This is a genomic window from Providencia sp. (assembly GCF_052096715.1).
Classification (GTDB): Bacteria; Pseudomonadota; Gammaproteobacteria; order Enterobacterales; family Enterobacteriaceae; genus Providencia.
Map to the genome: position 1 here is coordinate 115,344 of NZ_JBQDNB010000006.1, position 57,671 is coordinate 173,014.

At 39.5% G+C, this 57,671-nt stretch carries 50 protein-coding genes and 1 other annotated feature (2 of these 51 cut by a window edge); of the genes, 29 read left to right on the forward strand and 21 right to left on the reverse strand.

Features of this window, described 5'->3' with window-relative positions; all coding sequences use genetic code 11:
* Positions 1-465, forward strand: partial view of a LysR substrate-binding domain-containing protein gene (locus tag ACTH6U_RS07195; protein ID WP_434720049.1) — the 3' portion only. It extends 417 nt beyond the left edge of the window; the window shows 465 of its 882 coding nt (coding positions 418-882); its start codon lies off the left edge, out of view; it ends in the stop codon at positions 463-465.
* Positions 466-474: 9 nt separating this feature from the next.
* Here ACTH6U_RS07195 and ACTH6U_RS07200 read toward each other — a convergent pair whose 3' ends face one another.
* From ACTH6U_RS07200 to lrp, 6 genes are all read right to left on the reverse strand, one after another.
* Positions 475-1,194: a sulfite exporter TauE/SafE family protein gene (locus ACTH6U_RS07200; protein ID WP_294100235.1), complete on the reverse strand. Its 720-nt coding sequence runs from the start codon at positions 1,192-1,194 to the stop codon at positions 475-477.
* A 202-nt stretch (positions 1,195-1,396) separates the two neighbouring features.
* Complete coding sequence (gene serS / locus ACTH6U_RS07205; RefSeq protein ID WP_294100236.1) at positions 1,397-2,689, reverse strand: serine--tRNA ligase; 1,293 nt, start codon at positions 2,687-2,689, stop codon at positions 1,397-1,399.
* Positions 2,690-2,801: 112 nt separating this feature from the next.
* Entirely contained in the window at positions 2,802-4,145 is a 1,344-nt protein-coding gene (locus tag ACTH6U_RS07210; protein WP_294100237.1) for a replication-associated recombination protein A, read from the reverse strand.
* A gap of 15 nt (positions 4,146-4,160) precedes the next feature.
* Positions 4,161-4,781, reverse strand: a complete 621-nt coding sequence (lolA, locus tag ACTH6U_RS07215) for an outer membrane lipoprotein chaperone LolA (protein WP_294100239.1) — start codon at positions 4,779-4,781, stop codon at positions 4,161-4,163.
* Between the two features lie 106 nt (positions 4,782-4,887).
* Positions 4,888-8,661, reverse strand: a complete 3,774-nt coding sequence (locus ACTH6U_RS07220; RefSeq protein WP_441831909.1) for a DNA translocase FtsK 4TM domain-containing protein — start codon at positions 8,659-8,661, stop codon at positions 4,888-4,890.
* A gap of 336 nt (positions 8,662-8,997) precedes the next feature.
* Positions 8,998-9,492: a leucine-responsive transcriptional regulator Lrp gene (gene lrp / locus ACTH6U_RS07225; RefSeq protein WP_004918089.1), complete on the reverse strand. Its 495-nt coding sequence runs from the start codon at positions 9,490-9,492 to the stop codon at positions 8,998-9,000.
* 549 nt (positions 9,493-10,041) lie between these two features.
* Between lrp and trxB the strand changes: the two genes are divergently transcribed.
* The 6 genes from trxB to infA all read left to right on the forward strand — a co-directional run bounded on the left by trxB (position 10,042) and on the right by infA (position 17,930).
* On the forward strand, positions 10,042-11,004 hold the full coding sequence (gene trxB / locus ACTH6U_RS07230; protein ID WP_441831910.1) for a thioredoxin-disulfide reductase: 963 nt from the start codon (positions 10,042-10,044) through the stop codon (positions 11,002-11,004).
* A 247-nt stretch (positions 11,005-11,251) separates the two neighbouring features.
* Positions 11,252-12,928, forward strand: coding sequence for a DUF7057 domain-containing protein (locus ACTH6U_RS07235; protein WP_441831911.1), 1,677 nt, complete (start codon positions 11,252-11,254; stop codon positions 12,926-12,928).
* Positions 12,929-13,331: 403 nt separating this feature from the next.
* Positions 13,332-15,098 carry a heme ABC transporter permease/ATP-binding protein CydD gene (gene cydD / locus ACTH6U_RS07240; RefSeq protein ID WP_441831912.1) on the forward strand — a complete coding sequence of 589 codons (1,767 nt, stop codon included), beginning with the start codon at positions 13,332-13,334 and terminating at the stop codon, positions 15,096-15,098.
* 2 nt (positions 15,099-15,100) lie between these two features.
* Complete coding sequence (gene cydC, locus ACTH6U_RS07245; RefSeq protein WP_441831913.1) at positions 15,101-16,843, forward strand: heme ABC transporter ATP-binding protein/permease CydC; 1,743 nt, start codon at positions 15,101-15,103, stop codon at positions 16,841-16,843.
* A gap of 8 nt (positions 16,844-16,851) precedes the next feature.
* The gene (aat, locus tag ACTH6U_RS07250; protein ID WP_336428504.1) at positions 16,852-17,547 is read left to right on the forward strand and encodes a leucyl/phenylalanyl-tRNA--protein transferase; all 696 of its coding nucleotides are present in this window, start codon (positions 16,852-16,854) and stop codon (positions 17,545-17,547) included.
* Between the two features lie 164 nt (positions 17,548-17,711).
* A complete protein-coding gene (gene infA / locus ACTH6U_RS07255; protein ID WP_004244560.1) occupies positions 17,712-17,930 on the forward strand; it encodes a translation initiation factor IF-1 in 219 nt (72 codons plus the stop codon).
* Positions 17,931-18,005: 75 nt separating this feature from the next.
* On the opposite strand, the gene clpA is transcribed toward infA, so the two are convergent.
* On the reverse strand, positions 18,006-20,291 hold the full coding sequence (gene clpA, locus ACTH6U_RS07260; protein WP_441831914.1) for an ATP-dependent Clp protease ATP-binding subunit ClpA: 2,286 nt from the start codon (positions 20,289-20,291) through the stop codon (positions 18,006-18,008).
* Positions 20,292-20,321: 30 nt separating this feature from the next.
* Positions 20,322-20,642, reverse strand: coding sequence for an ATP-dependent Clp protease adapter ClpS (clpS, locus tag ACTH6U_RS07265; RefSeq protein WP_336428508.1), 321 nt, complete (start codon positions 20,640-20,642; stop codon positions 20,322-20,324).
* Positions 20,643-21,038: 396 nt separating this feature from the next.
* Here clpS and cspD point away from each other — a divergent pair, with 396 nt between their 5' ends.
* Entirely contained in the window at positions 21,039-21,290 is a 252-nt protein-coding gene (gene cspD / locus ACTH6U_RS07270) for a cold shock domain-containing protein CspD (RefSeq protein WP_294101142.1), read from the forward strand.
* A gap of 95 nt (positions 21,291-21,385) precedes the next feature.
* Here cspD and ACTH6U_RS07275 read toward each other — a convergent pair whose 3' ends face one another.
* The 4 genes from ACTH6U_RS07275 to ACTH6U_RS07290 all read right to left on the reverse strand — a co-directional run bounded on the left by ACTH6U_RS07275 (position 21,386) and on the right by ACTH6U_RS07290 (position 25,507).
* On the reverse strand, positions 21,386-22,333 hold the full coding sequence (locus tag ACTH6U_RS07275; RefSeq protein ID WP_294101144.1) for a DUF1177 domain-containing protein: 948 nt from the start codon (positions 22,331-22,333) through the stop codon (positions 21,386-21,388).
* Positions 22,334-22,576: 243 nt separating this feature from the next.
* Complete coding sequence (locus tag ACTH6U_RS07280; RefSeq protein ID WP_294101147.1) at positions 22,577-23,323, reverse strand: IclR family transcriptional regulator; 747 nt, start codon at positions 23,321-23,323, stop codon at positions 22,577-22,579.
* Entirely contained in the window at positions 23,320-24,153 is an 834-nt protein-coding gene (locus ACTH6U_RS07285; RefSeq protein WP_336428514.1) for a nitrilase-related carbon-nitrogen hydrolase, read from the reverse strand. The genes ACTH6U_RS07280 and ACTH6U_RS07285 overlap by 4 nt, the downstream gene beginning before the upstream one ends.
* A 4-nt stretch (positions 24,154-24,157) precedes the next feature.
* The gene (locus ACTH6U_RS07290; protein WP_294101153.1) at positions 24,158-25,507 is read right to left on the reverse strand and encodes a purine-cytosine permease family protein; all 1,350 of its coding nucleotides are present in this window, start codon (positions 25,505-25,507) and stop codon (positions 24,158-24,160) included.
* 453 nt (positions 25,508-25,960) lie between these two features.
* On the opposite strand from ACTH6U_RS07290, the gene ACTH6U_RS07295 reads away from it, so the two are divergent.
* The gene (locus tag ACTH6U_RS07295; RefSeq protein WP_441831915.1) at positions 25,961-27,472 is read left to right on the forward strand and encodes a hypothetical protein; all 1,512 of its coding nucleotides are present in this window, start codon (positions 25,961-25,963) and stop codon (positions 27,470-27,472) included.
* 58 nt (positions 27,473-27,530) lie between these two features.
* Here ACTH6U_RS07295 and macB read toward each other — a convergent pair whose 3' ends face one another.
* The 3 genes from macB to ACTH6U_RS07310 all read right to left on the reverse strand — a co-directional run bounded on the left by macB (position 27,531) and on the right by ACTH6U_RS07310 (position 32,571).
* Positions 27,531-29,474: a macrolide ABC transporter ATP-binding protein/permease MacB gene (gene macB / locus ACTH6U_RS07300; RefSeq protein WP_294101159.1), complete on the reverse strand. Its 1,944-nt coding sequence runs from the start codon at positions 29,472-29,474 to the stop codon at positions 27,531-27,533.
* A 2-nt stretch (positions 29,475-29,476) separates the two neighbouring features.
* Positions 29,477-30,583: a macrolide transporter subunit MacA gene (gene macA / locus ACTH6U_RS07305; protein WP_294101162.1), complete on the reverse strand. Its 1,107-nt coding sequence runs from the start codon at positions 30,581-30,583 to the stop codon at positions 29,477-29,479.
* Between the two features lie 317 nt (positions 30,584-30,900).
* Positions 30,901-32,571: a DUF2813 domain-containing protein gene (locus tag ACTH6U_RS07310; protein ID WP_441831916.1), complete on the reverse strand. Its 1,671-nt coding sequence runs from the start codon at positions 32,569-32,571 to the stop codon at positions 30,901-30,903.
* Between the two features lie 322 nt (positions 32,572-32,893).
* On the opposite strand from ACTH6U_RS07310, the gene ACTH6U_RS07315 reads away from it, so the two are divergent.
* The 8 genes from ACTH6U_RS07315 to ACTH6U_RS07350 all read left to right on the forward strand — a co-directional run bounded on the left by ACTH6U_RS07315 (position 32,894) and on the right by ACTH6U_RS07350 (position 40,095).
* Positions 32,894-33,793: a lysine exporter LysO family protein gene (locus ACTH6U_RS07315; RefSeq protein ID WP_294101173.1), complete on the forward strand. Its 900-nt coding sequence runs from the start codon at positions 32,894-32,896 to the stop codon at positions 33,791-33,793.
* A 51-nt stretch (positions 33,794-33,844) separates the two neighbouring features.
* Positions 33,845-35,326: a DUF2867 domain-containing protein gene (locus ACTH6U_RS07320; protein WP_441831917.1), complete on the forward strand. Its 1,482-nt coding sequence runs from the start codon at positions 33,845-33,847 to the stop codon at positions 35,324-35,326.
* Between the two features lie 98 nt (positions 35,327-35,424).
* Complete coding sequence (gene artP / locus ACTH6U_RS07325) at positions 35,425-36,153, forward strand: arginine ABC transporter ATP-binding protein ArtP (protein WP_294101175.1); 729 nt, start codon at positions 35,425-35,427, stop codon at positions 36,151-36,153.
* 18 nt (positions 36,154-36,171) lie between these two features.
* A complete protein-coding gene (gene artJ, locus ACTH6U_RS07330; protein ID WP_294101177.1) occupies positions 36,172-36,915 on the forward strand; it encodes an arginine ABC transporter substrate-binding protein in 744 nt (247 codons plus the stop codon).
* 13 nt (positions 36,916-36,928) lie between these two features.
* Complete coding sequence (gene artQ, locus ACTH6U_RS07335) at positions 36,929-37,669, forward strand: arginine ABC transporter permease ArtQ (RefSeq protein ID WP_336428523.1); 741 nt, start codon at positions 36,929-36,931, stop codon at positions 37,667-37,669.
* The gene (gene artM, locus ACTH6U_RS07340) at positions 37,666-38,334 is read left to right on the forward strand and encodes an arginine ABC transporter permease ArtM (RefSeq protein ID WP_294101182.1); all 669 of its coding nucleotides are present in this window, start codon (positions 37,666-37,668) and stop codon (positions 38,332-38,334) included. Before artQ ends, artM begins: the two co-directional genes overlap by 4 nt.
* Positions 38,335-38,521: 187 nt before the next feature.
* Positions 38,522-39,196 carry a hypothetical protein gene (locus ACTH6U_RS07345; protein ID WP_441831918.1) on the forward strand — a complete coding sequence of 225 codons (675 nt, stop codon included), beginning with the start codon at positions 38,522-38,524 and terminating at the stop codon, positions 39,194-39,196.
* Positions 39,197-39,264: 68 nt separating this feature from the next.
* On the forward strand, positions 39,265-40,095 hold the full coding sequence (locus ACTH6U_RS07350; RefSeq protein WP_441831919.1) for a hypothetical protein: 831 nt from the start codon (positions 39,265-39,267) through the stop codon (positions 40,093-40,095).
* A 36-nt stretch (positions 40,096-40,131) separates the two neighbouring features.
* On the opposite strand, the gene rlmC is transcribed toward ACTH6U_RS07350, so the two are convergent.
* The 3 genes from rlmC to ACTH6U_RS07365 form a co-directional block, all read right to left on the reverse strand.
* Complete coding sequence (rlmC, locus tag ACTH6U_RS07355; RefSeq protein ID WP_441831920.1) at positions 40,132-41,262, reverse strand: 23S rRNA (uracil(747)-C(5))-methyltransferase RlmC; 1,131 nt, start codon at positions 41,260-41,262, stop codon at positions 40,132-40,134.
* Positions 41,263-41,399: 137 nt separating this feature from the next.
* The gene (locus ACTH6U_RS07360; RefSeq protein WP_294101189.1) at positions 41,400-41,915 is read right to left on the reverse strand and encodes a YbjN domain-containing protein; all 516 of its coding nucleotides are present in this window, start codon (positions 41,913-41,915) and stop codon (positions 41,400-41,402) included.
* A gap of 131 nt (positions 41,916-42,046) precedes the next feature.
* Complete coding sequence (locus ACTH6U_RS07365) at positions 42,047-42,376, reverse strand: YbjC family protein (RefSeq protein WP_294101199.1); 330 nt, start codon at positions 42,374-42,376, stop codon at positions 42,047-42,049.
* A 177-nt stretch (positions 42,377-42,553) separates the two neighbouring features.
* Here ACTH6U_RS07365 and ACTH6U_RS07370 point away from each other — a divergent pair, with 177 nt between their 5' ends.
* Complete coding sequence (locus ACTH6U_RS07370; protein ID WP_294101202.1) at positions 42,554-42,817, forward strand: GrxA family glutaredoxin; 264 nt, start codon at positions 42,554-42,556, stop codon at positions 42,815-42,817.
* A 274-nt stretch (positions 42,818-43,091) separates the two neighbouring features.
* Here ACTH6U_RS07370 and ACTH6U_RS07375 read toward each other — a convergent pair whose 3' ends face one another.
* Positions 43,092-43,511, reverse strand: coding sequence for a secondary thiamine-phosphate synthase enzyme YjbQ (locus ACTH6U_RS07375; protein ID WP_294101205.1), 420 nt, complete (start codon positions 43,509-43,511; stop codon positions 43,092-43,094).
* A gap of 200 nt (positions 43,512-43,711) precedes the next feature.
* Between ACTH6U_RS07375 and ybjG the strand changes: the two genes are divergently transcribed.
* The 3 genes from ybjG to ACTH6U_RS07390 all read left to right on the forward strand — a co-directional run bounded on the left by ybjG (position 43,712) and on the right by ACTH6U_RS07390 (position 48,068).
* Complete coding sequence (gene ybjG, locus ACTH6U_RS07380; RefSeq protein ID WP_294101324.1) at positions 43,712-44,320, forward strand: undecaprenyl-diphosphate phosphatase; 609 nt, start codon at positions 43,712-43,714, stop codon at positions 44,318-44,320.
* Between the two features lie 854 nt (positions 44,321-45,174).
* Positions 45,175-46,485: a serine/threonine transporter gene (locus ACTH6U_RS07385; protein ID WP_294101208.1), complete on the forward strand. Its 1,311-nt coding sequence runs from the start codon at positions 45,175-45,177 to the stop codon at positions 46,483-46,485.
* 215 nt (positions 46,486-46,700) lie between these two features.
* Positions 46,701-48,068 carry an L-serine ammonia-lyase gene (locus tag ACTH6U_RS07390; protein WP_434720068.1) on the forward strand — a complete coding sequence of 456 codons (1,368 nt, stop codon included), beginning with the start codon at positions 46,701-46,703 and terminating at the stop codon, positions 48,066-48,068.
* Between the two features lie 108 nt (positions 48,069-48,176).
* On the opposite strand, the gene ACTH6U_RS07395 is transcribed toward ACTH6U_RS07390, so the two are convergent.
* Positions 48,177-49,382 (reverse strand): serine hydrolase, encoded by a 1,206-nt coding sequence (locus ACTH6U_RS07395; RefSeq protein WP_294101216.1) that lies wholly within the window; start codon positions 49,380-49,382, stop codon positions 48,177-48,179.
* A 244-nt stretch (positions 49,383-49,626) separates the two neighbouring features.
* Here ACTH6U_RS07395 and ACTH6U_RS07400 point away from each other — a divergent pair, with 244 nt between their 5' ends.
* Entirely contained in the window at positions 49,627-50,250 is a 624-nt protein-coding gene (locus ACTH6U_RS07400) for a glutathione S-transferase family protein (RefSeq protein ID WP_294101219.1), read from the forward strand.
* Between the two features lie 4 nt (positions 50,251-50,254).
* Here ACTH6U_RS07400 and ACTH6U_RS07405 read toward each other — a convergent pair whose 3' ends face one another.
* Positions 50,255-51,082: an SDR family oxidoreductase gene (locus ACTH6U_RS07405; RefSeq protein ID WP_441831921.1), complete on the reverse strand. Its 828-nt coding sequence runs from the start codon at positions 51,080-51,082 to the stop codon at positions 50,255-50,257.
* A gap of 269 nt (positions 51,083-51,351) precedes the next feature.
* Positions 51,352-51,479 (forward strand) — a sequence feature (His leader region).
* Positions 51,480-51,519: 40 nt separating this feature from the next.
* On the opposite strand from ACTH6U_RS07405, the gene hisG reads away from it, so the two are divergent.
* The 7 genes in view from hisG to hisF are tightly spaced (at most 13 nt apart) and all read left to right on the forward strand, a layout consistent with a single transcriptional unit that may run on beyond the window.
* A complete protein-coding gene (gene hisG / locus ACTH6U_RS07410; protein ID WP_294101224.1) occupies positions 51,520-52,419 on the forward strand; it encodes an ATP phosphoribosyltransferase in 900 nt (299 codons plus the stop codon).
* A gap of 7 nt (positions 52,420-52,426) precedes the next feature.
* Positions 52,427-53,743 (forward strand): histidinol dehydrogenase, encoded by a 1,317-nt coding sequence (gene hisD / locus ACTH6U_RS07415; RefSeq protein WP_434720071.1) that lies wholly within the window; start codon positions 52,427-52,429, stop codon positions 53,741-53,743.
* Between the two features lie 3 nt (positions 53,744-53,746).
* Positions 53,747-54,817: a histidinol-phosphate transaminase gene (gene hisC / locus ACTH6U_RS07420; protein ID WP_441831922.1), complete on the forward strand. Its 1,071-nt coding sequence runs from the start codon at positions 53,747-53,749 to the stop codon at positions 54,815-54,817.
* Positions 54,818-54,830: 13 nt separating this feature from the next.
* Complete coding sequence (gene hisB / locus ACTH6U_RS07425; protein ID WP_294101232.1) at positions 54,831-55,898, forward strand: bifunctional histidinol-phosphatase/imidazoleglycerol-phosphate dehydratase HisB; 1,068 nt, start codon at positions 54,831-54,833, stop codon at positions 55,896-55,898.
* Complete coding sequence (gene hisH / locus ACTH6U_RS07430) at positions 55,898-56,491, forward strand: imidazole glycerol phosphate synthase subunit HisH (protein WP_441831923.1); 594 nt, start codon at positions 55,898-55,900, stop codon at positions 56,489-56,491. Before hisB ends, hisH begins: the two co-directional genes overlap by 1 nt.
* A 5-nt stretch (positions 56,492-56,496) precedes the next feature.
* A complete protein-coding gene (hisA, locus tag ACTH6U_RS07435; RefSeq protein ID WP_434720074.1) occupies positions 56,497-57,234 on the forward strand; it encodes a 1-(5-phosphoribosyl)-5-[(5-phosphoribosylamino)methylideneamino]imidazole-4-carboxamide isomerase in 738 nt (245 codons plus the stop codon).
* Positions 57,216-57,671, forward strand: the 5' portion of a protein-coding gene (hisF, locus tag ACTH6U_RS07440) for an imidazole glycerol phosphate synthase subunit HisF (protein ID WP_294101240.1). 321 nt of this gene lie beyond the right edge of the window; only the first 456 of its 777 coding nucleotides appear in the window; its start codon is at positions 57,216-57,218; the stop codon falls past the right edge of the window. Before hisA ends, hisF begins: the two co-directional genes overlap by 19 nt.

Below are 57,671 nucleotides of genomic sequence, written 5' to 3' on the forward strand. Positions count from 1 at the left end.
AATCGCCTTGCCAATTTAGGTATTGTGGCCGACTCTACTGACTTAAGAGGATTAGAAACTTACCCACTTTGTGACGATGAACTAATTGTTTTCGCTCATAAAAATAGCCAATGGGCACAATACAAAAACATCTCTTTTGCTGATATTGCTGAAGCCGAGTTTGTAGGCTTAACTGAAGGTATCACTTTACAGAAACATATCGATGCACATGCCCAACAACTCGGTAAGCGCCTAAGCTACAGAGTCAGAATGCCAACCATCGATGCTATTATGCAAATAGTCAGTAATGGTGTAGGTGTTGCCATTATTCCAAAATATGCCGCTAACCGGTTTTCCGATTCTCAAACAACTAAAGCTATCCCTCTCACGGATAATTGGGCACAACGTAAATTAGTCATCTGTGCCCGAAATTTCAACGAACTCCCCGAATACACCAATGAGTTTATTCAGTTTATTGCTAACTAAAAGTATTTTTTACTCTAATGTCATGTAACTACCTAATAAGATCAATCCAGCAAAAAAACATCGGCGAAACATAATTTCACTGATTCTACTTCGTAAATATTGTCCTATATACATTCCAATAATCGCAGGTATTAACGCGATAGCCGATAATAAATAATTGATACCACCAAGTTGTTGGCTCAATAAAAGCTGTATAGCCAATGCAATTGTAGAACCAGTAAATGCTAAACCAAGAGTCTGAATTAATTCATCTTTATTTAATTGAAGTGACTGTAAATAAGGAACAGCTGGGATCACAAAAACTCCCGTAGCGGTAGTTATTACACCAGTAAGATAACCAATAATAGGCGAAAGCTTTTTTTCAGAATGACGATTAATAACAGGTAACCTTTTTGCAGTAATTCCCCATATTCCATAAATAGACAACATGACTCCCAATGAGGGTAGTGTCCATGAAGAGTCTGACGTCAATGGTGGTAAAAAACTAAAAAAAGTCCCGATAAAAACGCCCACAATAAAAGGCCAAAATCGCTTGATTAACACCCCAAATTTAGGCCCAATGCAAAGTTGCCAGATATTAGTCACAAATGAAGGAATAATAAGTAAACTTGCTGCGATTATCGGTTCCATGGTTATACTCAGCAACCCCATGGCTATGGTTGGTAACCCTAAGCCAATCACCCCTTTAATGAACCCTGCTAATAAAAAAACACCAATTACTATTTCCATTATATTCTCTACAAGCTATTAATTTATCACGCAAGCGTAATCGTACTTATAATAAATACCTATATGGAAAATAGTTAGGAGGAGTCAGGAAAAAACTGAGAAGGATAACGTTTGTTGGTAAATAAAAAACCGCCACTTAAAAAGTGACGGTTTGATTTGAAATATGGGTTATTTATACGTTGCTGATAAGCAAATAACGATATTAACCAATATATTCTAAGCCTTTCATATATGGACGTAATACTTCTGGTACTTCTATACGACCATCGGCTAATTGGTAGTTTTCAAGTACTGCGACTAGAGTACGACCAACAGCAAGTCCTGAACCATTCAGCGTATGAACCAGTTGAGGTTTCTTATCGTTTTTACCACGGAAACGAGCTTGCATACGACGCGCTTGGAAATCCCACATATTTGAACAAGATGAGATTTCACGATACGTATCTTGTGCTGGCAACCAGACTTCAAGATCGTAAGTCTTACGTGAACCAAAGCCAATATCACCTGTGCACAAGAGCACTTTACGATAAGGCAAGTTCAATAGTTGTAAAACTTTCTCTGCATGGCCAGTTAGCTCTTCCAATGCATCCATAGATTTTTCTGGATGAACAATTTGTACAAGCTCAACTTTATCAAACTGATGCATACGAATAAGACCGCGAGTATCGCGACCATATGAGCCAGCTTCAGAACGGAAACAAGGTGTATGTGCTGTCATTTTTAGAGGAAGTGATTCTTCATCCAAAATTTCATCACGAACCAAGTTAGTTACCGGAACTTCTGCCGTTGGGATCAATGCATAAGTGCTGCTATCCGCTTCTTCTTCAAGAGGCTTAGTATGGAAAAGATCTTCACCAAATTTAGGTAATTGACCAGTACCATACAGAGTATCGTGGTTAACAAGATACGGAACGTAAAGTTCAAGATAACCATGTTGTTCTGTGTGCAAATCAAGCATAAACTGAGCCAGTGCACGGTGCATACGAGCAATTTGCCCTTTCATCACCACAAAACGAGCACCAGTTAATTTAACCGCAGCCGCAAAATCTAAGCCACCCGATAATTCGCCTAAACTAACATGATCTTTAACTTTAAAGTCATACTTACGAGGTTCACCCCAACGTGCAACTTCAAGGTTCTCTGAGTCGTCTTTACCATCAGGAACTTGGTCATCAGGAATATTCGGAATACTTAATGTAATATCACGAATTTCTTGCTGCAGTTTGTCTAACTCCACCTTAGCGGAATCCAATCTCTCACCTAGCTGGTTAACTTCCTGACGTAATGGCTCAATATCTTCACCACGTGCCTTAGCTGCACCAATAGTTTTCGATCGAGAGTTACGGTCTGCTTGCAGTGTTTCAGTTTCAACTTGTAAAACTTTGCGGCGTTCTTCTAATTCACGCAGCTTTTCCACATCGAGGGTAAAACCCCTGCGAGCCAGTTTTTCAGCAACCGCGTCTAGCTCCGTACGCAGTAAATTGGGATCGAGCATGCTTATCCTGTGATCATTGTTAGTTATTGATAGTACTTAATAATATAGTGCCTTCTAGCACTATACGTAAAAGTAATGTGTTTTACATTATAACCTTACCGCATTGCCCACATTAGCGATAGCGTTTTGTGGCGCTAATTTGATCCTGTTGGGTTAACCAGTCTAGTTTTTCTGCGATTTTAGTTTCTAGCCCACGTTTGGTTGGATAATAATAACGCGTTGCTTTCATTGCTTCTGGAAAATAATTTTCTCCCGCGGCATAAGCATTTGATTCATCATGAGCATAGCGATACTCTTTTCCAGCTCCCAGCTCTTTTAATAATTTTGTTGGGGCATTTCTTAAATGCTCCGGTACATCATAATCCGGCTGCATTTGCGCATCTTTAATCGCCGCTTTATAAGCGGTATAAACTGCATTGCTTTTCGGGGCACAAGCTAAATAAACGATAGCTTGAGCAATGGCTCGCTCGCCTTCCGCAGGGCCAACACGCGTAAAGCAATCCCAAGCAGAAATTGCCACTTGCATTGCTCTAGGATCTGCATTCCCCACATCTTCAGAGGCAATCGCCAACAAACGGCGAGCGACATATAATGGGTCACCGCCTGCGGTAATAATTCTTGCATACCAATATAATGCCGCATCAGGCGCCGAGCCTCTCACGGATTTATGCAAAGCCGAAATTAAATCATAATAACGGTCACCATTTTTATCGAAACGCGCCGTGCGCTCACCGCTAACTTCTTTGAGCAGATCAGCTGTGAGAATACGCTGACCATGGCTATCCGATTCTGCCATATCAGCCATCATTTCAAGTAAGTTAAGAGAACGTCGAGCATCCCCATTGACCAGCTGAGCAATCATTTTTCTTGTGCTATCCGGTAGAATAATATTTTGTCCACCAAAGCCTCGAGAAGCATCTCCCATGGCCTGTAAAAGCACTTCTTCAATATCGTTCTCATCCAATGACTTCAATAAATAAACTCTAGCACGTGATAAGAGGGCTGAATTTAATTCAAAGGAAGGATTTTCTGTGGTGGCACCAATAAACGTAATCGTACCATCTTCAATATGAGGCAAAAAAGCGTCTTGCTGGCTTTTATTAAAGCGATGGACTTCATCAACAAAAAGAATTGTTCTACGTCCTGCACTTCGATTTTGGCGGGCTTTTTCTATTGATTCGCGGATTTCTTTAATACCCGACGTTACCGCAGAAATACGTTCAATATCAGCTTGTGCATAGTGACCGATAATCTCGGCCAATGTCGTTTTACCTGTTCCCGGAGGTCCCCACAAGATCATTGAATGTAAGTGACCGGATTTTATTGCACGAGGTAAAGGTTTACCTTCGGCGAATAAATGTTTTTGTCCGATATATTGTTCAAGTGACTCTGGCCGCATACGCGCAGCCAAAGGTTGAAATTCGTTCTGTGAAAAATCGAGAGACAGGTTGCCCACTATTTCCTCTTACTACTATTTAGTTCCTGAGCGTTGGTCATCTAGCGTAACGCCTTTTGGCACTGTAAATTTAAATTTGCTTGGATCTACATGACCATTTTTTTGTTCTTTTAACTGATAAGCGCTGGTTTGCCCGTCTTGTTCAACAGCCGCAAATTTTTCGATAGTACCCTGAGGTGAAACGGTAATCGAAAAGCCTTTTAAGGTGCCATTAGTTTGCTTTGGTTTTAAATCAAACGTATTACCCTGCTGAATAATGGAATACTGCTTCCAATCTCTTGGGTCATTACGTGTAATTAATAAAAATGGCGTATCTTGCGTAGCATCAGATAAGTTGGTAACAGTCACTTGTTCAACAAATGGATTATAAAACCAAAGATTTTTACCATCAGAGACTAAAACGCTTTCATCTGGTGATGTCATATTCCAATTAAATAGGTTTGGTCGCTCAAGCCATAGCTCACCCACACCCTCTTGGATAAGATCACCTTCAGGACTGGTGACTTTTTGTGAAAAGCTAGCTTGAAAACTATTGACCTTATTCAGTCGTTCCTGAAGGTCTTGACTCGCATCAGCCAGTACTTGGCCAATATTTAAACTAAAGGCTAATGCGCCTAATAACATCATTTTTTTCATCGAAAAAAGACCTTAAATTTATACCTCAAGAGGCGTTATATCTTTATACACCCCTTGAGTTAAACCAACAATTGAAGGGATAAATTATTCACACTCAATAAAACGATTAATGCCCCATTGAAGGTCGAGACAATACTTCACGATTACCATTATGCCCCGGTTCGCTGACAATTTGCTGAGCTTCCATTTGCTCTACAATACGCGCTGCGCGGTTATAACCAATACGGAATTGACGCTGAACACCAGAGATTGAAACTCTTTGTTTTTCAACTACAAACTCTACTGCTTGATCAAACAATGGGTCGAGTTCTTCTTCACCATTATCATAACCACTACCGCCTTCGCTATCATCGCTACAGGTTGTAATATTATCGATATATTGTGGCTTACCACGTGCTTTCCAATCGTTAACGACCGCATGGACTTCTTGGTCTCGCACAAATGCACCATGAACTCGCACAGGAATTGATGAGTTTGGTGGCAAATAAAGCATATCCCCCATCCCCAACAAAGATTCAGCGCCACTTTGGTCTAAAATAGTACGTGAATCAATTTTACTTGAAACTGTAAAAGCGATACGCGTTGGGATATTAGCCTTAATTAAACCAGTAATTATATCCACTGAAGGTCGCTGTGTTGCAAGGACAAGGTGAATACCCGCAGCACGTGCTTTTTGCGCTAATCTAGCGATCAGTTCTTCAACTTTCTTGCCCGCAGTCATCATCAGATCTGCAAATTCATCCACCATCACCACAATATATGGCTCTTTTTTCAGCATTGGATGTTCGATTTCCATGCTGTCACTTGGTTTCCAATGTGGATCCGGTATTGGGCGTCCCATATCCGCGGCAGCTTTAATTTTATCATTATAACCGGCAAGGTTACGTACCCCGAGCGCAGACATGAGTTTATAGCGACGTTCCATTTCATTGACACACCAACGCAATGCATTTGCTGCATCTTTCATATCGGTTACAACTTCTGTCAATAAATGTGGGATACCTTCATAAATAGAAAGCTCCAACATTTTTGGATCTATCATAATAAAACGAACATCTTCAGGTTTAGATTTATATAAGATACTGAGGATCATCGCATTGACCCCAACAGATTTACCCGAACCGGTTGTCCCTGCTACTAATAAGTGTGGCATTTTAGCCAAGTCAGCAACAACTGGCTCACCTTCAATATCTTTACCTAAGACAATAGTGAGTGGCGATGGGTCTTTTCTAAAGTCATCACAATCTAATACTTCACTTAAATAAACGGTTTGACGTTTTTCATTCGGTAATTCAAGACCAACGTAAGGTTTACCCGGTATGACCTCAACCACCCTGACTGCGGTTGTTGACAATGAACGTGCGAGGTCTCTTGATAATGTCGAAATTCGAGCAGCTTTAACCCCTGGTGCCAAATCAAGTTCAAAGCGAGTAATAACAGGACCTGGAGAGAAACCTACGACCTCAGCCTTAACCCGATAATCGTTTAATCGTGCTTCAATCAATCTCGCAGTTTGTTCTAATTTGAACATATCCACCGGCTCTTCTTGCGCTGGCGGACGAGCTAATAAATCCAAAGAAGGCATCGGTGTTGTTGGTTTCGGTAATGGTTGGTCATTACGTACCAAGAATGGGTGAAATAAGCTATCTTGTCTTGGCTGCTGTGGCTGCTGTGGCTGCTGTGGCTGCTGTGGCTGCTGTGGCTGCGCAAAAGTATGTGCCTGAGTTGACTGATTGCCAATCCCAAAATCAACATTATTTTGACTATTCACTTGAGGTTCATCTGCCATTACGGCACTAAACGACGGCATAAATAACGGATCGACGGGTTCATCGTTAACCAAATCTTCAACCGGTGAAAAACTATCAAGCACAGAGAATGATTTACTCAAATCGATTCTTGGCTCTATGTCGTGATCTTCATCTTCAAGTTGAGCAGAAAACACATTATTATTGATTGTGTTTGCATCTTTGATTGCCATTGTATCTATCAATGTTTCTGCAGCAGGAATTGTATGTGTCACGGTTGAAAACGCAGAAGATGAAGATGCCCAACGATGTTCAATCTCAGGTTGAGTAAACGGTGTTACTGATATTTCAGCAGCTGAAGTATCAATTGTAGGTTCATTTTGATTTACAGCGTCAGAGACTAGCGGTTGTGCTTCATAATCGGTTTCATTTATCTCACCATAGCGATCACGTTGCTGCTGCAAAAATTGTGCTCGCAATAAATCTTCTGATTCACTCTCATCATTCAATGTTTGTGCGTCTTCGTCACTTGAAGACCATTGCTGATATATTTGCTCACGTTGTGAAGCCTCTTCTTGACGTCGTTGAAGTTCAGCGTCACGTTGCGACGGAATGTTTATCCCATATAGTTCGCGTCGAGTTGGCAATCGCACTGGATTTGGGCGAGGCAATTCAGGCTCAGCGTTTTGCTTAATTTGCGCGTGACGGTCAAGGGCTGAAATAGAAATGCCTGCTGCGGCTAATGCAGCTGGATTCGCTAAGCGGTCTGTCACCGATTGCATGTTTATCTCTGGCACGACATCACTCACAACAGGCGCAGATGCAAAGGCAGAAGATGATGCTGGCGAAGCAAAAGTATTTGAATTCGTTATCTCATTGGCAAAATGATTTTTTTCTGGTGTCGTTGTAGGCTCTGGCACCGCTATTGGATCAGTACTTGTTTGCGGTTGAAATTGATTATATGGCTGATTAAATTCATCAGCGGCCGCAAATAATGACGGCTCAGTATTATCAATAGGCTGCTCGTCATGATTTGAGAACGATGGGTACCTATTTTCAGCTTGCTGCGGACTTTGTTGTGACTGATATGATTGTGGTTGTTGTGTTTGCGATTGAAATACCTGAGGTGAATAGCCATCAGGTACTTCAAACTGATAAGTATTATGTTCTTCCACCGCAGAGAACGAAGGGATTTGGCCTTGAGCCTCGTTTTCTTTTGAAGACACAATTTCGCCAGCCGCGGAGCTAGGCTCAGTATTAACAATAGGTTCAAGCGTAACTTGTGATATTCCCTCTTCACTCACCAATTCAGCAACAGTCGGTGCCGAAAATAGTACGTCATCGTCATCGATAAGGCCCGCGTCATAATTAGCTTGCAGTTCAGCTTCTTGAGCACGTTGCAACGCATCTTCCGTAACTTCAACATTATAATCTTCTAAATCATCGCCTCGAGCACGATTCGTTATTAGCGTAATTGGCAGTAAAATGGCTGCGCCTATTTTTTCGGCAATAGTCAGCCATGACCAACCAGTAAACAACGTAAAGCTAATCGACCATAAAAATAATAATGCTAATGTGGCACCTAAAGAATTAAACCATGGCTTTATTGCGGTACTAAATACGCTACCAATCACGCCTCCAGAGGCAAAATTAGGTAAATCATCAAAATTAAGAGCAGCAAGGCCACAAGAAGATAAAATAAGTGCCAATCCGCCAATTAAGCGTAATGACAAAGAAAAAAAGTCGACATAACGACGCTGGCTTTCATAATGAAAAATGGCCCAGCAACCAAGTAATAATAACGGTGGGATTGCGAAAGCAAGAATACCAAAGGCCGAAAATAGAATATCAGCACTCCAAGAACCAACGCTGCCCCCTAAATTTTTTACAGGTGCATTCCATGTTGTCTGAGACCAACTCGGATCTGAGGGACTAAAACTCATTAAAGCGACCATGAGAAAAATAGCGCTTAGGCAAATTGCAAGCAAAATGACCTCTAATAGCCGTCTTCCGCTACTGAGTTTTTTGAATTTAATGTATTTATCTTCTGTATATTCTTGGCTCATTATTATTTCTTTACTGACTGATGTTCTTTGCTTAATTATGGTTATTCTAGCATTAATCACCATCATATGCGTGCTTTGCAGCAATTCAGGTAAATTAGCCCACCATAGATACGATTGGATTCAGTATTTCATCTTACGAATAATGATTCAATTTCTATTTAGCATCAAAACTCCTAAAAATTTATAGCTTTAAAATCAACAAATTGAAATCAATACTTACTATTTATTTAAAGAGAGATGTAAAAAAAATGTCAGCAAAATTTAGTTTGATACCCAAATGCAGAATTTAAATACAAAATAATGGGGATTTAGAACGGAACAACGCTGAGTAAACTCAGCGTTGAAACTGCGGGTGACAACAAAGCTGATTGCTGTGCTGAAATGAGTCTATCAAAATCACTATTAGCGAGTTTTAATCACTAAACGGTTACTTTGTTTAACTTCTTCCATAACCACATAGGTACGAGTATCGTTTACGCCTGGCAGACGTAACAATGTTTCACCTAGTAGTTTACGATATGCTGACATATCGGGCACACGCGTTTTCAACAAGTAGTCAAAATCACCAGAAACAAGGTGACATTCTTGAATTTCTTCAAGTTTCTGAACCGCTGTATTGAATTGTTCAAAAACATCAGGTGCGCCACGATTCAGTGTAATTTCAACAAACACTAACAGTGAAGCATCTAAGTAGTGTGGATTCAGTAACGCAGTGTATCCAGAAATAAACCCTTGTCTTTCTAAACGACGCACACGTTCCAAACATGGAGTTGGAGATAGCCCTACGCGTTTAGATAATTCTACGTTAGAGATACGTCCGTCTTTTTGTAATTCGTTTAATATATTCCTGTCGATACGGTCAAGGTCTTTGCCAGGACGCTTTTTATTATCAATCATCTCTTTAATCTCTCTTTCTCTAATTGTTATTTTCTATATCTATAAAACAGCACCATCCGCGGCATACTTTTCAACATAGGTATTCGTGTTCAGGCACAAATTTTATTCATAATGCTGAAACTCACGTGAATGTAATTAGCGTTCACAATCATTACTTGGTATTCAAAATTTATCATTCGTAAGTAGTGTAAAGTTAATTTTCCAGCAAGGACAAAAAGGCGTTATTTCCATTGACCCACTAGATAATTAACTCTTACATAGATGTTTTCGCAAATGCGCAGCCGATTGTCAAAGAAAATGAATAAAAATCAGTACAAGATTTCGCTTTTTTATCTGGGAAAACGTTTCGCGGCAACAATTCAAGATAATTCCTAAAAATTCTGTTCCGTGATGCCCCCTACTTTTTGACACACTTTTTTACATTTATTCGGCATTACCTATCAGAGAAATAAGTGCTATGGAACTGACGAGGCATTTAAATCACTTTTGTTAATTATCCATTTCTCCTACAATCGCAGTTATGCTTTTTTTAGAATAAAAGAGGAATTCATGAGCACAACAACACATCGCAAGTTAATCATTTTAGGTTCAGGCCCCGCAGGCTATACGGCAGCCGTTTACGCCGCACGAGCGAATTTAAGCCCAGCGCTAATCACGGGAGTCGAAAAAGGCGGTCAATTGACCACCACAACCGAAGTTGAAAACTGGCCGGGTGACCCTGAAGGCCTAACAGGTCCGGGACTCATGGAGCGTATGCACGAACACGCGGCTAAATTCGAAACTGAAATTATTTCTGATCACATCAACAAAGTTGATTTTCAACAACGTCCGTTCCGCTTATTCGGTGATGAAAACGAATATACCTGTGACGCATTAATTATTGCGACAGGAGCATCGGCTCGTTACATCGGCTTACCTTCAGAAGAAGCGTTTAAAGGTCGAGGCGTTTCCGCCTGTGCAACTTGTGATGGTTTCTTTTACCGTAACCAAAAAGTCGCCGTTGTCGGTGGTGGTAACACTGCGGTCGAAGAAGCTTTATACCTTGCGAATATCGCATCAGAAGTTCACCTGATTCACCGCCGTGACAGCTTCCGTGCAGAGAAAATTTTGATTAGCCGTTTAATGGATAAAGTTCAAAACGGGAATATCATCCTACACACTGACCGTACTCTTGATGAAGTTCTTGGAGACGATATGGGTGTAACTGGCGTGCGCTTACGCTGCACCAAAACCAATGAAACAGAAGATATTGCCGTCATGGGTGCCTTTATTGCTATTGGTCATAGCCCAAACACGGGTATTTTTGATGACCAACTTGATTTATCTAATGGCTATATCAATGTACAGTCAGGCACCCAAGGCAATGCGACTCAGACGTCCGTAGAGGGTATTTTCGCAGCAGGTGATGTCATGGATCATATTTATCGTCAGGCCATTACCTCGGCCGGTACAGGCTGTATGGCGGCACTTGATGCGGAACGTTACCTTGATGGACTTGCCGACAAAAAATAATCACTAATTTAATTTGTGTCATGAAATTGGCACATTTGATTTTAAAGCTTCAAACTCAATTGAGAAAATCTTGCTCAATTAGGTTGAAGCTTTTTTTATGCCTTAATAGAAATTTAGTCTCACGATATTCATATCGCCTATTATAAATATTGTGAACAGCCATTTTTAAGAGAAAGTTTATATAGTTCAGTCAACTAACATCCTATGCTTTTTCTAATAACAATTTTATATCAAACAAGGAAATTATATGGTTCAGCAGTTACAACGGGAATCTATCCGTATCTATTCCTATCTAATTGTTGCGATTCTTTCCATCGTACAAGGCATTGTTATTTATGCCTCAATGGATTACTCCATCCGCGTAACGAGTGAATTCGGCCCAGCTTTTGTCTATTTACCCATGATGTTGGCCATATATGTTCCATCAATAGTCAGTTATCTCATCACTAACGCAAAATCTGTTGCTTTTTATATCAATGTTTTTATTGCGATTGCGCTGACTTCATGGATAACCATATGGAACGCGCAAGGTATTGACAGTGCCTCTGACGCAACACCACTAGTCGCCTTTATCACCTTAACAATTTTATTTTTCTTTTTACTGCCATGGATGCAAATGCGTCAAATGACAGGTTCTTGGAAAATTGATTACAGCTGTTTGATGGGTTTTTACATTAAAAATACTTTTTTAGGTATTTTAGCGTCGTTTATTGGCGGGCTCCCTACTGCCATAATCAAACTCGCCAGTTTTCTATTTGGTATTGTGAACCTAAGCTATCTAAGCAATTTACTTGATGGTGAAATAATTTATTGGGTAGGATTCACACTCGGCTTTAATATTAGTTTGGTCTTTTTACGTTCAGTTTTAGACGTACAACTGAGTAATTTTGCTAGCTATATTGCGCGTTTTTTCTTACCCCTTTTAAATATCGTCGCAATTGTTTTTTTAGTGGGCTTAGTGATTTCTATTGTTTCCGGAATGCCTTCGACAGGTCTTGGCTCTGGAACGATGCTTTGTTTTATTGCTCTTAATATTGTTTTTATTAACTTTGTTTATGGCGATGGGAGCGATCAATACAAATTCCCTGTAGGGCTAAATGGTTTTGTTTTAACCAGCATTCTTTTGTTAAATATTTTTTCCGTACTTTCGCTATACGGCATTTTTACCCGTATAAACCAATACAGCTGGAGCGTTGATCGTCTCTACGCCTTTACTATCGCATTATTCTTAGCCCTCATAATACTGGCTTATAGCATTGCTATTATGCGTAAAAGGCAACAATGGATGCTGTCATTAGGTGCTATCAACAAGGTTGGACTCCTTGGCTTAATTACCATTATTTTAGCAATTAACAGCCCACTCGTTGATTTTAAAGCTATTACAGTCAACAGCCTTATTGCGGGTATTGAAAATGGAAAAATTAAAATTGATAGTTCCCTTGCTTATGATTTCAAAAACTTAGGTACCAAAGGAAAAGAAGCATTTAATCAACAGAATAAAAATCCCGAATATAAAAAATTATTTGATACAAACCCTTATTCAGAAGAAAAGCAAAAATCCTTACAAGAAGTATTAATCATAGCAAAAGGCAGCCCTGAACTACCAACTAGTTGGTTTGAAATGGGAAATGATATTAGTAGCGCATGGTTTTGTACATCCTATTACAGCCCATATATGTGCCTTGGTTTCATGGCTGATGTAAATCAAGATAATAAAGACGATATTGTCATGTGCCAAGCATATCCGTCGGGCACCTCATTTGAATGTAATGTCTGGCAAGAAACGACGGATACATGGACGCTAGTGGATACGCAAACAAATTCGTTTGATAGCACGCAAGAACGTGATGAGGTATGGAATAAGCTCTTAGAAGGGCAATTCAAGCTAACCACAAAACCATGGCAACAGATCGGTGTTAAATAACAATTTTTAAATAGCTTTTTGAATTGTAAATTTAAATGGCTTAACTAAACGTTATCACTAACTATATGTTAAGCCATTTTGATAGCGTCTTTTCGATAACCACAACCTCTGCTCTCATTCCTGCTCATGTTCTCACATTGAATTTATGTTTTGATAACGATAATAAGATACTAAGATCCTTAACTATCTTTACCCTATCATTAAATAAAGCCATTACTGGATTTTACCTTTATAAAACAAGTTAATAACAAACAATTGACGATTTAAATAACCTGCTTTTATTATGTAACATATCGTTAGGAAGCTGCTATGATATAAGAAAACTCTGTTAGGTTTAGCCCTACGAGCGCTGAATCTGGCAGTACTCAATTACTCTAAAATGACACCTGCAAACTAAATCATTATGGATAAATCAAGACAGATTGAATTGGTACGTTGGTTAAAGCAGCACAGCGTCCCTGCTAAACGTTGGTTACGTATTTCGATGCTCTTAGGCGTTGTGAGTGGCTTACTTATTATCGCTCAAGCTTGGATTTTAGCCGTTATATTACAAGCTTTGATTATGGTACATACCCCACGGGAACAACTATTAACGCCCTTTATTCTATTAATCACTGTTTTTGTTCTGCGTGCTATTCTCACTTATATTCGAGAACGCGCCGGCTTTCGCTGTGGTCAAATTGTACGCCAAGAAATTCGCACCCTAGTGCTTGATAAACTGCAAGAACTTGGGCCTGTTTGGGTAAAAGGTAAACCCGCAGGTAGCTGGGCAACCATTATTCTTGAGCAGATAGAAGATATGCAAGATTACTATTCTCGCTACCTTCCGCAGATGTATTTATCCGGGATCGTTCCCATTATGATCCTAATTGCTATTTTTCCTTTTAACTGGGCCGCCGCACTGATCCTATTTGTTACCGCGCCATTGATCCCTATCTTTATGGCATTAGTTGGTCTTGGTGCAGCAGATGCAAACCGCCGCAACTTTATTGCACTTAGCCGCCTAAGTGGTAGCTTTCTGGATAGACTACGAGGGTTAGATACTTTACGTCTGTTTTTCCGTGAAAAAGCAGAAATCAAACAAATTCAGCAATCAACAGAAGACTTCCGTTCAAGAACCATGGAAGTCTTGCGCATGGCATTCTTGTCATCCGGTGTGCTTGAGTTTTTCGCTTCAATATCGATAGCCGTTGTCGCGGTTTATTTTGGTTTTTCCTATCTCGGTGAAATAAATTTTGGTAGCTATGGTCTGCCAGTTACTTTATTTGCAGGTTTTCTTGCCTTAATTTTATCTCCTGAATTTTTTCAACCCTTACGTGACCTTGGTACATACTATCATGCGAAAGCACAAGCCGTTGGCGCCGCTGAAACGTTAGTCACTTTACTAAATAGTGAAGGAGAAGAAAGACCACCACAGGGAGATAAAATTTTAAATAATGAGCCCATTCAAATTGAGGCGAACCAACTCGAAATTTACTCTCATGATGGCGTTCTTCTTGCTGGGCCTTTAGACTTTAATATTAAACCTCAACAACGTATCGCTCTGGTTGGTCAAAGTGGCGCAGGTAAAAGTTCATTGCTTAACTTATTACTTGGCTTTTTACCGTATAAGGGCTCGATTACCGTTAACGGAATTGAATTAAATCAACTTTGCCCCGATAAATGGAGAGCATTGCTCGGTTGGGTTGGACAAAATCCCCATTTACCCGAACAAACCTTAATCGAAAATATTTGTTTAGGTAAACCTGATGCAACTGAATCAGAAGTTCAGCAGGCGATTGATAAGGCTTATGTTTCTGAATTTATCCCAATGTTACCTGATGGGCTAAATACACGACTCGGTGACTATGCAGCAAGGCTTTCAGTCGGTCAGGCGCAACGTGTTGCAGTAGCTCGTGTATTACTGAAACCTTCACATTTATTGCTACTTGATGAGCCCGCAGCCAGCCTTGACGCTCACAGTGAACAACGTGTTATGCAAACACTGAATCAGCTATCAGCACATCAAACCACGATTTTAGTGACACATTTATTGGAAGAAACCGTCAATTACGACCAAATTTGGGTGATGGCTAATGGCCAAATCATTCAACGTGGTGATTACAAACAGCTAAGCCAATCTGAAGGTGTTTTTGCCCAATTACTTGCCCATCGTAGTGAGGAGCTTTGATAATGAGAGTTTTATTCCCCTTCTTAGCCCTCTACCGCCGCCATTGGTTTTTAATTACCTTAGGGATCATACTTGCGATCGTGACTCTGCTTGCCAGTATCGGACTCTTAACCCTTTCCGGCTGGTTTTTAGCGGGTACAGCAATCGCAGGGTTTCCAGGTCTCTACTATTTTAACTATATGCTTCCTGCTGCTGGAGTTCGAGGTGCTGCAATTTTTCGCACCGCGGGTCGTTATGGTGAGCGTTTAGTCAGTCATGATGCCACTTTCAAAGTATTGGCACATTTACGCGTTTTTGCATTTAGTAAGGTATTACCGCTTTCCCCGGGTGGTATCAGTCGTTTTCGCCAAGGCGAGCTACTTAATCGTTTAGTAGCTGATGTTGAAACCTTAGATCACCTCTATTTACGCGTATTATCCCCCATTATTACTGCCTTTTTCGTTACCTTTGTCCTTATTTTTGGATTGAGTTATCTTGATCCTCGCCTTGCGTGGACTTTGGGTGGCGTGATGCTATTTTTATTATTCACGATGCCTTTTGTGTTTTATCTTGCAGGAAAGCCTATTGGCCGGGAATTAACAGAATTACGCGGTAATTATCGTGCTATTTTGACATCAGCCCTGCAAGGACAAGCCGAGTTAACTCTATTTGGTGCAACAGCACGCTTTCGTCAAAGTTTATCGAAAATTGAAGATAAATGGCAAGCACGCCAACAGCAGCAAGCAAGCCTAACTGGATTATCACAAGCCATTATTTTGTTCGCATCAGGCTTAACTGCCACTGTATTACTGTGGATGGCCGCTGAACATGTCGGCGGTAACACACAGCCCGGTGCGTTGATTGCCTTGTTTGTGTTTTGTGCCCTCGCCGCTTTTGAAGCGCTAGGCCCAGTTGCCGTTGCGTTCCAACATATGGGACAAGTTATTGCGTCCGCGACTAGAGTCTCGCAATTAATGAAAGCCAAGCCTGAAGTGACGTTCCCGACTAATGGTAAACAAATCACTCAACTTGAACGCCTTGTTATTGATAATATTTCGTTTACTTATCCACAGCAGCCTTTTGCGGTATTGAAAAACGTTTCGCTCTCATTAGAAAAAGGCCAACATCTCGCTCTACTAGGTAAAACCGGCTGTGGTAAATCCACTTTGCTGCAACTCATTACTCGTGCGTGGGATGTAGATAGTGGAACCATCACCTTGAATGACCAACCAATTAGCGAATTTAGTGAAGAAGCACTACGCTCGGTGATGTCGGTAGTTCCACAACGCGTCCATGTGTTTAGTGATACTTTGCGTAATAATTTATTGTTGGCCAATGAGCAAGCCTCTGATGCACAACTCAATGAAGTATTAACACAAGTTGGATTAGAGAATTTATTAGATAACACATTGAAATTAAATGCTTGGATGGGTGAAGGCGGACGCCAGCTCTCCGGTGGTGAACAGAGGCGCTTAGGCATTGCCCGCGCATTATTGCATAATACTCCACTGGTATTAATGGATGAACCAACGGAAGGATTAGACGCAAATACTGAGCAACAAATTTTAGCATTGCTAAAAGAGAAATGTGCCGATAAAACGCTGATTGTCATCACGCATCGAATGCAAGGACTAGAACAAATGGACAGCATCTGCGTTATGGATAACGGTGAAATCGTTGAGCAAGGCAATCATCAACAGCTGCTTGAAATGCAAGGTCGTTATTATCAATTTCGCCAGCGTCATGTGCTTCAACAAGCGCACTGAGGCACATCATGTATCAGTTAGATGATGATTCATACCTGTTCCCTCCCGTGTCTGAAGCGATGCGGGAACCCAATGGATTATTAGCCATTGGTGGCGATCTTTCATCGAAAAGACTGCAAGCGGCTTATTATGATGGTATCTTTCCGTGGTTCAATCCAGAAGAGATGCCTTTATGGTGGTCTCCTGACCCAAGAGCTGTTCTAATGGTTGGCGATTTGCACATCAGTCGCTCGATGAAAAAAAGTTTAAAAAAGCAGACTTATCGAATTACCCTGAATCATGCTTTTAAAGAAGTGATTGAAGCCTGCGCTGTCCGTGAAGAAGGCACATGGATTGTACCTGAAGTACGCGCGGGTTATCTGGCTTTACACAAAGAAGGATTAGCGCATTCGGTCGAGGCGTGGTACGGCGATAAACTAGTCGGAGGCCTGTATGGCGTAAGCATGGGCCACCTGTTTTGTGGCGAATCAATGTTCAGTAGAATGAATGATGCATCCAAATTTGCTTTTATTACATTCTATTTTCATTTTTTGCGCTATAATGGGCAACTTTTTGATTGTCAGGTACTTAACCACCATACCGCCTCAATGGGTGCAAAAGAAATATCCCGTCGGGATTTTTTACATATTCTTTATCGGTGGCGAGACAAAGCAATTGACACTGACTGTTGGTTACCACAATCGTTAGTTACCGCAATCGATTGAAATACTGCCATTTTTCAAATAATGAATTTTGGTTTTACAATAATTTCATTACTTCACTACCAAAGAAAGATCGCCTTAAAATGCGACATTTCTTTACTTAGTGCGAGTTTTTGGGCATTATCTTGCCCGATAAAAACCACGGTTATTATACTTTAGAGGATTAGATGGCCAAAGAAGACAATATTGAAATGCAGGGCACAGTTTTAGATACCCTGCCAAACACAATGTTCCGTGTTGAACTAGAAAACGGTCACGTCGTGACTGCCCATATTTCTGGAAAAATGCGTAAAAACTATATCCGCATCCTGACAGGCGACAAGGTGACTGTAGAGTTAACACCATATGACCTGAGCAAAGGCCGTATCATTTTCCGTAGCCGTTAATTATTTATCGCCAAGCAAGGCCTGAAATTGCCACAGGTGGTGTGCAAAATGCACCACACACCTGTGGTCTATTCGTCAGAATACCGCGTCTTCCGGAAAGGCCTTGTTTACGCTACTGAAACTGAATGTCAGTGTGTTACTTTTTTCTTCAAGCCCGATACTTACAGAGCCACCATTAGTTAACGAACCAAATAGTAATTCATTTGCTAACGGTTTCTTCAGGTTATCCTGAATAATGCGTGCCATAGGTCGGGCTCCCATCGCTTTGTCATAACCCTTCTCACATAACCACGCACGAGCACCTTTGCTAACTTCAATAGAAACACCTTTATCATCTAACTGCGCTTGCAGCTCAACAATAAATTTATCAACTACTTGCGTAATCACATCCTGAGTCAATGTATTAAACCAGATAATGCCATCAAGGCGGTTACGGAATTCAGGTGAAAACGTTTTTTTGATTTCAGCCATAGCATCGGTACTGTTGTCTTGATCAGCAAAGCCAATAGCACGACGTTGCGTTTCCTGAACCCCTGCATTAGTTGTCATCACAACAACCACATTACGGAAATCCGCTTTGCGCCCGTTGTTATCCGTCAATGTTCCGTGATCCATCACTTGTAATAAAATATTAAACACATCAGGATGCGCTTTTTCTATTTCATCCAGTAAAACAACTGAATGTGGATGCTTAATCACGGCATCAGTGAGTAGTCCACCTTGATCAAAGCCAACATACCCTGGAGGTGCACCAATTAAGCGGCTCACCGTATGACGTTCCATGTACTCAGACATATCAAAGCGCAATAATTTAATATCTAACGCTTTTGCTAACTGAACTGTAACCTCAGTTTTACCCACCCCAGTTGGCCCTGCAAAAAGAAATGAGCCGACAGGCTTATGTTCCAACCCTAAACCGGCACGATTCATTTTGATTGCTTCAGATAAAGCATCTATGGCTTTATCTTGCCCAAAAACGAGCATTTTCAAACGTGAATCTAAGGTCTTTAACTTATCTTTATCACTTGATGACACTGTTTTTTCAGGAATACGGGCAATACGCGCCACAATAGTCTCAATTTCAGGTACACCGATGGTTTTCTTGCGCTTGCTTGGCGCCACTAAACGTGTGCGAGCGCCTGCTTCATCGATAACATCAATCGCTTTATCAGGAAGATGCCTATCCGTAATATATTTAATGGAGAGATCCACTGCCGCTTGAATTGCTTTAGCGGTATAACGCACGTCATGGTGCGCTTCATATTTAGGTTTTAACCCAGTAATAATTCGAACTGTTTCTTCTGGGGTTGGCTCAACAATATCTATTTTTTGGAAGCGACGCGCTAATGCTCTGTCTTTTTCAAAAATATTACTAAACTCTTGATATGTGGTTGAACCAATAACACGAATACGTCCACCAGACAGCAGCGGTTTAATCAAGTTTGCTGCATCCACCTGACCGCCTGAAGCTGCACCTGCACCGATGATAGTGTGGATCTCATCAATGAATAAAATGCTTTTAGGATCTTTTTCTAACATTTTTAGTAGCGCTTTGAAGCGTTTTTCAAAATCACCACGATATTTGGTGCCCGCGAGTAATGAACCGATGTCCAATGAATAAATTGTACAGTCTTTCATGACTTCTGGGACATCGTTTTGCTCAATGCGCCATGCAAGCCCTTCCGCTATTGCCGTTTTACCCACGCCAGACTCACCGACCAACAGCGGGTTATTTTTACGACGACGGCATAGAATCTGAATTGTTCGCTCTAATTCAGCCTGACGTCCCACCAGCGGGTCGATATTACCTTTCTTAGCCTGTTGGTTAAGATTAGACGTAAAGTTGTCCATATGGTCTTCTGAGACCATCTGTTCTTCATTTGGGGCACTGTTATTAGATAAGTCTTGATCTGACGCCTGAGACTCATCGCCTTTCACTGAACCATGAGAAATATAATTCACCACATCTAACCGGCTCACATCGTGTTTACGCAGTAAGTAAGCAGCTTGAGATTCTTGTTCACTGAAAATAGCAACAAGCACGTTTGCCCCAGTCACTTCATTACGACCCGATGACTGAACATGAAAAACGGCTCTTTGCAGTACACGCTGAAAACTAAGTGTTGGCTGGGTATCGCGGTTATCATTTTCAGGTAACAGTGGCGTAGTTTGCGCGATGAAGTGTTCTAGTTCTTGCCTAAGTGCGACAAGATCAACCTTACAAGCTTCTAATGCTTCACGTGCAGAGACATTACTCAATAAAGCCAGCAATAGGTGCTCTACAGTCATAAATTCATGTCGACTGTCTTTCGCTTTAGTAAAAGCGACATTTAGACTAAGCTCTAGTTCTTGATTGAGCATAAGCGCCTCCCAAAATTGATATTAGCGGAATCAGACCTTTTCTATAGTGCAAAGCAAAGGGTATTCATGTTCGCGAGCAAATGTGTTCACTTGCGCCGCTTTCATTTCAGCAACCTCTGCGGTAAATACTCCACAAATTCCTTTTCCTTGAAAATGTACATCTAACATTATCTGTGTAGCGCGTTCTTCATCAAAAGAAAAGTATTTTTGTAACACTTCGACAACAAAATCCATCGGAGTGTAATCATCATTATTTAATAGAACCTTATACATTGATGGTGGTTGCAGCGTTTGCTTGACTTCATCTTTAAAAATGACGTCCGTTTTAAATGTTCCTAAAAAATCGCTCATTACTTTATTGCTCAGTCGTCTTACTCAGTGTTGAATTTCAATTTAAGCATAGTCTTTATTATCAATGATTTCTATCAAACAAATGATTTGTTCAATAAAGCCTAGGCGAATAGATTTAGCAGCTACTTTTTTTTGTTATAGCTAGTGTAGCATGCAAATGAAATCAACTCACACGCCAAATAATATATCATTTTATGACATATTACCTCGCATAACATTTGCCATTTAAGCTAATTTTACTCATTTTTAATTATTATCTACTTTCATCACTTGACCTTAAAAGGCAATTTACGGCAGTATGATTTGCAATCAATAAGCATCTGTAATTATACTTAGTGACTGAGTGTATTTTATACATATCCGTAAAACAATCATTTGCAATTGAAAGGATAAAATATGGAAACAGGCATCGTTAAGTGGTTCAATAACGCTAAAGGTTTTGGTTTTATTTGTGCAGCTGAAGGTGGCGAAGATATTTTTGCTCATTATTCTTGTATCCAAATGGACGGTTACAGAACACTAAAAGCAGGTCAAAAAGTTAATTTTAGCGTTAATATTGGTCCAAAAGGTAATCACGCAAACCTTATTATTCCTATTGAAGACAATAATGAAAACAGTTTTGAAGAAAATAATTCTGAAGCGAACTAATAACTTATGGTAATAAAGCACAGTTAATTATACCTATACTATTAATAAAGATTTTAATTAACTGTGACTATTATTTTATGATGGCGGGCTAAAATTTATTTATTGGAAGAAGAAGAACCTGAAGCCTGAAAGTGAGTCATATTGCCATATAACGACGTCAACAACTTAAATTGTTCCACATCATAAAAGGTACATGCCCCTTCACCAAATTCTTTAGCAACTTCAATCATAAACTTTACCGTTGTAGCAATATCAACTTCATGACTCGCACCCGTTGAACATCCCGGTACTACAGTTTCTGAGCAGATAGCTACACCAACAACCGGTGCCGATGTTGAAACTGATGGCTGCATAATACTATTGATGTGATGAAGCCCATTACCGTATGGCGTTATATCCTGAATAGATAACGGAAAAGTGACGGCTTTTTGCCCACTACTCCATTCCATCAAACGGATCAGATCTTCTGAAACAGGCAATATATAGCCCTCTTTCACCGTTGGTGATAACGCATAGCCTTTATGATTAATGAGTCGATTACCTTTAGTGGTATCCACGGATAAAATTGCATCGGCTTCAACTATCGCTTCATTTATATTCATAGTCTCATCTTCAAGAGGTGAGTCCATAAAATCAACGGGAGAGTGAGGGCGAGTTGGCGCATTAGGGCAAATATGCGTGGTAATAATCACGTCACCCTTTAGCACATCACCTTTCTCATGCATTTTAGCTAATTTTAACGCGGTTGTAATCGCGGCGATTGCACCATCAGCATCAGAAACAACACCAATACGCGACGGCCTTGCGCCTATTCCACCTAAGCGGCCAATAATTCCCATCGTAGGTGCATTTTTGCCTTGAGATTTCCCTTGAGAACCGGGAATAACAATACGGATAAAATCGCTTTGACCTTTGGCATCTTTAACCGTTGTTGAAGTAGCTTGGATCGCGGGGAATGACTGAAATAATGCAACAATGTCCTCTCCCTTGACATCAGCGCAATCGATTAGCTCGTATACGCAAAGGGTTTGCTTTAGACTCATTGTACTTCCTTTAATTCTAATTATTTTTTTAGATAAATGTTGGGCTACTCAGACTCTTGTATTGAATTCAAAAATTCATACCTAAATCCTTTCGCCCTGAATAAACCTTAATTCCAAAAAACTAAGGTTTACTTTTCCTGGTGAAGGCGTAATTCACGCACTTTGAAATTTAATTTTAATTATAGGTACTGCTAGAACAACAATGATATTGATAACAACGAATTGCATTACTGATGAAAACAACTACTTGATACTACGTTTTAACCAATAAGGGTCTCCTACCATGCAGCCTAAATAGGAGGCTTTATAGCAAAGATTAACCGCTAATTGGTTCATAATTTGTTGATCCATTTGTGATTCAGGTAAGCTCAAACAAAGGGCATATAGCGTATCCTGTGAAGGATCAAATACCGTACTGGAGACAGAAGCGACGCCAGCAACAGATTCATTGACTGAAAACTCCCAGCCACGCTCTTCAATTAAAGCCAATTGTGAGATTAACTTTGCTTGTGCATCTACCGGCTGCTGGCTGATAATTTCAGCTCTTTTATCGGCAGGTAGTCGTGATAATAATGCACGGCCTGTCGATGTTCCGATAATTGGTAACCGTGTGCCTGGCTGCGTAATGACTTGCAGCATACTATTACCAATACGTGCATGTACGACTCTGACTTTGTCGTCATCAAGCGCTGAAACATAACTGGTAAATCCACTATCTTTAGTCAACTCATCAAGTGCTTCTAATGTCATGTCAATAAGTGGATTCATGCCTCGAGCGCGATGTGCTAGCTCCATGATTAATAAGCCCGGTCGATAAATTGGGGCATTACTCTTCTTTTCTAACAAACCCAGTTCTGCCATTTGCTTTAACAAACGTGAAGCTGAACTTTTTGGCATACCCAATTCATTCACGAGTGTTGTAACTGTTAGCTCATTACCTGAACGCAGAAACAACTGATAGACATCAACTACACTCGATAAAATGCTCATAATTTAGTGTCCTGAGCCAATAAGCCATAACTTTGCGGCTTTCTATCTCTAAGATAAGGCACGTTTAAACGAGTATGCGCTTGAGAACGAAAATCAATTTCACCAATCAATAACGCTTCACCATCACGACTCGCCTCACAAAGCACTTGTCCTCTTGGCCCTAGAACTTTACTGCCGCCAAAAAGGTGTAAATCCCCTTCATGGCCCCAGCGATTAACGGCAAGTAAATGCGTGCCATTTTCTAAGGCACGACATGCACTATTAATATCCCAGACATCGCTATCTTGAACACACCAAGCAGAAGGCGCTAATAAAAGTTCAGCCCCCTGCAAGGTTAGAATGCGGGCAACTTCAGGGAAACCCATGTCATAGCAAATCATGACACCAATTTTACCAATCGGCGTCTCAAATACTGGGAAGCTATTACCACCGCTAAACCACTGCTTTTCCATGCCAAAAGCATGAACTTTACGAAATACGCCGCTTACCCCATCACAACCTGGATTCCATACACCAACTGAATTGTAAACTTCACCTAAATAGTCGCCACGCTCAACAAATCCACTCACAATAGTGATGTTTAAACGTGTTGCGAGGGTACTAAACAAAGTGTAAGTTTCGCTTCCAGCGCTATCACTGAGATCCCACAGTTTAGTTGACAGTAAATCACCGCGATAACCCGTAGTCGCAAGTTCAGGAAAACAAATAAGTTTTGCTCCCTGCTCTGCGGCTTGCTGACAAAATTCAGCCATACGCTGTAAGTTACTCTGCTTGTTACCTAATTCAGAGTTAAACTGAGCAAGAGCAACTTTAACTGTATTATCTTTCATCGCTCTACCCTTCAGTATTCGTCACTTTACGAAAATGAACAGAATCTACACCCTTCATTTTGGCCTGCCAACGCATTGCTAACCAATAAACAATGGCACCCGTCAGTAATGAGTTCAATGCAGGTACGCCAAAGTCGGTATTAAATGGACCCAGTGCAGAAGTCACCCAACCGACGATGACAGCAAGTAACCACACAAACAACGTTATTGGGTTATAGGCTTCACAAGTTTGCGGTAAAATTCCTTGCTCTCGGGTTATATCTAGTTCTTTTCTATCGCGTTTTAATAGGTAATAATCAACCACCATAATGCCTGCAACAGGTGGGATCGCGATTCCTAAGTAAATTAGAAAACCGATAAAGTTATCTAAAATCCCTAACATTGAAGCAATGGTACCGAAAATACCGATAACCCATGTCAGATAGCGACGATCAAAACGTTTGTTAAAAATGGCATTTAAGAGTGTTGAAAAACCTAAAGATGATGAGTAAAGATTGATATCATTCATTTTTATTGTAGAAAAGATAACAATTGATGCGCCTAATAAGCCTGTTAGCGCCATCATTAAGTCAAAGACTTCACTCGTGCGTAGTGCCAGTGCCATTAAAACAGAAATCATGTTGACTAAAAGTTCACCAAAAAATGTGCCGATGAGCGTCATCCAAAACACATCTTTAGGCCCTTTCATAAAGCGGCTAATATCTGGTGTTGTAACAGCCGCTATGATAAACCCACCTGCAACCATCGTGATTGCGGCAGGCATAGTCATAAGTGGTCCGGCAGGTTCAGTGGCATTAATTAAAGTGCTAATGTCATGACCCGATAATAAATTATAGGTTGCCCAACCGAGTGCAAATAAAAATAGCGGCGTTGAAATATTGGCAGTAATAGATAAAAATTTGTATCCATATACTGTGATAATCGTCACCGCAATACCTGTAATAAGTGACCAAGTCCCTGGTGTTAGCACATTAGTCGCTTTATACATTCCGTCCGCAAAGAAGCCATTTTGTACGCCGAACCATCCCATTAAGGAGATTGCAATTGCACCTCCAATTAATGCTGAGCCCAACTTACCAAATCCAGACCACCTAGAAAGTAGACTGATTGACATTCCTTCGCGGCATGCAGCCGCCCCGAGTCCCCAGCTTACGACTTGTAAAATAACCGAGCCTAGCATGGTTGCCCAAAACGCCTGCCAAAAAGTTAATCCGTAACCGAGAGCTGCACCTAACATCACTTGTGAAACACAAGCTAGTGCGCCAATTCGCAGAATCAACACTTCATAAAATGGTCTACGAGCACTTTGTGGTACTCGAGCCAAAGAATAATCTTCACCTACTTTATTCGCCATATATTGCACCTGCTGTGTGGTTGTCTTTGCTTTATTTTAACTTGGCTAAGTATAAGTTCCATTATATGGAACTAGGTTTCATTTATTCTACATGCAAATAATATCCATGATCGATACCTAATCGCAAGTAGAATTTATCTTTTCAGATAACTTTTTTATTATGGGATATTTAAGTGACCGTGGAAATACGTAGTAACGAAAAAAATAAGATTAAAAATGAATAGGTTGAATTTCGTGCATTTGATTAGCAGAATTTTACAAAAATGGCGGTTGCCCAAAATTAAGATTATTCCTTAAGGCAAATAACACCAAAAGTATCTGATTTTTTGTACAACAAACACAGATTGTAAAATTTCAACGACAGGGGACTTATGATAAATGTTTTTTGAAAGAATGAAAATTGATGCCTTGTTAATCTGCTGAATATAATTAGCCACAATTAAGGAAATCAATATGTTTAATACTACAAATTACTCAATTCCATTTCATCAAAGCAACTTGCTAAGTTATGTAGAGGAAAATAAAGATGTGATGAATAAGCTAGGAAATCAACTAAAAAGCATAACAAATATTTCAGAAGTCTGCCAAGGAGGTACGTGCTATGGGTTAGCTCATACCTTTGCTGCCTATGAACTTCATGGTTTAGGCGCTGAGTCTATAAACCAACTAAATAATTGTCTACAACCAGTATCTCTCACTAAATCACCTTATGAACAAATAGAAAAATATACACAAAAATCTTTTAAAGAATGCATTTCAAAAGTATTAGCTTCTCGTTGCACTGATATTTTCAATATTCAAATAAATCAAATGCCTCAACATTTCTATAAATATATGGCAGTTAAGGTTGACTCATTAAAACTCCCAGATAAACCTCAAGATATAGAAAATCTTGAATACATAATGCGTTGTCTAGATAACAATAAACATGAAGTAAAAAGATCTGATAGTTATAACATAGAGTATGAAACAGAACGAAAAGTCATTTATGATTTTTACAAAACAATAGAGCTTGGTTTAGAAAGCTCTTTTCCTGAAATATTTAAAGTCGATCCTATTATTTATAAAAAAATACAGGATAAGGTGAGTTTAACTGAGAGCGAGATAAAATTATTTTTGAAATATGCCTATCATTATTGTAGATTACATTATTCATATGAAACTGCCATATTTAATTCAGATATAGGAATAACCTATAGTAATAAGGTTTCTTCTTTATCATATAACAATATAATATATAATAAGACACTTGATGTCACGCTACAACAAATAGAAAATCATCTTTCCACTATTGAAGATAATAAAATAACTTCTGCTCTTTTGTTCTTAACTAATTGTCATGCAATGACAATTAGTGGCAGATATGATGAACAAAAAAAACAGTATATTTTTAGTTTCTTTGAGCCTAATAAAGGTTTACTACAAACGAATGATAAAACTCAAATAATTGATTTAATAAAAGAAATTACAGCTGGTAATTTTATTCCCCCTCTCACCTTTACTGCTAACTTTCCATTTATTGAAAGAACACTAATTTCTCCAGCTATAGGCAGTGTGATCTATTTGGAGAAAAGAAACGAACTTTCAAAAAAACCATATTTGCCCTCTATAAACAAAAAAGAAATACAGATTTTGACTAAAAAACATTTAGCCGAAGATAAAGTAGATATGACTCTATATAACGGTGCTAAATTAAAATTTGTCGATTACGACCCAAAAAATGATAAAATCAAACTCGAGCTTATGACAAAAACAAAAAATTACACTCTCTATTCAGAATTTAATGACGTAAATACAACTATTAGTTTGATCAACGCATCAATGGATGAATACCAAAAACATAAAAGTAAAGATATTTATATTGACGGATATGCAAGTAACTATATTTATATTGACGGGTATGCCAGTAACGACATTTATATTGACAAGAAAGGCCAGATATTAAATCGACTCAAAACTGCTTAAACTATACTCCTCTACATTAGGGGGGGGTTAATGTAGAGGAGTATATCAATTATATTAATTATTCTCTGGCCAGGGCATCAATCGGATTCAATCTTGCCGCACTACGTGCAGGTAAAAATCCAAAAATAATACCAATAGCAGTAGAACACAGAAAAGCGCTTAATAAGGCAATTGGGTCAAAAGAGAATGTCCAGCCAGGTAAAGCCATCTGCGCGAGCAAGCTAATACCATAAGACAAACCGATCCCCATCAAACCCCCCATCAAGCAAACTAAAACAGCTTCAATTAAAAATTGCTGCATTACATCACTTGTTCGAGCACCTACCGCCATCCGTATACCAATTTCACGCGTTCTTTCTGTGACCGATACGAGCATGATATTCATCACACCAATACCACCGACTACCAGCGAAATAACGGCAACTAAGGTAAGAAATAGCTGCATTGTTTGCGTGGTTTTTTCTGCAGTTTTTACAAAGGTATCAAGATTATAAGTAAAAATATCTTTCTTACCATGGCGTAATGTTAACAACCGTGTCAGTTGCTGCTCAACCATTTGCGCATCAAAACCATCTTTCACTCGCACCACAATGCTATCGTAATAAGGGCGATTTAAAATTTTACTGTTCACAGTGGTATCGGGCAACCAAATAGATAATGTTTTATTTGAGCCAAAAACTGATTTTTGCTCTTCCAATACCCCGATAACGGTTGCTGGCATATTACCAATTAATAACGTTTCCCCAATAACACGTTCTTGTTTAGGAAAAAATCGACGCTTAGTATTCGCATCAATAACCACAACTTGGGCCCGTCTATCAACCATATCCTGCGTAAAATTCATACCTTCAGTAAACTTAGCGGCATGAACACTAAAATAGTCTCGACCAATACCTGAAAGCTGAGCAGAAGCGTCTAAATTACCTTTTCGTAGTCTTGTTGAGCTATCTAACGTACCAGAAACCGCATGAACATAGGGCTGTTGAGCAATCGCCGTAATATCCGACGCTTTAAGTGATTGCCGATTTTGTGCATCATCACTGCCAAAATCGGTACCGGGATAAATAGAGATAGTATTAGTACCAATAGATTTTATATCATTAAGTACCATACCTTGGGCCGCATCACCAATCACCATAATAGAGACCACTGAAGCAATACCAATAATAATCCCTAACATCGTTAACAAAGTGCGCATTTTATTGACTACCATTGCGCGCCATGCCATCAAAAGCGCTTCGTTAAAGCGCCCAAAAACTTGCCCAAAAGTGAGCTTTCTTACCGGTGGTTTTGGCAACGGCTCAATCGCATGAGTCGATGCCATCCCTGAATCACTAATAATTTCACCATCTTTTATCTCCACAATCCGCTCGGCTTGTTGTGCCACTTTAGGATCATGGGTAACGATAATAACAGTATGTCCCTGAGCGCAGAGGTCTTTTAGGATTTTCATCACCTCTTCACCCGAGTGGCTATCTAACGCGCCCGTTGGTTCATCTGCCAATATCACTTGCCCACCGTTCATTAAGGCTCTGGCAATACTCACGCGTTGCTGTTGCCCGCCTGAAAGTTGGCTAGGTCGATAATGAATACGCTCCTCAAGCCCTAAGCGTGCTAATAATTGTTCTGCACGCTCACGCCGTTGCGCTTTTCCCGCACCTGCATAAACCGCGGGAATTTCAACATTCTGTTCGGCAGTTAGGTGGCTAAGCAAATGATAACGTTGAAAAATAAACCCAAAATATTCTCGACGAAGCTCTGCAAGGCTATCATTGTCTAAAACTGCCGTATTTTGTTCGGCAACATAGTACTCACCCGAAGAGGGTTTATCTAAACAACCAATAATATTCATTAAGGTTGATTTGCCCGAGCCGGATGCACCAATGATTGCAACCATTTCGCCCGCACTAATTTTTAGAGAAACATCTTTAAGTACGGTGACTTCGCTATCGCCTGCGGGATAACGGCGGGTAATAGCGTTTAGCTCAAGTAATGCAGACATAATTAATTCTCCGCACCACTACGCCCAACAACCACTTTTTCACCTTCGGTTAGCCCTTTGACCACTTCGACATACACATTATTACGATTGCCAATTTCTACCTGCTTTTTCTCAGTTTTATCACCATTAAGCACTTCGACTTCATAAAGTTGCGCTGAAATCTCGTCACCTAACGCTGAAAGAGGCAACAAAAGAACGTTTTTATGTGAGTCCAGCTCAATAGTAACTTGGGCAGTCATTTGTAATTTTAATAAGTGCTGAGGATTCGGTACTTCGAAACGGGCATAGTAAAAAATTGCATCGTTAATTTTTTCAGGAGTTGGAAGAATATCTTTCAATTCGCCAGTAAATTTTTTATCCGGCGCACCCAGTACCGTAAAAGATGCGGGTTGCCCAGGCTCTAAATAAATCACATCGGCTTCAGAAACTTCCGCTTTCACTAACATCGTATTGAGATCAGCGAGTGTTAAAATCGTTGGTGCTTCTTGCGCTGCAATAACGGTTTGCCCTTGTAAGGTTTTAATAAAAGTGACAATACCATCCATTGGCGCCGTAATTTGGGTGTAATTTAGATTTGTTTTCGACGTATCTAATGTGGCTTGATTACGTTTAATTTGCGCTTGATAAGTCGCTACTTGGGCTTTTTTAACTTCAACATCGGTTTTAGCTTTATCTAAATCTTGTTTGGAAACCACCTGCAATTTAGCAAGGCTAAGTTGACGTTGGTAAGTCACTTGTGCCAGTTTTAATTCGGCTTGAACCAGTGCTAAATTAGCTTCTAATTCATGAATAGTTTCTTGCGCTTCAGTGACGTCGTTTTGCGCTTTTTTCGGATCGATTACCGCCAGCAAATCGCCTTTTTTAACCTGATCCCCTTCTTTAACGTATAGTGTTTGTAGCTGACCGCTGACTTGAGCCCCGACATCAACTTTACGCACGGCATCCAATTTGCCCGTTGCCAATACCTGTTTATCCAGATTACCTCGTGTTACATCAACAGTTTGAAAAACTTCTTTTTGATCATTGCTAAAAAAGAACCCCATTGCTCCGAGTACAATCAAAATAACCAATATATAAATTGGCCATTTTTTCCTTGCTTTCACCTTCATTAAAAAATTATTCCTATAACAAAAAGAGAGCGCGGCGCCCTCTCTTAAAAAAACGATGATATATCAGCCAGTTTATCGATTAGTTAAACGTACTATTGATTAATAATTAGTCTTTATCTGAAAAGTTATAATTATCAATTGCTTTTAGTTCAATACGCCATGCTATTTAAAATAGTCATACTCAAAATAATTCAAGTCACATGTAGGCGACAAGCGAAGCTATCCCGATGAGCATACACAAGTATGTGATTCGGGTAGCTGAACGCACGTCAACAACCATGTGGCTTGAAGTATGAAGAGTATATGAAGAGCATAAGCTAATAAGCTTTACCCCGTGCCAACCAAGCCACCCTAGAAAACATACTTTTTAGCTGTAATGGAATCGAATCTGGTCCCAATTCTGCTGAGCGATTTACTGTTGCTAATGCCATATCTGGTTTTGATGTGCGAGATATCGCTTTGATAATCACACGCCGAGGTGAGACTTTGGCATTTTCAGGGATTTCAGCTATCTCATGATAAAGGCTTTTAAACCCTTCACGATATAGGAAATGTTCCATATCGGGTGCCTGTAGCATCGTCAGTCGGTCTCTGTCGGGATCATTCATTTGACTTGCATAGTGCAACGCTGTTGCTGCATATTTTCGACCTGCTTCATCACCGTCCGTGAGTACATGCCACTCAATTCCCATTTTATTTGCAAATTTTAATAACGGCTTCAAACCACTTTGTGCGAAAGCAATCACTTTGATACCTTCTGTTTCAAAATAGTAGTTACATTGCCTTGCAAATTCACTCATCAACCAAATTTCAGTTTCACCTTCAACTAATAACCAACAACGGGCAAAAAGTGATGATGGGCGATTGAAACGAACGTGAAATGATATTTTACGCAGATCTTCCGGACTCAAATCGTTTTCACTTAAACGATAAGCCGAGACTTTATTGGAATTACGTACCAGACGACAAAGATTCTCAACGGGAACTTGAGATAAAAGCTCACCTGAATTGGTTGTTGTTATTCTTTGTAGTGAAAACAGATTTAATAAGCCCCAAGCAATTGACAGCATAATCGGGTGTAATCGTGTTTCCGGATCTTCGATAATAATTAAAGGGCGCGCGTACTTATCGAGTACGATATTTCCTTTTGCCTGTAATAACGAAGAAAACATCCCGAGTATTATCAATCGAATATTACGCTGGTTTGGTTTAGCAACGAGGCGATTAATATTATCTAGCGCTTTCCAACCGCGCTTACGAGGTTCAATATTAATAAGTGTGTTATCAGGTTTAAACATGTGGGTGCTTTGACCTGAAAAATAATGACTCAGTAATTGTTGCATCGCATCAATACCATCACTGAGATCTTCATCACTCAAACGCTCAGGGTTATCAACCAGTGCGTGGGTTAACTCTTTTATTTGGTTGTTAACCACATCGCGTACTTCTTTTTGCCCTGTAACAATCGTTTCTGGATTCAAACTAGGTAAAAAACGTGCATCTCGTAAGCGGATCACCGGATATAAGCGCACAATCTCTTTAATGTATTTGCCAACATTATCTAATGATAATTTATTGCCACCTGAATTTAGAAAACTACGCTCAATCGTGACGCTATTGTCATCTTTTAATTCAGCGCTAACACGGAAAAATATATGTTTTAAACCATCGCTATTATCAACCCAAACAGATGATAAATTTTTAAATCTAAAGGATTGGTGACGGCCTTGGTGTCTTTCACAAAATTTGAGTACAATTTGGAATGAGCGAAAACGCGTATCGTTTTCATCATTGCCCGTAGGTTGATGAAAATCATGTTGATTAAATTGATAATCTTTATGTTCAGGGGAAAGCAGAATATCAAGTGCATCAAGCAAACTTGATTTACCCCACGAGTTTTCACCAATAAGCACAGTATTGTTATTCAATACTAAAGAGAGTCGATTAATCCCTCTAAATCCATATATCTCTACTCGCTCCAGATACATATCCCTCTCCTTGCTATTTTAGTCTTCAATACAGCGTACTCATTAACCTTATCTATTACTATAAGCACACACACAAAATAAAAAATCTTCACAACACTATAGCGAACTAAGTTGAGCATATTTTTGTAGTGTTATAAAATGGTTAAACTTTATTTTTTAGTGTTTTTGTCCTATTTTATGTTAGCAAGCGGATAAAAAAACGTTTATAACAAAAAAATGCTTTAGCACCATACGTTAAATTATATCCGTCATTAAAGACTTGTGATCAATAGCATTGAAGCCACAACCCCTTGTTAATAGGATAGATTATAAGGACGCAACCATGTACTCAGGATTACTCATTATTCTTCTACCGTTAACACTCGGTTACTTTATTTCTATTAAAAATAAAAAAATACTTCATGTTGTTCATCGTTCTCTTAACTCGATGGTGTATGTGATTTTATTTTTAATGGGAATTACCCTCGCGTTACTTGAAAACTTAAGCGTTCATCTGATATCTATCTTACTTTATGCCATTACATTTTTTGGCTGTATTTTTTCACTTAATCTTATTGCTTTGTTGATACTAGATAAACTCGACCCATGGAAAATACCGCAACACAAACAAGAAAAACCACCATCTCGTCTCAAGATGGTACTGGAATCCTTACAATTATGTGTTGTGTTACTGGTTGGTTTTTTAGTCGGTTTAACTGGTTTTAAATTTCTACATTACGCCGATAAAGGGAGCCAAATAGCCCTTATGCTCCTATTGTTACTTGTGGGTATTCAATTGCGTAATAGTGGTATGAGTATTAAACAAATTTTAATCAATCGTCGTGGCACAACTATCGCTCTCGTGATGGGTGTCAGCGCACTTGCTGGTGGTGTCATTGCAGCATTAATACTGGGAATTCCGATTAAAATGGGGCTCGCACTAGCTTCTGGTTTTGGTTGGTATTCATTAACGGGCATTGTACTGACGGATGCATACGGCCCAGTAATGGGAAGTGCGGCATTTTTTAATGACCTTGCTCGAGAACTCGCTGCAATTATGCTTATTCCACTGATTATTAACCGTTATCGGTCCACTGCCCTTGGTATTTGTGGGTCAACTTCGATGGATTTCACTCTGCCTGTATTACAGCGCAGTGGCGGTGTTTCAATCGTGCCTGCCGCTATCGTTCATGGCTTCGTTCTCAGTCTTATTACGCCAATTCTTATGGCATTCTTTACATAAGTAGAATTTCAGTCACAATAGCCGTTAATTTATATGAAACAGGAAATTAACATGGTTGACCAACAACGTGTTTTAGTGTTAGGCGCTAGCGGCTATATTGGGCAAAACCTTATCCCTAAATTGATTAATGAAGGGCATGAAGTGACTGCGGCTGCTAGGCGCATTGACTGGATGCTATCTCAAGGATGGCAAGATGCGCGTTGTGTCTATGTTGATTTACATGATCCTGAAACCCTTAAAGATGTGATGAATGAAATAGACATAGTCTACTTTCTTGTTCATAGCATGGCAGACCAAGCAAACCTGATTGAACGTGAACGCACCGCGGCACGTAATGTTCAGCAAGCACTCGATAGCTCAAATGTTAAGCAGGTTATTTACCTCAGTGCTTTGCAACATGGACACAGCTATTCTCCTCATCTTATTGCCAGAAAACTGACTGGTGATATCCTAAGAGAAAGCAAAGTTCCAGTAACCGAAATTCGTACCTCTATTATTGTTGGCTCCGGCTCAGCAGCTTTCGAAATTATGCGGGATATGGTGTACAACCTAGCCATTTTGACACCACCACGTTGGGTGCGTTCCAAGTCATCCCCTATCGCACTCGAAAACATTCTTCATTACTTAACTCAAATAGCTAAAGTTGAGCCAACAGACAACAAAATTTATGACGCAGCTGGTCCTGAGTACATTAGCTATCAAGAACTCTTTAAACGTTTTATCAAAGTCAGTGGTAAACGCCGTTTGCTGATCCCGCTTCCTATCCCTGTCAGCATGATCTCAGTGCATTTCATTAGCCTGATTACGTCGGTACCTCCTTCTATTGCGAAAGAACTTATTCAAGGACTACAGCACGATCTTCCCGCTGATGACAAAGCCTTGCGTGAACTCATCCCACAAAATTTAGTTTCTTTTGATGATGCGGTGAGAACCACATTAGCCGAAGAAGCAGCCGCGATTGATAACGCAGATTGGGGTTACGATCCTGAAGTTAAAAAACGCTGGCGTCCGGGCTATGGTTTTTATCCAAAACAAGCCGGAGCAACACTCGGCACAACAGCAACACCTGAATCTTTATGGCATGTCATACAACAAATTGGTGGAAAAGAAGGTTATTTTTACGCTAATGGACTGTGGAAGACCCGTGCGATTATGGATGACATGATGCTGAATAAAGTCAAATATGGCCGTCCTGACCGTGAAAACTTACAATTAGGTGATGAAGTTGATGGTTGGCGAGTGATCCACCTCGAGCCAAATAAGCAGTTAAGTCTCTTATTTGGTATGAAAGCCCCCGGATTAGGTCGTCTAACTTTTACAATTCATGATAGCGGAAGTCGACGCTCTATTGACGTCAGAGCATGGTGGCACCCTGCTGGATTCTGTGGCCTATTATATTGGTTTGCCATGATGCCAGCCCATTTATTTATTTTTAAAGGAATGGCTCAACGTATTAGTGAACTTGCCTACGAACGAGACAAACAACTTGCAGCGCAGCAACAAATAGAGAATTTAACCGCAAAGCAAGACTAATTTCAGCGTAAAAATTAAATTTTTATGCATAAAATATTGCATAAATATGCTTACAGGATTAATATCTCAACTAGTTTAAAAGGATATTATTGGTAAGCATGAGCATTCAATTAAAAAACATAAACTGTTTCTATGGTTCACATCAGGCACTCTTTGATATTAATCTTGAGTGCTCAGCAGGTGAAACCATGGTATTACTCGGACCCAGTGGCGCTGGTAAAAGCTCCTTGCTGCGCGTATTGAATTTATTAGAAATGCCACGTTCAGGTAACTTGAACATTGTGGGGCAACATTTCGACTTTACATCCGCGCCAGATGCAAAAGCTATCCGCGAACTACGTCAAAATGTCGGCATGGTTTTTCAGCAATACAACCTGTGGCCGCACCTAAGCGTAATGGATAACCTAATTGAAGCGCCATGTCGTGTATTGAAACTATCCAAACAAGAAGCACAAGCTAAAGCAAATAAATTGCTAGAGCGCCTACGTTTGACCCAATTTTCTGAGCGATTCCCACTTCATTTATCGGGCGGTCAACAACAACGTGTTGCGATTGCTAGAGCCTTGATGATGGAACCTCAAGTATTATTGTTTGATGAACCAACTGCGGCGCTTGACCCGGAAATTACAGCACAAGTCGTTGATATTATACGTGAATTGTCTGCAACAGGTATTACACAGGTTATCGTCACTCATGAAGTGGAGATTGCCCGTAAAACCGCTAGCCGTGTGGTGTATATGGAAAACGGCCATATCGTTGAACAAGGGGATGCAAGCCATTTTACGGCACCTCAAACTCAAGCATTTGCAAACTATCTGTCTCACTAATAGATTTAGGATTAAGCGATGAAAAAAATTATATTAGCTGCGCTGCTAGGCGCTGTAACCCTATCTGCAACTGCTGCGGAAAAAGAAACTATCCGCTTTGCAACTGAAGCAACTTATGCACCTTTTGAAATGTTTAATGACAAAAATCAAATCGTTGGCTTTGATGTTGACCTTGCAAATGCCGTATGTGCAAAAATGAATGCCAACTGTACCTTCACACACCAAGCTTTTGATAGTTTGATCCCAAGCTTGAAATTCCGTCGTTTTGAAGCGTTAATGGCAGGTATCGATATTACACCAGAGCGTCAACAACAAGTTGATTTTACTGATACTTACTACCCGAACTCTGCGGAATTTATTGCCGTAAAAGAAAAGATCTCAACCGTTGATCAGCTTAAAGATAAGAAAATTGGTGTACAAAATGGGACTACCCATCAAAAATACATCATGGAACAACACAAAGGCATGACAACCGTTCCTTATGATAACTACCAATCCGCAGTTTCTGACCTGCAAAATGGTCGTATTGATGCTGTATTTGGTGATACTGCTGTTGCTGATGAATGGCTTAAAACAAAAGGCAATGAAAACTTAGCGGCTGTGGGCGATAAAGTGACAGATCCACAATACTTTGGTATTGGCTTAGGTATTGCCGTCCGTAAGGGCAACAAAGAGCTACTAGACAAAATGAATAAGGCATTAGCAGAAGTGAAAGCTGATGGCACTTATGACGTTATTTATAAAAAATGGTTTGAGCAATAATCGATAATTATTAATGAGCAACTTTCTATTTTTAACAAGCGCCGCCGGAATAACCGTCGGCCTTGCTGTTTCTGCCTTGGTACTTGGATTAATCCTAGCTATGCTATTTACTGCATGGGAATCTGTACGATTTAAGCCTGTTGCATTTTTAGGCACTTGTACAGTCACATTGATCCGTGGTTTACCTGAATTATTAGTCGTGCTATTTGTGTATTTCGGTACCTTACAGCTAATCAACCTATTAGGCGATGGCATCGCGATTAACCTCGGCTTTTGGCAAACAACTCTGCAAGTTGATCCCAGTATTTTCTTTGCTGATAGTGGTAACTTCGACTATACCCCATTTGCTTGTGGCGTTATTGCTCTAGCCTTGCTATATGCGTCATATGCTTCACAAACGCTAAGGGGGGCTTTAAAAGCAGTTCCTTATGGTCAATGGGAAGCGGGGCTTGCACTTGGTCTCAATAAACGCACCATATTTTTCCGCTTTATTATGCCGCAAATGTGGCGTCATGCCCTTCCGGGGCTTGGTAACCAATGGCTTGTATTGCTTAAAGATACCGCTTTAGTTTCACTGATTAGTGTTAACGATTTAATGTTACAAACCAAAACTATCGTTAATCGTACCAATGAACCTTTTACTTGGTATGCGATTGTTGGGCTTATTTATCTTGCAATTACTATTGTTAGCCAGTTAGTCCTAAAACGTATTGAACTGCGCACAACTCGTTTTGAGCGGAGTGAATCGAAATGATAGATTTGATTATTAAAATTCTACCGGGATTGCCGACGAGTTTATCACTAACATTTAGTGCGCTATTTGTCGCATTTTTATTGGCAATACTGTTCACATTAATTTTATCCCTTAAAACACCCGTTGTTTCCCAAGCTGTTAAAGTGTATATCACCTTATTTACGGGAACACCGTTACTGGTTCAATTCTTCTTAATTTATAATGGCCCAAGCCAATTTAAATCTTTGCAGAATTACCCAATGTTATGGGACTTTATTTCAACCCCTTGGGTTTGTGCGATGGTTGCACTTGCCTTAAACAGTGCAGCTTATTCCACATTACTGTTTCATGGTGCGGTTAAAGCTATCCCTTCAGGACAATGGCAATCTTGCCAAGCTCTAGGGATGAGTAAACTGCAAACAATGCGTATTATCCTACCTTATGCATTTAAGCGTTCGCTATCATCCTATTCAAATGAAGTGGTACTGATATTCAAGAGCACGTCATTAGCCAGTACGATCACCATGCTTGATATCATGGGCTACAGTAGCCAAGTATTTGGTCAAACGTGGGATGTCACCGCTTTTGTTGCCGCTGGTATTATTTATCTGGTGGTGAATGCACTCTTAACTATTGTAATGCGTATTATTGAACGCAAAGCCCTCGCCTTTGAACAGCGCAATTAGCCGCTAACATAGTATATTAAATTAACAGAAAGCTTGGTGTAAAAACTGAGCTTTTTTATTTTATATAACTTTAACTCTAAATTAAATTAATAATTTTCATTTTGAATGACTTCATTGTTTTTTGAAAGATTACTTATTGATTATAAGTAACATTAGATAATTATTATATATCCCGAGAATAATTATTATGAATAATATATTAAAGTACAATATACCTTTTCGTCAGGCCCCTGTTATTAATTATATCGCAAAGGAAATTCCGCATCGGTTTTCACATAAAATCACAAATATAGCCAATATAAGTATCATAACCCGTGGCATTTGCCATGGATTATCAAATGCTTTTATTATGTATGAAAACAATAACAAGGGTAAAGATTATATCAATGAAATAAATGGTTCTTTTAATTGCATAAATAGTATAAATGAAAATAAAAACACTTTTAGAAAATACTATCTAGATTCTATAAAATTATTTAGTAACGCTAATTTTGACCAGTTAATATCAACAAGTATAAATAATCAAAGTGATTATGATAAATCTTACTATTTCAACGAAATGTATGAAGATGTGAATAAATTTAATTTACCTATAAGAACTAAAAATCAATCTAATTTTGATTTCATCAAAAAAATAATAACAGAAAACAAAATAAAAGATACTTATAATAACCCTATTCATTTAATTGATGAAAGTGAAGTAATCGATTATATTTATTTTTTCTTCGACAGTGTGACTAACCCTAAATCTACTAAATATGGTGAATATATTGAATCATCAAGAAGTTCACAATTCAATCACTTACCTGAAATTAGAGTCGAAAATGAAATTCAAAATAAAATAAAAAAAATAAAATACTAACAAATGATGAAATAAAATGTTTTTTAAAAATAGCTTATCAAGCTATCGCTCAATACATTGATTTGAAAATGGCATCTAAGAAACTAAATGCTGGACTGATAAATGATGATACTAAACCAATTAATCATAAAAATAATAATTCTTATACTGGTGAGTGTATATCCATATCAAAAATAAAAGAAAACATAGAAAGAAAGATAAGTAACAATAAAAAATACTATTGTTTATTTGAAGTTAAAGAACACTGCATGGCAATATCTGTAAATTTTGATAAATATAATAAGCCAATATATAATTTCTTTGAACCTAATGAAGGAATTATCACTACTAATGATGAGGGAAAATTTATTAAGATTCTTGAGAGAGTTTTAAATAACTTTAATAAGGAAGGTAAGGCTTATAAAAATGACCTAGATGAGCCAGTCGTATATGTACAAGAAATAGAATCAAAATCAGGAAGTAATAATCGAATAACACCTTCAAAAGTAAACCTTAAAGATGTTCAACATCACATAAAAAAAACATTAATCAAAGATAAAGCAAAATTAGATTTATCAGAAAATTATAAACTACAATTAACCCGCCATGACCTAGAAAAAAACATAATTAAAGGTGTAATTTATGGGTTCAATCACAATATAAAAATCACGTCTAAAGACATGAATATTGATAGAATGGTAACAATAATCAATAAAAATATAGCTAAAATTAGTGTTAAAACTAACGCACTATTAATTAATAGCAATTATGAATTAGAAAAAAATACTTTTAGCAAAAAAGTAATAAAATTAAAAAATATTTTAAAGAAAAGTTATAATAAAAACCCAGCCGATAGCTTTATTCATACAACAAAAAACACAATGACTAAAATTAGAATTCCGCTAGAAACTGCCATATGATTTTTTATTAATAGCCAATAGTCTTTAGACTATTGGTTAATTTATTTTTTTTAATAACGTCAGCACTTCATAATGTGCCGTGTGTGGAAACATATCAAATAATTGTACTTTACATACCTGATAGCCCGTAAGATGTTCGAGATCTTGAGCCATCGTTTGTGGATTGCAGCTTGAATAAAGAATATATTCAGGCTGCATATGGGATAGATAATCACATAACGCTTTACCAATCCCTCGCCTTGGGGGATTAACTAAAACTAATTGTGGGATATCTTGACGATTCGTCGCAAAATTAGTCGAATCAAGCGCCTGAAATTCAACATGTTGTAAACCTAATTCAGCAGCTGATTGGCGCGCACAAGCAATGGCTGGCGCACTAATTTCAATCCCTGTTAATTTAGTTTCCTTGTCTGCACAATGCAGACCAAAACCGCCCACACCACAAAATAGATCCCATAAGCTGGTAATTTTTAATTCCCTAACCCACTCTCTTGCCGTTTGATAAAGCTTTGCAGCAACAACAGGATTGGTTTGGAAAAAACTTTGTGGGCGAATAAACAATGGAACTTGATTGAATTCTTCACGTAGAACATGTTGTTCGGTGAGCATAATTTCTTGCTCACCTTCCAGTATCGCCATATGAACAGGTTGAACATTAACGGTGATCACCGATAATTCAGGGAGTTGTTCCTGCAACCAAGGCAACGCATTTTTAAGTTGGGCTAATTTTTTTTCTGACCGTAAAACAAAACGCAACATAAATTGACCAGTATGCCAACTTTGCGTAAGAAGAAGATATTTTAATTCTCCACGCTTACGCTCAATATTATAGGGCGTCAAACCCGCACGAAGAATAAAAGACGTGAGCAATGAAAAAATAGCCGTGAATTCTTTCGGATACAAAGGGCAGTCAATTAAACTTACCGCCTTACCTTCTCGATTAACAATACCTAAAATTGGTTTTTCAACACTACCACTCACCACCATTTTAGCTTTATTACGAAATCGTTCTTGTAAGCCTACAATTGGAGGTAGAAAAATAGATGGCTCGAGGTACGGCAGTAAATTCTGCAGATTATCTTGTTTTTGGGAAATTTGTTGTTCCGGCGATAACTCAAGCCATTGGCATGAACGACATTCTCTTGCCATGTATTTTTCACAGTACATATTTTTCACAATGTATAATATTAATGGTGCAAATTATTTGTAGGTGCAAAAATTTACAAGGTTTAGTTTTCAGCAAAATGGCAGCATTATAAACAAGCGGTCATAAACAAGCCGTATCAAAAATAACACAATCACACTTAGTGAATGATAACCGAAGGTTTATCGTCAAGATCAGGTTCTAAGCTTTCATTTTCCCCATTATCTTCTTCTTCAAATTCATCATGGTTTGAATACAACAGATTATTGCTGAAAATTTCAAAGACAATCGCAGCAATTTGATCTTCTGCTTGTTGTAAGAAATGACAAAATTGACGGTAAGTCATACCAGGCTCAAGAGAAAATGATTGGCTAACAACTAATTTTGGTAGGTTTTCGTTGTTAATTTCAAGAAAAACTTTAGCCGTCAGCGAACTTGCGTTAATTTGGCTAATATTAGCCACTAACGTGATGATAGCAGTAGGTTTTAATTCCGCTAAAGCTGATAAAATAAGAACATTATTTAAAATATCTAGCTTCGCATCAAATATACCTTCGATATTTTGCATGTGCGGTAAATGTAACGCAGAACACGAATCACACTCAAAATAAGACGTTTTGAGCTCGTCTAGCCATGCACGAAGCTGTGAGATGTCTGGGTAACAAATAGAATCCATGGGAAATAACCTTCTTCAACTCAAAGTAAAAACTGATGTAATATTTATCTGTTAACTATGATACCGCAAGCGCCAACAGAAAAGCGGATAATTTTCACACATCCCCCCTTTAAACGCTAGCAAAACGAGCACTACTTACCGTTTTCATCCTTTTTTTCATCATTTATCATTGTATTTTTCAAATGAGTCTTTGAAGATGACTGATTATCAATGCCAAGAAAGCTTAATCCATGCACAGCGCGCCAAATTATATTAATCATTGCCGGAATTAAACAACCAACACCAACCATAATCAAAGTCACAATAGCCCCTTGTTGCATCATCGGCTCAGGCAAAGTGATATAATCATTGGTCACCAATAAAACAATAATTAACAAAATAATCCCCACAGCCTCTAGCACAATAACGGGTTTTGGCATGTCAGCTAACGAGCGCATCATATTTTGGGGCTTCTTACTCATTTCCCCTCCTTTTTAGACTTTACAGGGCGTTATTTTCAATAATCCTCAGTTTACTCTTGAATTATATGTAATCCCTATCGGTATGAAAGGAAAATTTGACTTTTATTTCTTAACTGATGTAGGCATAGTATTAGCCGTTACGATTAAAATCTGAGTCCAAAATACAAAGGAGATATTATGTACACTGTCATTTTTGGTCGCCCTGGCTGCCCATATTGTGTTCGTGCGAAAGAACTGGCTGAAAAACTCAAAAATGAGCGCGAAGATTTTGATTACCGCTATGTGGATATTCAAGCTGAAGGTATTTCTAAAGAAGACTTGTCTAAAAGCGTCGGTAAACCAGTAGAAACCGTTCCGCAAATTTTCATCGATGAAACACCTATCGGTGGCTACACAGATTTCGAAGCTTATGCAAAAGAACATCTCGATCTGTACAAATAATTATCACGACTAATCGCTTAATTTTCTACTCAACAAAAAAAGTCATACTCGCTATTTGATAGCTACGGTGACTTTTTTTGTTCTTTTTGTGCTATTTATCCTATTTCAATAACTAATTTCATTTTTATTTCACTTTGGTGAGAACTTTCCTTTTTAGATGGAGTCCTAATTTATGCCACTGCTTTTCTTTAATGTCCCCATATTGACGAGCCCGATAGCCAACTCTATGTTTAATGCTATCGGGTTTTTTATTTCTATTAATAAATTTCCCCTTCTACTCTCCTTGCAACGTAACTATTAGCCTTCGTTTCCCCCCAAAATTACGATGTTCACACAAGTATATTCCTTGCCAAGTTCCCATGTTTAACTGGCCTTGAGTAATCGGAATTGTCAAACTAGCCCCTAACAGACTACTTTTTAAGTGAGCAGGCATATCATCGCTGCCTTCATAGTCGTGTTTGTAATAAGGTTCATTTTCAGGCACCGCTTGATTAAAAAAACACTCAAAATCTTGCCTAACGGTATGATCTGCATTTTCATTAATGGTTAACGATGCGGATGTGTGCTGAATAAAAATATGGAGAAGCCCAATGTTGACCGATTTGAGCTCAGATAGCTGAGCTAGAATTTCATCGGTTATCAAATGAAATCCTCTCTCTTTTGCACTTAATTGTATTGATTTTTGCCACCACACAGGCTTTTCCTTGTAAATTGAGGATATTGAATAAATATTAATTGAGTAGATCCTGAACAAAACATCAATGTATTGCCATTAATTGCTAATATTAGGATAAAGGTGCTTTACCTAGCATGTCAGAATCTTTAATCTTTCGCACCTATACTGTACATCACACCAATGTCTTACTATCTATTTATAGCCCGAGGTACTGAACCGTGCTAGAACAAATAAATCTGGATCTTTTTAATCTGATCAATGCCACACCAGAGGCAGCAAGCGGCACGATTGCCATCGCTACGGTTATCGCTAAACGCTTAATCCTCATATTCCCACTCTTTACTGCCGCCTGCTGGTTTTGGGGTGCCCAACAAAATATGACTCGCCAGCGGGCTTTTGCTTGTAAAGCCGCTTTTGCTATCGTCATTGGCTTGGTAGTTTCTTGGATTGCCGGCTTTATCGCTCCCCATGATCGTCCATTTGTCATGGGATTTGGCACTAACTTCTTAGCTCATGACTCAACCCCTTCTTTTCCGAGTAATCACGGTACCATTGTGTTTACTTTCGCTTTAGCCTTCTTATTTTGGCTAAGAACATGGGTCGGACTCGTCATGCTTATTCCTGCAATCGTAATTGCGTGGGCAAGGATCTACTTAGGTGTTCACTGGCCACTTGATATGGTTGGCGCGTTTATTCTAGCTATTATTGCTTGCGGATTAGCTCAAATTGTTTGGTCAATTGGCGGTTATAAAATCCAAGCACCACTGACAAATCTCTACCGTCTAATATTTAGCACATTAATACGTAAAGGTTGGTTCCAACCTTAATGATTAAATTGAAGGTACTGGTAGGTATCTGTTACCAGTACTTTCAATGTTTTTAATATTGCGCTAAATCAAACTTTTCTTTTCTTTTTATTCTTCATCTGAAAAAAAATCAATTCATTAAATAAATTATTGAAACATTTTATTAACAAATATTTTGTTACTCTTTTTAATTATTTTTTTCGACGCGAAGAAAGTCATCTTTATTGTTATCCCAAGACGAGTAAATAATTAACATATACTAATGACAGCATAATGTACTGAACTAATTAATCACTCACTAAATCATTATTTAAATACTATTATTTTACTTTTAAATCAATATGTTAATTTTAATTTAAAATTAAATTTAATCGCTTTTGGTAAGTAAAAATAAGTATTTCCATATAAATAGATGATAATTTAAACACTATAACTAAAGTCATTAATATAAGAACATTTCTCAAACAGAATTTAATTCTATTAATAAATATCCAATTTCCTAACTGCTAACTAAATATAAAAATGTCTTAAAAAAACACATAAGTTAAATTTCATTAACATTTTTATAAAATATAATGTAAGTCTGTAAACATGGGGTATATTTCTCTTTTGAGATAGTGATCACGGCATTTTATTCTGGTAAAATGTAGATTCACACCCTCAAAAACCAGATTTAAACTTTACTGATAAAATTACAAAACTGATTGAAAATGAATTTAGTTTCTTTTTCAGTTTTATTTTCAATCAGATTGTTATGTAGAAAAATCTACTTTTAATTTGGCGATTAATTGTTCGAACCAAAAGATTAAAACATTCTTGCGATGATACATCGTTAGACATAAAAACTATTTTTGACTTTTATTTTGGAGACTATAATGGATACAACTAAAGTTGGTTCCATCGATACAAAAGCTTCTGGAGATCCTCGCGCTTGGCGTAAAACGGATACTGTATGGATGCTTGGTTTATACGGTACAGCTATCGGTGCTGGTGTACTGTTCCTGCCTATCAATGCCGGTATGAGTGGATTAATCCCTGTTTTGGTTATGTTAGTTTTAGCTTTCCCAATGACTTTTTTTGCTCACCGTGGTTTAACCCGTTTTGTTCTTTCTGGCTCAAAACCAGACGGCGATATTACTGAAGTTGTTGAAGAGCACTTTGGCCGTACTGCTGGTAACTGGATTACCTTACTTTACTTCTTCGCTATTTATCCTATTTTGCTTGTTTATGGTGTATCAATTACCAATAACGTGCACAAATTCCTAACTGAATTATTAGGTGTTACCGCACCACCACGTTGGTTATTAGCATTAATTTTAGTTGGTGGGATCATGGCTATCGTGTCCTTTGGCGAAAAATATATCGTTAAAGTCATGAGCATGTTAGTTTTCCCATTCATTGCTGTTTTAGTTGCCTTCTCTTTGTATATGATCCCATATTGGAATGGCGCGGTACTTGATACCCTGACATTTGAAGGTATTGCAGAAGCAGCTAAACATACGGGCGCCCAAAGTATTTGGATCACTATCTGGCTGACAATCCCTGTCATGGTATTCGCATTTAACCATTCACCAATTATCTCTGCATTCTCTGTAGCTAAACGTGAAGAATACGGTGATTACGCTGAACAAAAAAGCTCACGTATTCTTGCTTCTGCGCACATACTTATGGTGATGACAGTCATGTTCTTCGTCATCAGTTGCGTATTTACGTTATCTTCAGCGGACCTTGCACAAGCAAAAGCACAAAACATTAGTATTCTTGACTACTTGTCAGGCTACTTTGATCAACCATTCATTAAATTTGCCGCTGCGATTATTGCATTCATCGCTATCATTAAATCATTCCTTGGCCATTATTTAGGTGCTAGAGAAGGTTTTAATGGCTTAGTTGAACGCGCTTATCGTGCAAAAGGTAAAACCATTGATATCCGTAAATTAAACCGCGGCACAGCAATCTTCATGCTCGTGACTACATGGATAGTGGCAACACTGAATCCTGGCGTACTTGATATCATCGAAAGCCTTGGTGGCCCTGTTATCGCAATCCTACTGTTCCTAATGCCGATGTATGCTATCCATAAAATACCTGCAATGCGTAAATATGCAGGCAAAATTAGTAATGTATTTATCGTCATTATGGGTTGTGTGGCTATCTCAGCTGCGATTTACAAACTGTTTTTCTAATTAAAGAATTTAGCAGTATTTGAACCAAACCTGCCGCCTACATCTTAAGCATCTAATAGCAATTAGATAATTGAAGTGTAGGCCGGCACGGCAGGCAGAACTAATCTAAGCCACAAATATTCTCACATTTCTTATCTAGCTTTGCTAAGCCGCCCCTGTAACTCAAGTATCACGGGGATACTTAACTACAGATTCACAGCATAGGAATACGTACCATGATCAGCGTATTTGACATTTTCAAAATCGGTATCGGCCCTTCAAGCTCCCATACTGTTGGCCCAATGAAAGCGGGCAAACAATTTGTAGAAGATTTAATTCAACAAAACTTACTCACAAAAACTTCTCGTGTTGCTGTCGATGTTTATGGCTCTTTATCTTTAACAGGTCGAGGTCATGCCACGGATATGGCAATTATTATGGGCCTTGCTGGCAACCTACCTGACACCGTTGATATTGATGCCATACCTGCATTTATGCGTAATGTAGAACAAACCGGTAAACTTCAACTCGCCCAAGGGCAACATGAAGTTGATTTTCCAATTTCCGGCGGAATGAATTTTCATTCAACTAACTTACCGTTACACGAAAACGCGATGACAATTACCGCGTTTAGTGGTGATAACGTTTTATATACAAAGAACTACTACTCTATAGGGGGTGGTTTTATTGTAGATGAAGATCACTTTGGTAAAACAGATGATAATGCCGTACAGGTTCCCTATCCCTACCAATATGCGGCTGACCTACAAAAACACTGTAAAGAAACGGGTTTATCACTATCAGCTCTTGTGATGCAAAATGAGCTCGCATTGCATAGTAAAGACGACATTCATCAATATTTATCTGCTGTTTGGGATGTAATGAAAGCAGGCATAGAGCGTGGCGTGACGACTGAAGGTTTACTACCCGGTCCTCTTCGTGTTCCTCGCCGCGCAGCTGCTTTGCGTCGCCAATTAGTAACTAGCGATAGCACTAACACCGACCCAATGGCTGTTATTGATTGGATCAACATGTACGCTCTCGCCGTCAATGAAGAGAATGCGGCAGGGGGGCGAGTTGTCACTGCGCCAACCAATGGCGCTTGTGGAATTGTTCCTGCCGTACTGGCTTACTACGACAAATTTATTCGTCCAGTAAATGAAAATTCATTAACGCGTTACTTTTTAGTCACTGGGGTGATTGGTTCATTATATAAAATGAATGCGTCAATTTCAGGCGCTGAAGTGGGCTGTCAAGGCGAGGTAGGCGTCGCTTGTTCAATGGCCGCTGCGGGTCTTGCAGAATTGATGGGGGGAAGCCCTGAACAAGTTTGTATTGCCGCAGAAATTGGTATGGAACATAACCTAGGTTTAACCTGTGACCCTGTTGGCGGGCAAGTACAAGTGCCTTGTATTGAACGCAATGCAATTGCAGCGGTTAAAGCGGTGAATGCAGCACGGATGGCGATACGTCGTGTCAGCGACCCACGTGTTTGCCTCGATAAAGTTATCGAAACCATGTATGAAACAGGTAAAGATATTAATGCTAAATATCGTGAAACATCACAAGGTGGCTTAGCTATCAAGTTAGCATTCTGCGAGTAATAAGATATTCAGTTATCTAACAATAAAATGCCTATAACAATTTGAATTCATTTCAATATTATAGGCATTTTTTATTCACTTTATTGGGCTAATACTCAAAATCGGTCATTACCCAAAAATAGCACTCCACCAGCCGCTAATCGTTTTCATCACAAAATCCCACATACGACCGAAGAAACCGGCTTCTTCAACGGCTTCTTTAGCCACTAAAGGATGCTGCTCAACAATTTCATCATTTAAAATAAAATTAATTGTTCCCACCGCTTGGTTTTTAGCCAATGGCGCCTCTAAAGAATCATTGTTAAGTTTGATATCAACTTTAAGGTTTTGTAACTGCCCTTTCGGAATAGTGATGGACACATCACTTTCAACACCAAGTTCCACTTCAGATTTATCACCAAACCAAACTCTTTGTGTTTTTAGTGTGGCGTCAGCTTTAATTGGTGTGACTGTTTCAAAGAAGCGAAAACCCCATGTCAGTAACTTTTCACTTTCGGAAAAACGAACTCGGTCACTCGGTGCGCCAAGTACAACGGAAATCAAACGCATCGGTCCATCCGTCGCCGAAGCCACTAAATTGTGACCAGCCCCATTAGTATGGCCTGTTTTTACACCATCAACATTTAAGTTTTGGTTCCATAACAAACGGTTACGATTTGGTTGCTTAATTTTATTAAAGGTAAACTCTTTTTCTTTATGCAGGATATATTCGTCTGGCACATCACGGATCATCGCTTGGGTTAGCAACGCCATATCACGTGCAGTACTGTATTGTCCTTCAGAATCAAGGCCATGTACTGTTTTAAAGTGTGTGTTTTTCAATCCTATTTGCTGAACATATTGATTCATCAAACTCACAAATGAATCTTGGCTACCTGCAACATAATCAGCCAGTGCAATACTCGCGTCATTACCCGACTGAATAACAATACCTTTGTTCAAATCAAGTACTGAAACACGGTCTTTTGGCTTAAGAAACATTAAAGAGGAACCTTTTAGCACAGGATTACCCGTCGCCCATGCATCTTCCCCTACTGTTACCATATCTTGAGGTGTGATTTTCCCAGCTTTAACCGCCTGACCAATGACGTAACTAGTCATTATCTTCGTCAAACTTGCCGGATCTAAACGTTGATCAGGATTACTAGACGCTAAAATTTTACCGCTATTGTAGTCCATCAATACAAACGCTTTTACATCAACTTGTGGAGCAACCGGAGCCTGAGCCGCATATACACTGCCACTCACAGCAACTAAAAGACCAAACCCAACCCTTGCATAACGGGTTTTAAGGGACAATATTTCTCTACTCATCGGTTATTCCTTTACGAATTTTAATCAGTTAAACACTATTGCTGGAAATCACTAAACGATAAAAACTTCGCTGCGATAAAATAAGCTTACTAAATCAAATTATTCCAACAATTATAAATTTCTTTCTAATAGTAAAGCTTTCCGCATTCTCTGACCATCAGCAACAAATAAAGATTGTTCCTATAATGGAATTTCATCTATCTTAGGTAAGGTAAATGACAAAATAAAATTAAGGGAGAATGACATGTTAACTGTATGGGGTCGCACTAACTCATCAAACGTCAAAAAAGTACTTTGGTGTTTAGAAGAGCTCAATATTGCTTATAATCAAAAAGATGTAGGTGGCCCATTTGGCGGACTAGAGACACCTGAATATAAAAAAATGAATCCAAACAGCACTATTCCGACTCTACAGGATGATGGCTTTACGCTGTGGGAATCCAATGCAATTTTACGTTATCTTACGGAAAAGTTTGATCGCGCTCACTTATTATTGTCTCAGGATATACAAGAAAAAGCAGCAGCTGATCAGTGGATGGATTGGGCTGGTGTGAATTTATTTGATCATATCAAACAGATGATGAATAAAATTGTGCGCGTCCCAGAGGCAGATAGAGACCCTGAGCAAGCAAAAATCATTCATGCAAACATTAATCGCTTATTACAAATAGCAGATGATGCGTTAGCTACTCAACCTTATTTCAGCGGCCAAAAATTTGGTATTGCGGATATTGCTATCGCGCCACTGTTTTATCCGTGGCACGAAATTGTCACTGAGCGCCCTGCCTTCAACAATTTGGAACGTTGGTATCAGCAGTTGACCACTCGCCCACTATTCCAAAAAATTGTCATGGTACCGATTAAGTAATTAATTATAGCGTCATATTCATCGTGCTTGGGTTTTGATATTGATACTCAAAACCCAGTTCCTCGCAAATTCGATGACCATTGATAACCTTACCTTCTGGCTCATTATCTTCCATAATAAATTCAGGTGATTCTAATCCAAGTGACTGAGCTGCTTGGGAATAAAAATCAGACCGACTTGGATGAACTGGCGCACAAAGATTATAAATATGTCCACCTGTCGGCTGCTGAAGCAACAACAAAATTGCCGCAATCACATCATCTTGATGAACGATGTTCACAGGTTGGTTTGCGCCTTTTAATCCTTTTTTACCCGCTAAAAAACGCCCTGCATGACGATTTTCCCCCACAAGCCCCGCTAAACGCAAAATATCTACAGAAATATGAGGTAAATCATGCAACCATTGCTCCACACCTACTAATGCCTTTGCCGACTCAGTTTCGCCTTCAAGTGGTGTATCTTCATCAATTAGCCCTTGTACATCTCCATAAACGGAAGTCGATGAGGTAAAAATAATACGGGGCACATGAAACGCAATTGCACTATCAACAAGCTGTTCTATTGCCTCAATATAGGTTGCAGTATTCACCTTAGAAGGGGGCAATAAAATAACGACAGCATCACTTTGTGCCATCAATTGTTCTAAATCTTCAGTATCACATTCTAAGTTAGGCGTTAATTTTAAAGCATAACAATCAACACCGACAGCACGCGCCGCATCAACCCCATCTGAGGTTGTTTTGGTTCCTGAAACGCAAACACCTTGGGCTAATAATGCATTTGCCAAAGGTAAACCTAACCAACCTAAACCAATTATCGTTACTTTTTTCATTTAGTTGCCCCTAAATCGGCTAATAATGACACTACGTTTATTTACTAGGTTAGCTGAAAATCATTAAACTTCCGAACCTATTTTCTATGAGATTAATCACTATAAAAGTACTTTATATAACTATTATTGGTTATTTTAAAAAAAAGAGTTGCATTCATAGGCTAAAATCGGATAGGTTGAATACCAATGAGTATTTAACTCGACTGAATTTTTAAGCAGTTAACTAATTATATAACGGAAGCTATTATGACTCGTATTTCACGCAACCACCATCATCACCATCATCCTGATTAGTCTTTTAGGCGATGTGTGCTGGAAGACGATCAACGACTCTTCCGGTGGCTGAAATGCGAAAATAGAAAACCCTCGGAAGATAATCTTCCGAGGGTTTTTTTATTATTAATCAAAAAGATATTTAAGGGATTTAGGGTGTAATTATGTTGGATAAAACACGTTTAAGAATTGCAATTCAAAAATCAGGCCGTCTTAGCGAAGAATCAAGAGAGTTATTGTCACGCTGCGGGATCAAAATCAATTTACAACAACAACGTTTGATTGCTTATGCAGAAAATATGCCTATTGATTTACTGCGTGTTCGTGATGATGATATCCCAGGCTTAGTCATGGATGGTGTTGTTGACCTCGGTATTATCGGTGAAAACGTACTTGAAGAAGAATTACTCAACCGCCGTGCACAGGGTGATAACCCACAGTATAAAACATTACGCCGTCTTGATTTTGGCGCTTGCCGCTTATCATTAGCCGCTCCATTAGATTTCAACTATACCGGAGCTGAATGTTTAAACGGTTCTCGCGTAGCTACCTCTTATCCACACCTGTTAAAACGTTACTTTGACGGAAAAGGAATTCAATTTAAATCTTGCCTACTCAACGGCTCAGTGGAAGTTGCACCTCGTGCAGGCCTTTCAGATGCTATCTGTGACCTTGTTTCCACAGGAGCGACTCTTGAAGCAAATGGTTTAAAAGAAGTTGAAGTGATTTATCGTTCAAAAGCCTGCTTAATCCAGCGTGATGGTGAAATGTCAGCAGATAAACAACAGCTTATCGACCGTATGATGACACGTATTCAAGGTGTTATCCAAGCACGTGAATCTAAATACATTATGTTGCACGCGCCAAGTGAAACACTCGATGACATCATTGCTTTACTACCTGGTGCTGAACGCCCAACTATTTTACCACTGGCGGGTGACAAAAATCGTGTTGCTATGCACATGGTTAGCTCAGAAACCTTGTTCTGGGAAACTATGGAAAAACTCAAATCATTAGGCGCAAGCTCGATTCTTGTGTTACCAATTGAAAAGATGATGGAGTAAACACGCCATGGAACTGGGATTCAATCAACCAATCCGCTGGTCAACTTGCAGCGAAAAACAGCAAAGCACCCTACTAATGCGCCCAGCTATTGCAGCATCAAGCAACATCAGTGCGGCAGTTAGCCAGATAATTGACCAAGTACGCAAAGAGGGTGATATCGCCCTACAAGAACTTAGCCGACGCTTTGATAAAACAGATATTTCGACTGTTCGTGTGACGCAAGAAGCCGTTGACGAAGCCCAAACACGCCTTGGTGATGAAATTAAAGTCGCCATGAAAACGGCAATCAATAATATTCGCCGTTTTCATGAAGCGCAAATACCGTCCCCAATTACGGTTGAAACGCAACCAGGAGTCGTTTGCCAACAAGTCACTCGTCCTATTGATTCTGTTGGATTATACATTCCCGGTGGCTCTGCCCCCTTATTATCTACCGTTATGATGCTTGGTACACCCGCCAATATTGCTGGATGCCGTAAAATTATTCTTTGCTCGCCGCCACCGATTGCCGATGAAATTTTATATGCTGCAAAATTGTGTGGCATCACCGAAATTTTCCAAGTGGGTGGCGCGCAGGCAATTGCAGCAATGGCGTTCGGAACCCAAAGCATTCCAGCCGTGGATAAAATTTTCGGTCCAGGAAATGCTTATGTGACTGAAGCAAAACGCCAAGTTAGCCAAAGCCATGACGGCGCTGCCATTGATATGCCAGCAGGTCCTTCAGAGGTCTTAGTTATCGCAGATAGCCAAGCGAATCCAGCCTTTACCGCATCGGATTTATTATCACAAGCGGAACATGGCCCTGATTCACAAGTGATATTACTTACCGATGATGAAAATTTCGCGCAACGTGTTATCGACGAAACAGAAAAACAATTAGCTCAGCTTTCTCGCGCTGCGATTGCCAGAGAAGCTCTTAGCGCTAGTCGAGTGATTATTGCGGATTCAATTGAGCAATGTGTTGAAATCAGCAATCGTTATGGTCCTGAACATTTGATATTACAAACGCGTAATGCTGATGACTTAGTCGATTCTATCACTAATGCAGGGTCAGTTTTCGTGGGTGATTGGTCGCCTGAATCCGCCGGAGATTATGCGTCAGGCACAAACCACGTACTGCCAACTTATGGTTATACCTCAACCTATTCAAGCCTTGGATTGGCTGATTTCATGAAGCGAATGACAGTACAAAAACTTTCAGCTCAAGGATTATTAGGGTTAGCAACAACGATAGAAACATTAGCACAAGCGGAGCAACTCACGGCTCACAAAAATGCCGTTACCTTACGAGTCACCGAACTAAAAAAACAAAATAAGGAATAAGTGATGAGCCAAAATTTTAATGCCGCCAGCCTTGCTCGCGAAAATGTCAAAGTCATGACGCCATACATGTCGGCCCGCCGTCTTGGGGGGAATGGTGATGTGTGGCTCAACGCTAACGAATATCCAACCGCGCCTGATTTTCAATTTAATGAGCGTAATCTGAACCGCTATCCAGAATGCCAACCTGCTGCTGTGATCCAGAACTATGCGGCTTACAGCGGTTTAACCCCAGAGCAAGTTTTGGTCTGCCGTGGAGCCGATGAATCTATCGAATTACTCATTCGTGCATTTTGCGAGCCGGGTAAAGATGCCATGATGTATTGCCCCCCGACCTACGGCATGTACAGCGTAAGTGCAGAAACATTTGGCGTTGAGCAAAAGAAAATAATGGCGCTGCCCGATTGGTCTTTAAATGTGGATGCCATCCGTGAAAATTTACCCAATACTAAATTAATTTATATTTGTAGCCCAAATAACCCGACGGGCAATATCATCGATAATAAAGCGCTACTCGAAGTATTAGAAATGACAGCAGGACGCGCTTTAGTGGTTGTAGATGAGGCTTATATCGAATTTTGTCCTCAATACAGTGTGACTAGCTGGTTAGCTAATTATCCAAATTTAGTGATTTTAAGAACTTTATCAAAAGCATTTGCCTTAGCAGGCTTACGCTGTGGCTTCACCTTAGCCGCTCCAGAAGTAATCGAGATCTTACTCAAAGTGATAGCCCCGTACCCATTATCAACGCCTGTAGCGATGATAGCAGCGAAAGCTTTAGATAGTGATGGTATCAATACCATGAAAAGCCGCGTAGCCATTATCTCACAAAATCGAATCGCGCTATCTGAAGCCCTACGCGATTTACCAGTCGTTGAAAAAGTCTATCCAAGCGAAACCAACTATATTCTGGTGCGCTTTATCGATGGCGCGAAAGTGTTTAAAGCGCTTTGGGATAAAGGCATTATTTTACGCGATCAAAGTAAACAACCGGGGCTAGTTAATTGCCTGCGTATTACTATCGGGACAGAGACAGAAAATGTCCGTGTTATTGAAGCTATTGAAGCACTTTGTTAATTAGGAATAACTCATGAACCAGAAAATTCTTTTTATCGACCGTGATGGGACATTAATTACTGAGCCACCTACCGATTTTCAAGTCGATAGCCTCAGTAAACTGGCCTTTGAAAAAGCAGTTATTCCAAGTTTACTCGCGCTACAAAAAGCCAATTACCGCTTGGTGATGATCACCAATCAAGACGGACTAGGAACTGAAAGTTTTCCAACTGCTGACTTCGAGCCGCCTCATAACTTAATGATGCAGGTTTTTGAATCACAAGGTATTCAATTTGATGAAGTGCTGATTTGCCCACATAAACCTGCGGATAATTGCGCGTGTCGCAAACCTAAACTGCAACTTGTTGAGAAATATTTAGCCGAAGCCATTTTAGATACCGAAAATAGTTATGTGATTGGCGATCGCGAAACAGATATTCAACTTGCTAAAAATATGGGGATCAAAGGGCTACGTTATAATGCAGCCGAACTTGATTGGACAGCCATCGCGAATCAGCTGACTAAACCTAACCGCTATGCACGCGTTGAGCGTACCACGAAAGAAACCAATATCGTGGTTGAAGTATGGTTAGATCAAGAAGGTGGCAGCGAAATCAGTACTGGCGTTGGCTTCTTTGACCACATGCTAGATCAAATCGCTACCCACGGTGGTTTTCGCTTAAATGTTAAGGTCAATGGTGACTTATTCATCGATGACCACCACAGTGTAGAAGATACGGGCCTTGCTTTAGGTGAAGCATTAAGAGTAGCGCTTGGTGATAAACGTGGTATCGCTCGCTTTGGTTTTGTCTTACCTATGGATGAATGCCAAGCGCGCTGCGCATTAGACATTTCAGGTCGCCCACACCTCGAATATAAAGCCGAATTTAAATATCAACGTGTGGGTGATTTAAGCACTGAAATGATTGAACATTTCTTTAGTTCACTCTCTTATGCGATGGGCTGCACCTTACACTTGAAAACCAAGGGTAAAAACGATCACCACAAAGCAGAAAGCCTATTCAAAGTGTTTGGCCGTACCTTACGCCAAGCTATCCGTGTTGAAGGGAATACCTTACCAAGCTCTAAAGGGGTGCTTTAATGAACGTGGTCATCCTTGATACGGGTTGTGCCAATTTAGCCTCTGTCGCTTATGCGGTAAAACGCTTAGGCTACAATCCTATTGTCAGCCGTGATACCAACACGATTTTACAAGCCGATAAAGTCTTTTTACCGGGCGTTGGTACTGCAAGTGCCGCAATGGAAAAACTCGTTGAACGTGAATTAATTCCATTAATCAGAGCTCTCACTCAACCGGTTTTAGGCATTTGCTTAGGGATGCAATTAATGGGTAGTGTCAGTGAAGAAGGAAAAACGGAGATCCCGTTACTCGGTTTAATTGATAGCCCAGTACAAAAAATGGATGCCAATGGCTTACCCGTCCCCCATAGCGGCTGGAACCAAGTAAAAGCATTAGCAGGCCATCCTTTGTTTAAAGGCATCAATGACGATGCGTATTTTTATTTTGTACACAGTTATACGATGCCTATTTCAGCGAATACTATTGCGCAAACCTTATATGGCAACCCGTTTAGCAGTGCTGTAAATCAAGATAATTTCTACGGTGTGCAATTTCACCCAGAACGTTCAGGTGCCGCTGGCTCACGCTTGATTCAAAACTTTTTGGAGATGTAATTTTCATGATCATACCTGCATTAGATTTAATTGATGGCACTGTCGTTCGATTGCATCAGGGGGATTACGCCAAACAAACCGATTATGGCACTGACCCACTGCCTCGCTTGCAGCAATATGAAAAAGAAGGCGCAAAACTACTGCATTTGGTTGATTTAACTGGTGCTAAAGATCCGCAAAAACGCCAAATTTCATTATTGAAAAAATTATTAGCCGGCGTTTCCGTACCTGTGCAAGTCGGCGGTGGTATTCGTACTGAAGATGACGTAAAAGCATTACTAAACGCAGGAGCAACACGTGTCGTCATTGGTTCGACCGCAGTAACTCAACCCGAACTGGTCAAAACATGGTTTGAACGTTATGGCGGAGAAGCTATCGTTTTGGCGCTGGATGTCCGCATAAATGATAAGGGCATAAAAGAAATTGCGATTAGCGGCTGGCAGGAAAACTCAAATTTAACCCTTGAAGACGCCATTGAAATATATCGTCCTTATGGATTAAAACATGTCCTGTGTACCGATATATCCAAAGATGGCACTTTAAGTGGTTCTAACGTGGATTTATACCAAGAAATTAGCCAAAAGTTTCCAGATATCCAAATTCAAGCTTCAGGTGGTATTGGTAATTTAGCTGATATCGCAGCCATCCCTCCATCGGGTGCAGCAGGCGTGATTGTTGGGCGAGCCTTACTTGAAGGTAAATTTACTGTTGCGGAGGCAATCGAATGTTGGCAAAACGCATAATTCCTTGTTTGGATGTCCGCGATGGACAAGTCGTCAAAGGTGTTCAGTTTCGTAATCACGAAATCATTGGTGATATCGTTCCCCTTGCCCAGCGTTATGCAAAGGAAGGTGCGGATGAACTAGTATTTTATGATATTACAGCATCCTCTGATGGCCGAGTCGTTGATAAAAGCTGGGTCGCTAAAGTGTCAGAAGTGATTGATATTCCATTCTGTGTTGCAGGTGGTATTAAAAGTGTTGAAGATGCCGCACAAATTCTCTCCTTTGGTGCAGATAAAATTTCTATCAACTCTCCTGCGCTTTCTGACCCCACATTGATCACTCGCTTAGCCGATCGCTTTGGCGTGCAGTGCATTGTTGTCGGTATCGACACCTGGTTTGATGAAGCCACTAACGAATACCTCGTTTACCAATTCACTGGTGATGAAAAACGCACA

Bases quoted from the DNA above. Each gene is read 5' to 3' on its own strand.
- ACTH6U_RS07350 (WP_441831919.1), top strand. From the start codon at position 39,265: ATGGCATCTAAGAAACTAAATGCTGGACTGATAAATGATGATACTAAA.
- ACTH6U_RS07200 (WP_294100235.1), bottom strand. From the start codon at position 1,194: ATGGAAATAGTAATTGGTGTTTTTTTATTAGCAGGGTTCATTAAAGGG.
- artQ (WP_336428523.1), top strand. From the start codon at position 36,929: ATGAGCAACTTTCTATTTTTAACAAGCGCCGCCGGAATAACCGTCGGC.
- ACTH6U_RS07405 (WP_441831921.1), bottom strand. From the start codon at position 51,082: ATGAAAAAAGTAACGATAATTGGTTTAGGTTGGTTAGGTTTACCTTTG.
- clpS (WP_336428508.1), bottom strand. From the start codon at position 20,642: ATGAGCGATTTTTTAGGAACATTTAAAACGGACGTCATTTTTAAAGAT.
- clpA (WP_441831914.1), bottom strand. From the start codon at position 20,291: ATGCTCAATCAAGAACTAGAGCTTAGTCTAAATGTCGCTTTTACTAAA.
- artP (WP_294101175.1), top strand. From the start codon at position 35,425: ATGAGCATTCAATTAAAAAACATAAACTGTTTCTATGGTTCACATCAG.
- hisH (WP_441831923.1), top strand. From the start codon at position 55,898: ATGAACGTGGTCATCCTTGATACGGGTTGTGCCAATTTAGCCTCTGTC.
- hisG (WP_294101224.1), top strand. From the start codon at position 51,520: ATGTTGGATAAAACACGTTTAAGAATTGCAATTCAAAAATCAGGCCGT.
- ACTH6U_RS07315 (WP_294101173.1), top strand. From the start codon at position 32,894: ATGTACTCAGGATTACTCATTATTCTTCTACCGTTAACACTCGGTTAC.
- ACTH6U_RS07390 (WP_434720068.1), top strand. From the start codon at position 46,701: ATGATCAGCGTATTTGACATTTTCAAAATCGGTATCGGCCCTTCAAGC.
- ACTH6U_RS07280 (WP_294101147.1), bottom strand. From the start codon at position 23,323: ATGAGCATTTTATCGAGTGTAGTTGATGTCTATCAGTTGTTTCTGCGT.
- ACTH6U_RS07365 (WP_294101199.1), bottom strand. From the start codon at position 42,376: ATGAGTAAGAAGCCCCAAAATATGATGCGCTCGTTAGCTGACATGCCA.
- hisB (WP_294101232.1), top strand. From the start codon at position 54,831: ATGAACCAGAAAATTCTTTTTATCGACCGTGATGGGACATTAATTACT.
- ACTH6U_RS07285 (WP_336428514.1), bottom strand. From the start codon at position 24,153: ATGAAAGATAATACAGTTAAAGTTGCTCTTGCTCAGTTTAACTCTGAA.
- ACTH6U_RS07235 (WP_441831911.1), top strand. From the start codon at position 11,252: ATGGTTCAGCAGTTACAACGGGAATCTATCCGTATCTATTCCTATCTA.
- macA (WP_294101162.1), bottom strand. From the start codon at position 30,583: ATGAAGGTGAAAGCAAGGAAAAAATGGCCAATTTATATATTGGTTATT.
- hisA (WP_434720074.1), top strand. From the start codon at position 56,497: ATGATCATACCTGCATTAGATTTAATTGATGGCACTGTCGTTCGATTG.
- cydC (WP_441831913.1), top strand. From the start codon at position 15,101: ATGAGAGTTTTATTCCCCTTCTTAGCCCTCTACCGCCGCCATTGGTTT.
- hisC (WP_441831922.1), top strand. From the start codon at position 53,747: ATGAGCCAAAATTTTAATGCCGCCAGCCTTGCTCGCGAAAATGTCAAA.
- macB (WP_294101159.1), bottom strand. From the start codon at position 29,474: ATGTCTGCATTACTTGAGCTAAACGCTATTACCCGCCGTTATCCCGCA.
- ACTH6U_RS07360 (WP_294101189.1), bottom strand. From the start codon at position 41,915: ATGGATTCTATTTGTTACCCAGACATCTCACAGCTTCGTGCATGGCTA.
- artM (WP_294101182.1), top strand. From the start codon at position 37,666: ATGATAGATTTGATTATTAAAATTCTACCGGGATTGCCGACGAGTTTA.
- hisD (WP_434720071.1), top strand. From the start codon at position 52,427: ATGGAACTGGGATTCAATCAACCAATCCGCTGGTCAACTTGCAGCGAA.
- ACTH6U_RS07385 (WP_294101208.1), top strand. From the start codon at position 45,175: ATGGATACAACTAAAGTTGGTTCCATCGATACAAAAGCTTCTGGAGAT.
- ACTH6U_RS07220 (WP_441831909.1), bottom strand. From the start codon at position 8,661: ATGATGGTGATTAATGCTAGAATAACCATAATTAAGCAAAGAACATCA.
- cydD (WP_441831912.1), top strand. From the start codon at position 13,332: ATGGATAAATCAAGACAGATTGAATTGGTACGTTGGTTAAAGCAGCAC.
- lrp (WP_004918089.1), bottom strand. From the start codon at position 9,492: ATGATTGATAATAAAAAGCGTCCTGGCAAAGACCTTGACCGTATCGAC.
- ACTH6U_RS07310 (WP_441831916.1), bottom strand. From the start codon at position 32,571: ATGTATCTGGAGCGAGTAGAGATATATGGATTTAGAGGGATTAATCGA.
- ACTH6U_RS07395 (WP_294101216.1), bottom strand. From the start codon at position 49,382: ATGAGTAGAGAAATATTGTCCCTTAAAACCCGTTATGCAAGGGTTGGG.
- serS (WP_294100236.1), bottom strand. From the start codon at position 2,689: ATGCTCGATCCCAATTTACTGCGTACGGAGCTAGACGCGGTTGCTGAA.
- rlmC (WP_441831920.1), bottom strand. From the start codon at position 41,262: ATGTACTGTGAAAAATACATGGCAAGAGAATGTCGTTCATGCCAATGG.
- ACTH6U_RS07345 (WP_441831918.1), top strand. From the start codon at position 38,522: ATGAATAATATATTAAAGTACAATATACCTTTTCGTCAGGCCCCTGTT.
- ACTH6U_RS07275 (WP_294101144.1), bottom strand. From the start codon at position 22,333: ATGAGTCTAAAGCAAACCCTTTGCGTATACGAGCTAATCGATTGCGCT.
- ACTH6U_RS07290 (WP_294101153.1), bottom strand. From the start codon at position 25,507: ATGGCGAATAAAGTAGGTGAAGATTATTCTTTGGCTCGAGTACCACAA.
- cspD (WP_294101142.1), top strand. From the start codon at position 21,039: ATGGAAACAGGCATCGTTAAGTGGTTCAATAACGCTAAAGGTTTTGGT.
- artJ (WP_294101177.1), top strand. From the start codon at position 36,172: ATGAAAAAAATTATATTAGCTGCGCTGCTAGGCGCTGTAACCCTATCT.
- aat (WP_336428504.1), top strand. From the start codon at position 16,852: ATGTATCAGTTAGATGATGATTCATACCTGTTCCCTCCCGTGTCTGAA.
- ACTH6U_RS07295 (WP_441831915.1), top strand. From the start codon at position 25,961: ATGTTTAATACTACAAATTACTCAATTCCATTTCATCAAAGCAACTTG.
- ACTH6U_RS07400 (WP_294101219.1), top strand. From the start codon at position 49,627: ATGTTAACTGTATGGGGTCGCACTAACTCATCAAACGTCAAAAAAGTA.
- ACTH6U_RS07320 (WP_441831917.1), top strand. From the start codon at position 33,845: ATGGTTGACCAACAACGTGTTTTAGTGTTAGGCGCTAGCGGCTATATT.
- trxB (WP_441831910.1), top strand. From the start codon at position 10,042: ATGAGCACAACAACACATCGCAAGTTAATCATTTTAGGTTCAGGCCCC.
- ACTH6U_RS07370 (WP_294101202.1), top strand. From the start codon at position 42,554: ATGTACACTGTCATTTTTGGTCGCCCTGGCTGCCCATATTGTGTTCGT.
- infA (WP_004244560.1), top strand. From the start codon at position 17,712: ATGGCCAAAGAAGACAATATTGAAATGCAGGGCACAGTTTTAGATACC.
- lolA (WP_294100239.1), bottom strand. From the start codon at position 4,781: ATGAAAAAAATGATGTTATTAGGCGCATTAGCCTTTAGTTTAAATATT.